The organism is Micromonospora sp. NPDC005220, from assembly GCF_040607895.1.
Taxonomy (GTDB): domain Bacteria; phylum Actinomycetota; class Actinomycetes; order Mycobacteriales; family Micromonosporaceae; genus Micromonospora.
Genome location: NZ_JBEXHP010000024.1, coordinates 1 through 57671 on the forward strand (window position 1 = coordinate 1; position 57671 = coordinate 57671).

Genomic DNA, 57671 nt, shown 5'->3' on the forward strand with positions numbered 1-57671 from the left:
GCCGAGGCGGCACCCCGGGACGCGACCCGTCCGGACGGTCCGGCCCGTGCGGCGGTGCCGCCGCCGGGGGTGGATGGTCCGCCACGTTCGCGTCCGGACGGTCCGGCTCGCGCCGCTGTCCGCCCACCGGGCGGGCCGCCGTCCACCGATAACCGGACGACCGGTGAACCGGGGCCGGCCGGGCCGGCCCGTGGTGCCCCGCCGGCCGGGCGACCCGCGCCGGCCGACCGTGCCGCCGGACGTGCCCTGCCCCCGCATCGTGAGTCCGGTCGCGCCGAGCCGAGCGGTGTCGCGCCCGTGCCGCCGCCCGGACGGGCCGGCGAGCCCGTCGGCGTGGCCCGCGTCGCCGCCGTGGTGCCCTCCGCGTCCGGCCCGGTCGACCGGCCGGCACCGGAGCCCTCCGACGGGCCGGCGCTGCGCGCTGCCGGGCAGGGCACGCCGGACGACGATGCCGCGCCGGGTGCCCGGTCCGAGGAACGCCGGCAGACCCGGGAACGACGTCGCCTGCGCGCGGCGGTGTTGGCGCTGGTCAGCATCGTGCTGCTCGGCGCGGTGCCGCTCTTCTTCGGCATCCGGACGCTGAGCCGGGACCCGGTCTTCGACAACCTGGACCAGCTCGGCGTGCCCGGCTGGGCGGCCGCGAAGACGGTCGACGACGTCAGCGGCAGCCGGTGGTGCCTGCTCGATTGCCGGCTGCGTGAGCGCACCGTGACCTCGGAGAGGGCGCCCGAGGAGACGGCGAAGGTCTACGAGGACGCGCTGCGCCAGGACGGGTGGCGGCCGTGGAAGGTGAGCCGCTGCCCGGAGCAGCAGACGAAGGGCAGCTACACCTGCTGGCGTCGCGACGAGTTGACCCTCGACCTGTGGGTGCGCGAGCCGACCTGTGTGCCGCCGCCGGTGGACGGCGAGCCGGCCGTGCCGTCCGCCGACCCGTCGGCCGCTGCGACCGAGTGCACCGGCTCGTTGGTGTCGGTAAAGGTGCGCAATGCGATCGACGACGAGCGGACGAGGCCGCAGCCGACCACCGACCCGTCACTGACCGGTGAGGATCCGTTCCCCACGGTCAGTGCGGACCCGTTGGGAGAGCTGACCCCCTCACCGTCCTGAGCCGGTCTCCATCACGGACGGTAGGGTCTGGGGCTGGCGGCACGCCCGCTTCCGGTGACCGCCGACGGCTCGGCGGCCGGCACGGGGGCCATCGTTGTGCGTTCCCAGGACGTCGGGTCCTGCGGAATTCTGTTTGAGGAGGACAGGCATGGGCGACATTGGAGCGATCGCGGCACTGATCGCGGCATCCGCGTTCGCGGTGCTGGTGCTCATCCTGATGCTGCCCATCCTGCGGCTGCGGCACACGGTTGACGCCACCACCCGCATGATCAACGACCTCAACGATCGGACCGCACCGCTGCTCGGCGACGTGAACACCACGGTGAAGAACGTCAACACCGCGCTGGAACAGGTGCAGACCTCGCTCGACGGGGTGAACCTCCAGCTGGCCAAGGTCGACACCATGACCAGCCACGCGCAGAACGTCACCGCCAACATCGCCAACCTGGCCACCGTGGTCTCCGCCGCGGCCGCCAACCCCCTGGTCAAGGTGGCCGCGTTCGGCTACGGCGTGCGGAAGGCCGCCGCCGGTCGCCGGCACGCCGAGACCGAGCGCGAGGTACGCGACACCATCAAGCAGCAGCGACGCGCCGCGCGTCGCGCCAACAGCTGACCGGCCGGCGCACCAGGAGGTAGCGAGACATGAGGCGCTTGTTCTGGCTCGGCATCGGGGTGGCCGTCGGTGTGATCGTGGTCCGTAAGGCGACCCGGACCGCGCAGGCGTACACGCCGGCGGGCATCGCCAGCTCGCTGACGGAATCCGCTGGCGGGCTCGTCGAGTCGCTGCGTAGTTTCGTGGAGGACGTCCGAGTCGGGATGGCCGAACGCGAGCAGGAGATCCACCATGCGTTCGCCCACGGTGAGGCGTTCGACGATCAGTTCGCCGACCTGCGGGAAGACCCGCGAATCGGCGATCGAGAAATCTTTCCGGAGGAACACCAGCGATGAAGACGGCGGAGATCAAGCGGCGGTACCTCGCGCACTTCGAGGCGAATGGCCACACCGTGGTGCCGTCCGCTCCGCTGCCCGCCATCAGCGACCCGAACCTGCTGTTCGTCAACGCCGGTATGGTGCAGTTCGTCCCGTACTTCCTGGGTCAGCAGACTCCGCCGTACCAGCGGGCGGTCAGCGTGCAGAAGTGTCTGCGCACCCCGGACATCGACGAGGTCGGCAAGACCAGCCGGCACGGCACGTTCTTCCAGATGAACGGCAACTTCTCCTTCGGCGACTACTTCAAGGACGGCGCGATCCCGCTCGCGTGGGATCTGGTCACCAGGTCGCAGGCCGACGGTGGGTTCGGGCTGGACCCGGAGCGCATCTGGCCGACGGTCTACCTGGACGACGACGAGGCGTACGAGATCTGGCGGTCGGTGGGGGTGCCCGCCGAGCGGATCGTGCGTCGGGGCAAGGCGGACAACTTCTGGTCGATGGGGATTCCCGGGCCGTGCGGTCCGTGCTCCGAGCTGTTCTACGACCGGGGCCCGGAGTACGGCCGGGAGGGCGGTCCGGCGGTCGACGAGGACCGCTACATGGAGTTCTGGAACCTCGTGTTCATGCAGTTCGAGCGGGGTCCGGGCACCAGCAAGGAGGACTACCCAATCCTGGGTGACCTGCCGGCGAAGAACATCGACACCGGCATGGGCCTGGAGCGGATGGCCTCGATCCTGCAGGGTGTCGACAACCTCTACGAGATCGACGAGGTCCGGCCGATCCTGACCCGGGCGGCCGAGCTGACCGGCAAGCGCTACGGCGCGCATTCGGGTCACGTGGCCAGCGAGTCGCACCCGGACGACGTGCGGCTGCGGGTGATCGCCGACCACGTGCGGACCGCGCTGATGCTGATCGGCGACGGGGTGACCCCGTCCAACGAGGGTCGCGGGTACGTGCTGCGCCGGATCATGCGTCGGGCGATCCGGTCGATCCGGCTGCTGGGCTGGCAGGATCGGGCGCTGCCCGAGCTGTTGCCGGTGGCCCGGGACTGCATGGCGCCGTCGTACCCGGAGCTGGCGACCGACTTCGACCGGATCGCGGACTACGCGTACGCGGAGGAGGAGGCGTTCCTGTCCACCCTGCGGGCGGGGACGACGATCCTGGACACCGCGATCGCGGAGACTCGCACGGCGGGTGGCACGGCGCTGTCCGGGGCGAAGGCGTTCCAGCTGCACGACACGTACGGCTTCCCGATCGATCTGACCCTGGAGATCGCCGCCGAGCAGGGCCTCACCGTCGACGACGAGGGTTTCCGGCGGCTGATGGCCGACCAGCGGACCCGGGCGAAGGCGGACGCGCAGGCCCGCAAGACGGGGCACGTCGACCTGTCGGCGTACCGGTCGGTGCTCGACGCGGGTGGGCCGGTGACGTTCACCGGGTACAGCGAGGTGTCCCGCGAGTCGACGGTGCGGGCGCTGCTCGGCGCCGACGGCCCGCGCCAGGCGGCGACCGAGGGCGACACCATCGAGCTGGTGCTGGACACCACCCCGTTCTACGCCGAGGGCGGTGGCCAGCAGCCCGACCAGGGCATGATCACGGTTGGTGGCGGGCAGGTCGAGGTGCTCGACGTGCAGCAGCCGGTGCCCGGCCTGATCGTGCACCGCGCCCGGGTGATCCGGGGCGAGGTACGCGCCGGTGAGGCCGGCTTCGCCGAGATCGACACGACCCGGCGTCGGGCGATCTCCCGCTCGCACACCGCCACCCACCTGGTGCACCAGACCATGCGGAACTTCCTCGGTGAGTCGGCCACGCAGGCCGGGTCGCTGAACGCCCCCGGTCGGCTCCGGTTCGACTTCAACACCCCGACCGGGGTGTCGCCGAGCGTCCTGCGTGACGTGGAGCAGCAGGTCAACGAGGTGCTCCTGGCCGACCTGGAGGTGCACGCCTTCATCACCTCGTTGGAGGAGGCGCGGCGGATCGGCGCGATGGCGCTCTTCGGTGAGAAGTACGGCGAGGAGGTGCGGGTCGTCGAGGTGGGTGACTACGCCCGGGAGTTGTGCGGCGGCACGCACGTGGCCCGCTCGGCCCAGCTCGGCCTCGTGAAGATCCTCTCCGAGTCGTCGATCGGCTCCGGTGTACGCCGGGTCGAGGCGCTGGTCGGCATGGACGCCTTCGGCTTCCTGGCCAAGGAGCACCTGCTGGTCTCCCGGCTGGCCGAGCTGTACCGGGTACCCAACGATCAGGTCGCCGACCGGGTGGAGCAGACCGTCACCCAGCTCCGCGACGCGGAGAAGGAGCTGGAGAAGCTGCGCGCGCAGCTGGTGCTGGGGGGCGCGTCGGCGCTGGCGGCCCAGGCCAAGGACGTGCGCGGCGTCGCGTACGTGGGCACCGAGGCACCGGAGGGCGCGGCCGGGAACGACGTGCGCACCCTGGCCCAGGAGATCCGCGGCAAGATCGACCCGGCGCGGCCGGCGGTGGTCGCGGTGGCGGCCCGGTCGAACGGTAAGGCGTCCCTGGTGGTGGCGGTCAACGCGGCGGCGCGGAGCCGGGGCCTGGCCGCGTCGGACCTGGTGAAGGCGGCGTTCTCCGGGCGCGGCGGTGGCAGCCCCGACCTGGCTCAGGGCGGCGGTCTGCCCGCGGCCGAGGCGCCGAATCTGCTGCTCACCGTCGAGAAGGCGATCACTGAGGCGTGATGGATCATCACTGTGTGTCAGGGCGGGCCATGTGGTCCGCCCTGGTTCACGCCGGGTCGGTGGTGACCCGCGGTGGCTGAGCTGACGCGCGGTGTGCGGATCGGTGTGGATGTCGGTCAGGTGCGGGTGGGTGTCTCCCGCTCGGATCCGGACGGGATCTTGGCAACGCCGCTGGTCACCCTGGCCCGCGATCTCACGGCGGCGCCGGACGCGGTGCCGAGCGACCTCGCCGAGCTGGCCGCGTTGGTGGCCGAGCACGAGGCCGTCGGGGTTGTCGTCGGCCTTCCGGTCAATCTCGCTGGTAAGCACGGCCCTGCGGCTGTCCATGTGAAGGCGTACGCTGACCGACTGGTCGATGTGATAGCGCCCGTCCCGGTAACGCTCACTGACGAGAGGATGTCGACCGTGGTCGCTTCTCGTAGGCTTGCCGAGCGTGGCGTCCGAGGTAAACGTCAACGTGCGGTTGTCGATCAGGCGGCCGCGGTGGAGATCCTGCAGAGCTGGCTGGACGCGCAGCGGAGGCGGACGTAATGATCGACGATCTGGACCTTGGGTTCGATGAGGCGGAGCGGGGGGAGAAGGGTCGGCACCGGCGCGGCTTCCGCAAGCGCAAGGGCGGATCGGGCGGCGGCCGGGGCAAGACGGTCCTGGCTCTGCTGATGGCTCTTCTCCTGTTGGGCGGCATCGGCGGCGGCGCGTTCTACGGCTTCGACCGCATCCAGAACTACTTCGTCACCCCCGACTACGACGGCAGCGGGGCCGGTGAGATCACCGTCGAGATCAAGAACGGTGCGCTGCTCGCCGACATGGCCGACGCCCTGGTGGCGGCTGACGTGGTGAAGAGCCAGAAGGCTTTCATCGAGGCGGCCGAGGCCAACTCGCGCAGCAAGAACATCCAGCCGGGCACGTACAAGCTGCGCAAGCAGATGAGCGGCGCGAGCGCCGTCACCGCGATGCTCGACCTGAAGAACAAGATCGTCAACGGGCTGACCATCCCCGAGGGCCGCACCAGCTTCAACATCTACAAGCTGCTCTCCGAGAAGACCAAGATCCCGGTGAAGGACTTCCAGGCCGCCGCTAAGGACCCGGAGGCGCTCGGCGTCCCGGACTGGTGGTTCAAGCGCGACGACGGCAAGAAGGTCGTCAAGTCCGTCGAGGGTTTCCTCTTCCCGGACACCTACGAGATCCCGCCGAAGGCCACCGCCGAGAGCATCCTCAAGCTGATGGTGACCCGCTTCCTCTCGGTGACCGGTGAGATGAAGTTCGCCGACCGGGTGCAGGAGGAGCGCAAGGTCAGCCCGTACGAGGCGCTGATCGTGGCCTCGCTGGCTCAGGCCGAGGCGGGCAACAAGGACGACCTGGGCAAGGTCGCCCGGGTGGCCTACAACCGGGCGTACGGTGAGTTCCCGTGCAACTGCCTGGAGATGGACGTCACTGTCAACTACTACCTGGAGTCGATCGGCAAGCCGACCAAGTCGTCCAAGCAGATGACGGCGGCCGAGCTGGACGACCCGAAGAACCCGTACAACCGCAAGCTGCCGGGCATGATCCCCACCCCGATCAACAACCCCGGCAAGGAGGCCCTGGAAGGGGCGATGGACACGCCGCCGGGTAAGTGGCTCTACTTCGTGGCGATCGACGACAAGGGCCACTCCGCGTTCGCCGAGACGTACGAGCAGCACAAGCGCAATGAGAACAAGGCCAAGGAGGCCGGGATCATCTGATGGCGCTCCGACGGCGGGCCGCGGTGCTGGGCAAACCGATCGCGCACTCCCTCTCCCCGGTGATCCACACCGCCGGTTACGTCGCCGCCGGGCTGACCGGGTGGTCGTACACCCGGATCGAGTGCGCGGCGGCGGAGCTGCCGGATCTGGTCGCCGGCCTGGGCCCGGAGTGGGCCGGGTTGTCGGTGACCATGCCAGGCAAGGAGGCGGCACTCGCCGTGGCCGACGCCGCGTCGCCGGTCGCCGCCGCCGTCGGCGCGGCCAACACGTTGGTACGCCGACCGGACGGCTCGTGGTACGCGGACAACACCGATGTCGGTGGCATGGTGCAGGTGCTCACCGAGGCCGGCGTGACTGCCGGCGCCGCGGTGACGGTGCTCGGTGCCGGTGGCACGGCCCGCGCGGCGCTGGCCGCCGCCGCGCAGCTGGCCTGCTCGTCGGTGACGGTGGTGGCCCGACGCCCGGAGGCGGTCGAGGAGCTGCGTCCGGTGGCGGACGCGCTGGGTGTGGTGCTGACTCGCGCCGACTGGGCCGACGCGCCCCGGCCCCTCGCCGCCGCCGACGTGGTCGTCTCCACCGTGCCGAAGGGAGTTGCCGATCCGCTGGCCGGCGCGGTGGCCTGGCGGACGGGCGCGGTCCTCTTCGACGCGCTCTACGACCCGTGGCCCACGCCGCTGGCCGCCTCCGCCGCCGCGGCCGGCCTGCGGGTGGTGTCCGGTGTGGACCTGCTGTTGGCGCAGGCGGTCGGGCAGTTCGAGCAGTTCACCGGCGTGGTCGCGCCGGTCGAGGCGATGCGGGAAGCCCTGCTGGCAGCTCGCCGGTAAAGACCGGCGATGAACCACGACGCCTCGGCGGTGGCGGGCTTTGCTCGGGCCGGACAGGACCCGTACCTGCGGCAGCCCACCGGAGGCAGCCGCTGACGTTCACTGCGACGGTGGAGGAGGGCCGACGGCGATGGTGCTGATCTATGTCCTGGGGGCAGCGTCGGTGCTGGTGCCGGCCGTCCTGATCCCCGTGGTGGCGACCCGGTGGGCTCCGGCCGCACTGGAGAGCCGAGCGGCGGACCGGCTACGCGTCGCGGTGGCCGGGCTCACCGAGGCTGTCGGCCGAAACGGTGCCGCTCTCGTCGTCCTGCTTGCCGGGTCGGCGGCGGTGGTGACGGTCTGCTGGCCCCTCGGCGAGGTGCTGTCCAGACTGGAGCCGTCCGTCGATCACCCGGTCTTCGACTACGTGCACGCCCGCCGGGTCGCCGGGTGGGCCGACGTCAACTCGTTCGTCACGACGATCGGGGACCGGTACCCGCTCACGTGGGTGACGGTGGTCGCGGCGGTCGGCCTCGCCATCGCCTGGCGACGCCGTCGCTGGTGGATCCCGCTGCTCGTGATGCCGTCGCAGTTCGTTCTCGAGCAGTACATCCAGCAGATCCTGGCGCTGACCGTGAATCGGGGGCACCCGCCCACCGACGTCGGCACCTATCCCTCTGGCGGCTGCGCCCGCGTCATGCTCACCTTCGGCACCATCGCCGTGTTGGCGGGGCTGACCTGGAACGTCCCGCGACGCGGTCGAATCGCCATCGCGACCGCGCTGGGCGTGCTGGCCTGCGTGGAGGGTTACACCCGCATCTACGCCGAGAAGCACTGGCTCACGGACGTGGTCGGTGGCTGGATCTTCGGCGCTCTGCTGCTCGGCGTGCTGGTGCTGACGGTTCTCGTCGCCGAGGGGCGGGTGCGTCCACCCGTACGGTCCGCGAACGCGGCACCCGTCGGGCTCACGACCACCGCCTGACCCCTGCTGCCTCGCCGCTCAGCCATGGGTGCACGAGGTGTCTGACACCCGACAGCGAAACGGAGCGCCGTCGTCACGTTGAGCTAGCGACCGTCCAATCGGCGGATATCGCCAAGCGTGATCGGCAGGGCACGCTACGCAGGTTCTCGTCCAACTTGGAGGCGCAGCGTGCCCGAAGTTCCGCTCTCTCGGCGATCCGCAAGATTCCGTCTCCGCTCGGCGGCAGTCAGTCTGGTGATTCTGGCCGCAGTGTTGACGGCACCCTCCGCCACCTCGGCCGCCGTGGTGCCGGCTCCCGAGACGGCGAACCTGGTGTCGATCAATCCCGCTGACCACACCCCGCACGGCCGCGATGGCGAGACCCGCGCCTTCGCGCAGCTCGGCTCGCGGGTGTATGTGGGAGGCAGCTTCACCCAGATTCGGCAGACCGCCGCCGCGGCCTGGGTCAACCAGAGTTACCTGTTCGCGTACGACCGGTCCAGCGGAACCATTTCGACCACGTTCCTGCCGGCCCTCGACGGCCCGGTCAACACCCTGCTCGCCGGCCCGAACGGCACGCTCATCGTGGGCGGCGGGTTCAAGACCGTCAACGGCGTCTCCCGGAAGAACCTGGTCGCCCTGGACCCGACAACCGGGGCGACCATCGCCAGTTGGGTCGGTCGTTCGGACGGCGGCATGATCCGGGACATGGTGCTGCGCGGCAACTGGCTCTACGTCGCGGGCGCTTTCAACTGGTTGAACGGCGCCGCGCACTCCGGGCTGGGTCGACTCAATGCCACCACCGGTGCGATCGACCCGACGTTCACCATCAACGCCACGGTCGGGAGGCACGGCACCGGCTCCTACGGCTGGACGATCGATGTCACGCCGAACGGGCAGACCATGATCGCCGCCGGCAACTTCACCCTCGTGAACGGACTGCCCCGGAACCAGATGGCGATGATCGATCTCTCGGGCACACCGACGCTGCTGGATTGGAGCACCGAGAAGTTCGTCGCGCCGTGCGCGGCGCCCGAGACCTTCGTGCACTACGTCCAGGATGTGAAGTTCGGCGCGGACGGCAGTTGGTTCGTCGTTGGCACCAACGGCGGTGCCGGTTGGCCGGCGGCGTACTGCGACGCGCTGATCCGCTTCGAGACCGCGAACCGGGGTGGGGGTCAGCTCGGCACCTGGGTCGACTACACCGGCAACGACACCATCACCTCCGTCGAGGTGGCCGACAATGTCATCTACCTCGGCGGGCACTTCCGCTGGCTGAACAACCCGAACGCCACCGACGCGGCGGGCGACGGCGCGATCGACCGACTCGGCATCGCCGCCGTCACTCCGGCGACCGGCCTGCCGGTGGCCTGGAATCCCGGCCGTCGCGGCAGCGCGTCCATGCCGGCCGGCACGAGCACCTGGGGTTCGCAGGTCCCCGTGCTCTGGCGAGGTAGCGACGGGCTCTACTTCGGGCACAACTCCGACGGAATGGGCAGCGAGTACCACGGCCGGCTCGGCATGTTCCCGCTCGACGGCGGTCGCACCGTGGTCCCGAAGACGCCACCGACCGCGACCACCGGCAACCTCTACCTCGGCACCGGCGAGGGCCAACTGGCCAAGGCGTCGTTCAACGGTGTGAGTGTCGGTGCCCCCACCACGGTCAGCCAACCCAACTACACGAGTGCCGGTGCGACCTGGCGGGTGAGCGACCGCATCTACTGGGCGCACACCGTGGCCGGTGCCCCCACCGGCAGCCGGATCGACGTCTCGATGTTCAACGGCGGTGCCATCGGCGTCCCCTGGGAGTCGTCCGAATTCAACGACTGGTTCAACGCCGCGGGCATGACCGGGGCGTTCTACCTCGGCGGACGGTTGTACTACACCCGCAGCGGTGCCAACGCGCTCTACTACCGCTACTTCGAGATCGACGGCAACTACCTCGGCGCCACCGAGTTCGGCCTGCAGACCACGGGTGTCACCTGGTCCTCGGTGCGCGGCATGGCCTGGGTCGGCGGCCGGATCGTGTACGGCGGTAGCGACGGCACGTTGCGCAGCGTGCCGTTTGATCCCACGGCCGACCTGGCGGTCAACGGCGCGGCCAGCACGGTGATCGCACCGGCGAGCGGGGCACTGACCTGGTCCACGCCCCGGATCTTCTTCTCCGTGCAGTGACAGCGGCCCCCACCGTCACCGAAAATCGACAGATGACGATCGGGTCGGCGGCGGACCGGAACGGCGGCCCCGAAGCGTCCCGAGGGGATGTGTCACGCCTGTCGCAGGTGTCGACCCGTCCAGGCAACTCACGACAGACGGTGAGGTTCCATGGCTGATGCACCTCCCGGCTTCTGGTCCGCCGACGCACTCGGCGGTGGGGGCACGTCGGCCCGAACGCTCACCTTGACGGACCTGCTCCGCGTCCCGGCGCACCGGATCCGGCTGGTGGGGGCGGTCGCCGCCGTCGGTCTCCTCGCCGTCCTCGGGTACGTCATCCTCATGCCCAGCGCGGTCACCGCGAGCGCCGTGGTGGCGGTACGCCCGGTCGTCACCGACGCGTTCACCCCCAGCGGCGCCGCCGCCGACCGGGCGGTGAACATGAACGTGGAGAGCGGCATCGCCACCGGGACCGAGGTCGTGCAACGGCTCGCGGCCGAGGGTGGGGACCAGCGCGAGGTGCGCGACGCTCTCGACGTGGAGGTGCCTACCGGTGGGCAGATCCTCCGCTTCTCGTACACCGGTCGATCGGCCGACGACGCCGTACGCAACGTCAACCTCGCCGCGCAGACCTACCTCGACGTACGGCGGACGATGTACGAGAAGCAGCGAGCCGAGATGTTGAAGCGCTACGACGAGAGCATCGTGGAGGTGGACAGGCAGCGGCAGATTCTGCAGCGGCGAATCGTGAGCGCGCGGGATGGTTCGCTCGACGCCGCCATCGCCGAATTGGGCGGAACCAACAATCAGCTCACCCAGTTGAGGTCGGCGCGGACGGAGATTGCGGCGGTCGATGTCAATCCGGGGTGGATCACGCAGAGCGCGGAACGTGCTCTGGTCTCCTCCGGCCGGCACATCCTGCTCTCCGTGCTGGCCGGGCTTCTCGGCGGCGCACTGCTGGGCGTGGTGCTGGCGTTCGCCTTGGAGTCCGCGGATCGCCGGGTCCGATCGGTCCACGACGGACGTGACGTCACCGGCCTGCCGCTGCTCGGCACCGTGCGTGGCCGGCTGTCCGGCGGCGGGTTGTCCAGCGGCGGGTTGTTCGGCGGCCAACTGTCCGGCGGCCGACGGAAGGTGACGGACGCCGACATCCGGTATGTGGCGATGGCCATCGCCGAGCGGGTTCGCGAGCCGGCCCGGGTGGCGTTGCTGACCACGCGCGAGGACCCGAGCGCCATCACCGCCTCGCTGGCGGTCGCGCTCGCCGCGACCGGCCACGACGTCTATGTGGCCGACGACAGCGGCCGCCTGGACAGGTTGCGTGCGGCGGTGCTGGCGGACCGGGAACACCTGCCCGCAGCGGTCAGCCCGGCCCGTCCGCTCGTCCCGAAACCCCGGGGCGCCGATGCGGTCAGCGGCACGGGGGTCATCGGCCAGGTTCCCACCCGCCGTCCGTCTCCCTACCCGGTCGGCAGCCGTCCGTCGAAGGACCCGGACGTCACCCTGACCCTGCCGCGACCGAGTCTGAACACGACAGCGAACGGCATGGGTACGGGCGGGAACAACACCGACGAGGTGCCCGTGGGCGCCGGCGGAGTGCGTTTAGGCACCTGGCGGCAGCGCGTCACCACCGGGGTCGTGCTCTTCAACGCGCCACCCTCCGAGGCCGACGAGCGTGGCGTCGCGGTGGCCCGCCAGGGCACCGCAGTCATCGTTGTCGAACAGGACAGGACCCGCCACAGCGACCTGCGCCGGCTCGCGGAGCGGCTTCGTGCGGCTGGCGTCACCCCGTTGGGTTTCGTGCTCACCGGCAGCGGACGGGGCTGACGATGGCTGTCACCCTCGCCCTGGCGGTCAGCGAGCCGGAGGGGGAGGGTCCGTCGGCCAGCGCGGCGCCGCTGCCACCGCGGCTGCCCCGTTGGCCGCTCCTGATCATGTTCGGTCTGGTCCCGCTGTGGTGGTTGGCCGGCGCGTTCTACCTGATCTGGCCGCTGTGCGGCGCGGTGCTGCTGGCGTTGCTGATCGTCCGGGGGCGGGTGCCGCTGCCGCCGGCCACCGGCGTCTGGCTGCTGTTCCTGGCCCTGGTGCTCCTCAGCGCCACCCAACTGTCCTCGCCAGTTTCGCTGCTCCCCTTCGGTCTGCGGCTGGGCTACTACGTCACCGCTCTCGTGGTTGGCGGGTACGTGTACGTGTGTGTCAGGGAGCGAGCCGACCCCGCGGCGGCGCTCGTGCCGATCTGCGCGTTCTGGTTCGGCCTGGTCCTGCTGGGCTGGCTCGGTGTGCTGGCGCCGCGCTTCGCGCTGACCACCCCGACGGAGATGCTGCTCCCCGCCGGTCTGGCCAGCCACCCGTACGTGCAGGATCTGGTCCACATCAGCGCCACCGAGTACAGCGAACTGTCGCTCAACCCGATCTACCGTCCGGCGGCGCCGTTCCCGTACACCAACAACTACGGCAGCGCGTACGCGATGACGTTGCCCTGCGTCGTGGCGTACACCATGCTGCGCCGCCGTGGATTCCTCCGTTGGGCGCTGCTCGTGTCGCTGCCGTTGTCGCTGGCGCCGACCTTCCTCACCTTGAACCGGGTCATGTTCGTGAGTCTCGGCGTCGGCCTGGGCGTGCTCGGCGTGCGGGCCGTGCTGCGGGGAAACGTCCGGGTGGGCGCCTCCGTCGTCGGGGTCCTGGCCATCGGAGGGCTCGCCGCTCTGCTGATCCCGGTCGCCGAGTTGATCAACAATCGGGTCGAGTCGAGCGACACGAACACCGACCGACTCTCCCTCTACCTGGAGGTCATCCGCCGGATCGGGGATTCACCATGGCTCGGTTACGGTGCGCCCGTCAGCGTGGACACGGTCACGGCTGAGGTGCCCGTCGGCACCCAGGGGCAGCTCTGGATGGTGCTGTTCAGCCACGGCATACCGGCGTTGCTCTGCTTCCTCGCCTGGCTGGTGATCGTCGCGTTGAGGAGCGCGCGGGCCCGCTCGGCGCCCGGGCAGTGGCTGGCGGTGGTCCCGGTGATCTGCCTGGTGCAGGTTCCGTTCTACGGCATGGCCGACCCCACCATCACGATCGCCTTCTTCGGGGTCGCCGTCGCGATGGCGCTCGCCGAGCGGGAAGCAAGCCACCGGTGGGCTGACCGGGCACCTCCCTTGCGCCCGCGATGGGCCGGTGCGGGATGACGGCCGGCACCCACCCGGCCGTCGAATCCGGCCACGACGAGCCCTGGGTCGACGCCACGACCGCGGCCCGGCGCAGCGTCCGTACGGGTGTCGCGGGTCTGGCCGGAGCCGCCGCCAACGGTCTGCTCGGCTTCCTGCTGGTGGTCGTCATCACCCGCGGTTACGGCACGGTCGGCTCCGGGGTGTTCTTCACCGCGGTCGGCATCGTCACGGTCACCGCCGCTGTCTGCACCCTGGGTGCGGAGACCGGCCTCATCTGGATGCTGCCTCGCCGACGTCTCGGCGGGCGCGGCGACGCCGCCCGGGTGCTCCCGGTGGCCCTTCTGCCGCCGCTGGCGGTCGCGGTCGTGGTCGGCCTCGTCGGGGTCTTCGCGGCGGACGCGCTCGGGCCCCGCCTGCTGGGCGCGGGCGCTGGCGGTACGCCCCTGATCGCGACCAGCTTCGCGGCGGTGCCGCTGGTGGTGGCGATGACACTCCTGCTCGCCGTGGTGCGCTGCGTCCGTCCGATTCGGGCGTACGTCGGCGTGCAGTCCGTCCTGGTGCCGCTCGCCCGACCGGTGCTTGTCGGTGTGGCCGCCGTTGCCGGTGGCGGAGTGCTGCTCGGTCTGACCGGTTGGCTGGTTCCGGCGGCGCTCGCCGTCGGTGTCTGCCTGGGGCTGGTGACGGGTCCGCTCGGCGTCGGCCGGGGTGTGGCGCTGCGACCCGAGCGGGCCGACTGGTCGGCGTTCTGGAGGTTCGCGTTGCCCCGTGCCGCGTCCGCCGCGATCGACGCCGGCGCCGTCTGGGTGGGCGTCCTGCTCACCTCGGTGCTCGCCGGGCAGGCCGACGCTGGCGTCTTCGGCGCGGTCGGTCGCTACATCCTGGCCGGACAGTTGGCCATGCAGGGGCTGCGGGTCGCGGTGTCGCCGCAGTTGTCCCGGCTGCTGGGGCGCGGCGAACGGGCCGCCGCCGCGGCGGTGCACCGGCACCTGACCATCTGGGCGCTGGTGCTGTCGTGGCCGGTCTACCTGCTGCTCGCGGTGTTCGGGCTGGGGTTCCTTGAGCTCTTCGGGCCCGAGTTCACCGTCGGCGCCACCGCCATGACGGTGCTCGCCCTGGCCATGCTGGTCAACACCGGTGTGGGAAACGTGCAGAGCCTGCTGCTGATGGGCGGGCGCAGCGGGCTACACCTGACCGCGACGGTGATCGGGCTGCTGGTCACCGTCTCCCTCGGGCTGTGGCTGATCCCGGGGTACGGCGTGACCGGCGCGGCCGTCGCCTGGGCGGCCGGCATCGCCACCGAGAACCTGACCGCGTTCGGCTGCGCTCGGGCGGTGCTGGGTCAGCCGCTGGTCGACGCGGCGCTGGTGCGCGCGGCGGCCGGGGTGGTCGCCGGGGTGGGGGCCGCGGCCCTGGCCGGCGTGCTCGCGGGTGGCCGGGGGATCCCCGGCCTGGTGGTGGCGTTGAGCGTGCTGGCCGCCGGGTGCGTGGGTGTGGGGACGGTGCCCGACGTGCGACGGTTCGTCCGGGTGACCATGCGGCAACTCCGTGGCGACGTCGATGCGGCATCGGCTGCTGCCGGTGCCAGCTCGACGTCCTCGAAGGGCAGGTGAGAGTCGTGTCGTCCGTTCGCGACCGGGTGAAGCAGATCGTGCCGAGCCAGCTGACCGACCGGGTGAAGGACGCTCTGGTCGACTACGGCGTACGGACCAGTGATCGGCGGTCGTTGCCGGACTTTCTCATCATCGGCACCAAGCGGGGCGGCACCACCTCACTGTGGAACTACCTGATCCAGCACCCGCTGGTGCCGCGCCTCTTCCCCGCCTGGAACACCAAGGCCTCGCACTACTTCGAGGAGAACTGGCACCGGGGCGAGGCCTGGTACCGCTCGCACTTCCCGACGTCCCGGCAGCGGGCGACGCTGCAGGGGCGCCACGGCGGCCCGGTACGGGTTGGTGAGGCCGCTCCGCTCTACATGTTCCACCCGCTCGCCGCGCAGCGGGTCGCCGCGCTGATGCCCACGGTGCGGCTGATCGTGCTGCTGAGGGACCCGGTGGAGCGGGCGTACTCGCACTGGAAGGAACGGCGGACGCACGGCGTCGAGCCGCTGGACTTCGCCGCCGCGCTGGCCGCCGAGGAGGAGCGGACAGCGGGGGAACGGGAGCGACTGATCGTCGAGCCGGATTCCTTCAGCGAGCCCTACGACTGGTACACCTACCGTGCTCGGGGGCGCTACCTGGAGCACCTGGAGCCGTGGCTGGACCGGTTCCAGCGCGAGCGGATCCTGTTCCTCCCCAGCGAGGACCTCTACCGCGACGCCCGCGGCGCCTACCGCAGGACCCTGGACTTTCTGGGGTTGCCCGCGCACGACCTGCCCACCTTCAAGGTCTACAACGAGCGCCGCTCGGCCCCGCTGGATCCGGGGGTTCGAGCGGAGCTGATCGAGCACTACCGACCTCACAACGAGGCCCTGCGGCAGCGGCTGGGGTTGGATCTCGACTGGCCGGAACGGGCACCGTGACGGCGCGGGCCACCGTCTCCAGCGACCCTCGTGCTCGCGGCGACGGACTGGGCTGGGTCACCCGGGCGGTGTTCGGCGATGAGCGCATCGCACTCACAGTGAGCGGTCCACCGCCGCCCGGGCACCGCCCCGTCGCCCGGTACGCGGTCGTTCCGTCGCTGGCCCGGGCACGGTTCCTGCTGCCGCTCGACGCGCCGCGCGTCACGGCCGCCTCGCTGCTGGCGTACAACGCGTTGCGCCCGTGGCGAGTGCGGGCGTTGCGGGCCGCGCTGGGCGCGCTGGCCCGGGTGGGCGCGATCGACCTGGCACCGTTCCCCCGGCTCACCGTGTCGCTACCCGACGAGGTCGCGGCCGACGAGGTGCTGCTGACCGGGCGGCTGGGCGCCGCGCTCGGTGGGTCGGCCGTCTACGCGGCCTGCGGGGTTCGCTCGCCGGACCCGAACCACAAGCCGACCCTGCAACTGTTCGCGCCCGACGGTCGCGCCCTCGGGTACGCGAAGATCGGCTGGAACGGCGCCACCCGGGCACTCGTGACGGCCGAGGCGGCGGCCCTGCGTGGCCTGGCTACGGCGACCCGAGCGCCGGACCACCCGGCGGCGCCCCGACTGCTCGCCGAGACGGCCGTCGGCGGGCAGACGGTCGCGCTTGTCGAACCGCTGCCGCCGGCCGTGCGGGGGGTGGCGGTCGGCGCACCCCCGCGAATCGCCGCGCTGTTGGCGGTCGCCCGTCGGGGCGGCCCTGCGGAGCCACCGCGACAGTTGGCCGGGTCGCCGTTCCTGGTCCGGCTCACCGTCGAGGCGGAGCGTGCCGCCGCCAGCGCACCGGATGGCGGCCGGGCGGTCGCCGCCGTCGCCGCGTTGGTGCGCCGGCACGGTGGCACGGCCGTGGAGTTCGGGCACTGGCACGGCGACTGGGTGCCCTGGAACCTGGGTGTGCACGCTGGCCGCCTCGTGGCCTGGGACTGGGAACACAGTGGGCCGAGCGTTCCGCTCGGCTTCGATCTGGCCCACGACGCGTTCCAACGGGCCCTGGTACTCCGGGACGCGCCAGCCGCCGCGGCGGCCCTGGCCGTCGACACCCACCTGGACCGGTACGGCGCGGAGCTGGGGCTCGGGCCGGCCGCCCGACGGTTGGTGGCGGACGCCTACCTGCTGGAGATGTGGTTGCGTGTCTGGCGGCTGGCCGACGCCGGCGCGGGCTGGAACGCCGCGCTGCATCCGGCCCTGCTGGACGTCATCGAGAATCGACGCGCCGCCTGATCATTCGAGATCACCAATGTCTTGGTCACCATCGAGTTCGGACGATGAAAGCGATTCCACGCCATGGGGATCATTGATGTGAGTGATCGTGTTGACTCGGTCGCTCTATTCACCGACTGGGGACGTGTGATCTGCTGTTGCGGGGCTGCCGACGAAAATCCAAGCACTTGTGGGGAGTCGCGTGGACACGACAATCGAGGATGCCGACGGTCGTGGGGTCCTGCTCCTGGTGGGCTCCAGTGGCGGCCATCTGGCCCAACTGCTCGCTCTGCGTCCGTGGTACGAGACCTGGCGGCGTTGTTGGATCACCTTCGACACACCCGAGGCGGTCTCGCAGCTCGCCGGTGAGGAAATGGTCCCGGCATACCATCCGACGACCCGCGACGTGCCGAATCTGATGCGCAACACCGTCCTCGCCTGGCGGGTGCTGCGGTCGCGCCGGGTCGCCGCGGTGGTCACCACCGGAGCCGGAGTGGCCGTTCCGTTCGTGCTGCTGGCCTGGCTCTGGCGCGTCCCCACCGTCTACATCGAGGTGTACGACCGCATCGACACGGCGACCGTGACAGCCCGACTCTGTCGGCCGTTCCTGTCCGCGATGCTCGTGCAGTGGGATGAGCAGCGGCGGCAGTACCCGGAGGCCACCGTCGTGGGGCCCCTGTTGTGAGTGCTGAGAGCCTCGGCAACGTTCCCGCGCACCGGGTCGCGGCGGGTCGATCCCGACCGGCAACCAGCACCGGGCTGTTCCGACCGCGTCGCTGCGGTGACCTCGCCCGGGCCCGGGTGCTGGTCGCCGTCGGCACCGACACGCACCCGTTCGACCGCCTGATCCGCTGGCTGGAGGACTGGCACCGCGCCGTCGACGACGTCGGGTTGACGATCCAGCACGGACACACCCGGGCGCCCGCCATCCCCGGGGCGGTGACCTTCCTCGGTCACGGCGAACTCCAGACCGCGATGGCCGAGGCCGACCTGGTGGTCTGCCACGCCGGGCCCGCCACCATTCTGGAGGCACGCCGGCAGGGCCATCTGCCGATCGTCACCCCCCGTGACCCGGCCCGAGGCGAGCACGTCGACGACCACCAGCAGCTCTTCGCCCGTCGCTTGGGCGCAGCCGGCATGGTGGCGCTGGCCGAGACCCGCGAGGCGGTGATGGAGGCGCTCACCGAAGGGCTCGCCGACCCGTTCCGGTTCACCGTCACCGCGGACCCGGACGCGTCCGAGGCACGCCGGGCGGCGGTCGAGCAGGTCGGGCGGATCGTGGAGGAGTTGGTGGCCGCGTCGGCCGGACAGCGGCAGCGCGCGAGATGGTGGTCGTGGCTGCTGACGGGCCGGCACGGGGCGCGGCGATGACCGGACACCCTAGCGTGAGCACGGTCGTGCCCACCCGGGACCGTCCGGAACTGCTCCGGGCCGCGGTGCGGGCCATCCTCGACCAGGACTACTCCGGCCCGGTCGAGGTGGTGGTGGTCCACGACCGGTCGGAGGTGGATCTATCGCTGACGCGGCTGTCTCGGCGGGACCGCCAGGTCCGAGTGATCCCCAATCAGCGGACCCCGGGCCTGGCGGGGGCGCGCAACTCCGGGGTCCTCGCCGCCGTCGGGGAGTTCGTCGCATTCTGCGACGACGACGACGAGTGGCTGCCCGGCAAGCTGCGGGCCCAGATCGAGGCGCTCGCCGCCGCCCCCGACGCGGAGGTGATCAGCTGTGGTATTCGGGTCAGCTACGGCGGGAAGACCCACGACCGGGTGTTGACGCGGGACTCGGTCACCCTCGCCGACCTGCTGCGGGACAGGATGCCCGAGCTGCACCCGTCCACGTTCCTGATCCGCGCCGCCGCGCTGCGCGCCGGGTTCGGCCTGGTCGACGAGGAGATCCCCGGCAGCTACGCGGAGGACTACGATTTCCTGCTCCGCGCGGCGCGCAGTGCGCCGCTGGTCAACCTGTGCACACCGTACGTGCTGGTGCGCTGGCACAGACGGTCCTATTTCGCGCAGCGCTGGGACACCATCTCCGAGGCGTTGCAGTGGCTCTTGGAGCGCTACCCCGAGTTCGGGACCCAACCAGCCGGCGCGGCGCGGGTCTCGGGACAGATCGCCTTCGCCAACGCCGCCTCCGGCGACCGGCGGGCGGCGATGCGCTGGGCTCGGTACGCCCTCCGACGCAACCCGCGCGAGCCGCGCGCGTACCTCGCGCTCGCGGTGGCCGGGAGGGTGCTCAGTGCCGACACGGTGCTGCGCACGCTGCACAGGCGTGGCCGGGGCATCTGACCGAGGCAACTCCGGCGTCATCGACGCCATCAGCAGAGCGGAGGACACGTATCCGTGAAGCTCTACGCACTCAGGTTCCGTCTCACCGACCTCACTGGGCGCGAAACAGCGGGCGCTCGAATATTCCCCCGGCAAGTCCTACGAGGCGGCCATGGGGCAGGTTCCCGACGACACTGACCGACGATCGTCGGGTCGCCGGCACATCGGATATGTGATATGCAAACGGCATCATGCGGGGTTGCCGTGTCGCTTGTCGAACGCGTCACCGCTCGATTCACCTTCACGGTGCTGAGCCGCCCGCGATGACCCGCCCTCGGCTTATTGTCAACAATATGACTCTCGGTGAAATCACCGGACATCGAGCTGGCAGAGTAGACCGGTCGAGCCGCAAGTGCGTCATCGCCGCGGTTATCCCGAAAGGAATTCCACGGGCGTTGGCGGCAGCCGCTGCAGAAGTGCGAGACGGTTATTCGAATGGCGTTCGACGCCGGAGTGACGGAGTTGTCCAAGCGCAACCGCCGCCGCGGTTGAATGAATGCCCGTCAGCCGCCGGGTCGGCTTACTGCGCCGGCCCGGTCTGCCGCTGGGTCTGCGGCGTGGGTCGCGGGTCGGTCGACCGGCGGAGGTGGCACCGTCGGCTGCGGTGCCACAAGGTCGGGGTCCTGCGGCGGCCGGGGCTCGTCGATCTGCGGCCACCCGGCGGACCATACGTGGCGTTGCCGCCAGATGGAAACCCAGTCGACGCTACGGGACCGCTTCGAGGTGAGCAGTGTCGTGCCGACGGCCCGCAGCCCGACACCGGCGGCCAGCAGCCCGATGCCGAGCCGGGCCCGTGGCGGTGACCAGTGTCGGCGGACGTAGGTGGCCTTGCCCCGGAGGATCTTCATCCGCTGCCCCTCCGAACTCGACGAGGCGCCACCGACATGGATCACGGTGGCGTCCGGGTTGAGGATCGGTCGAGCGCCGAGAGCGGCGGCGCGGGCCGCCAGGTCGATGTCGTCGCTGTACAGGAAGAACTGCGGGTCGAAGCCGCCAAGCTCGCAGAACAGGTCACGCTCGATGAGCATGAGGCAGCCGGAGACCGCCGGTACCTCACGCACCGACTGTCGGTCGTAGCGAGGCAGGCCCTCGGGGTTGGCCCAGTGGTAGCGGGAGAAGACCGTCGACAGGCCGGTGGCGAAGGTGAAGTGGCTCCACAGGCTCGGCAGGCCCCAGCAGGAATATCCGTCGTCCGTGCCGTTGGCGTGCAACGTCCGCCCGGTGTAGATGCGGTGCTCGGGCTGACGCCGAGCGAAGGTGAGCAGGTCGGTGACCGGGCGTCCGACCGGGACGGTGTCCGGGTTGAGCAGCAGGAGATACTCCCCGTCGCTGGCGACCGCGCCCCGGTTGACACCACGGCCCCAGCCGACGTTCTCGGCCAGTCGGATCAGCCGCACCTCGGGGAAGCACTCGGCGATCGCCTCGGCGGAGTCGTCGTGCGAGGCGTTGTCGACGACGGTGATGTCGAACCGGACGTCCTCGGTGCGGCTGTCGGTGAGTTCCCGCAGGCAGCGCAGGGTCAGCTCGCGCGTGTTGTACGAGACGATGACGACCGAGACGTCGAGCCGGCTCAATGCGGCCCTCCGGCCTGGACCGGCTCGTCCGGCCCACCCGCGCCTCGGTCCTCGGGGGCTTCCGGCCCGAGGTGAAGCCGCTGTCGGGCACTCACCGCCAGCAGTTCCAGCGCGAACGGAAGGTCGTGTACGAGGTACCGGCGCATCAGCCGGGCCGGCTCGCTGGCCAGGCGATGTGTCCACTCGAGCCCGGACAGCTGCATCCACCGCGGAGCCCGTCGGTGCACGCCTGCCACGAACCCGATGGCCGCGCCGCAGCCCAGGAACCAGGAACGGGGCAGCAGGGGGCGGAGCCGGGCGATCACGCGTTCCTGTTTGGGAAAGCCGAGCCCGACGAACACCAGATCCGGTTGAGCCGCGGCCACTGTGGCGCAGACCTTCTCGAGCTGCTCCGGTTGGGTGTCGAAGCCGAACGGCGGGCTGAGGTGCCCGGCGATCCGCAGCCGCGGGATGCGGGACCGCATGACCTGCTCCGCGCGGCTCGGGGTGCTCGGCGCGCCGCCCATCAGATAGACCGAGCGGTCCTGCTCCGCCAGTGCGGCCGACAGGCTCCAGATCAGGTCCGAGCCCGCGACTCGGGCCGGTAGTGGCCGTCCGGCAAGGTGGCTGGCCCAGACCAGCGGTTTGCCGTCGGCCACGACAAGGTTCGCTGATTCGACATGCGCCCGTGATTCCCGATCTCGGCGAGTAAGTCGAAGGATGTCCACATTGGGGGTTACGATCTGTCCGCCCCGGCCTGCGGCAAGTTCGGTGACGACATGCTGAATCACGTCTTTCTCATGCAGTGGGTCGAAGTCGACCCCGTAGACGCTGACCCGGCTGCCGACCCGAGAACCGTGCACATAGGAGCGCATGGGAGAGTAATCTACCGACGTTGGGGGCGCAGACAAGGCATCAAACGGGCAGCATCTGTGGGCTTCCGCGGGAGACAGCCCTCGGCCATTCGACCGGTTGTTGATTCGCCTCCGGGCTGGCAGCATCGATGCGTGCGAATCAGCGTCATCATGCCCGCGTTCAATGAAGCGGCCGGGATCGGTGGCGTCCTGCGGCGCCTCCTTGAATCCCCGCAATTCGGCGCGGATATGGAGGTTGTCGTCGCCGCAAACGGATGCACCGACGATACTGCCGCGGTCGCCCGTTCTTATGGTGTACGCGTTTTGGAAATTCCCACGCCGTCCAAGGCTGCCGCAATGAACGCCGCCGGCCAGGCATCGAAAGGCGACGTTCTCATTTACGTGGACGCTGATGTGCCCGTCACGGCCGAAGTGTTGCGCCAGCTTGCCGCCACCGTCAGTCGGCCCGGGGTCGTCGCGGCGGTGCCCCGGCCACTGGTCGACACCTCGGGGAGCGCTTGGCCCGTCCGCGCCTACTACGCGATGAACGCCAGACTGCCGGTGTTTCGCAACCGCCTCTTCGGGCGCGGGGTCATCGCGCTCTCCGCCGAGGCGAGGTCCCGCTTCGATCGGATCCCCGAGATCACCGCCGACGACATGTTCCTCGACGCGGTGGTCGGCGCGGACGAGAAGGTGGAGATCGAGGCGGTGGTGCGCGTACGCGCCCCGCGCCGCACCGGGGATCTCATCCGCCGGGTGGCCCGCGCACGGGAGGGTAACGCGGAGTTCTGGCGCTTCGTCCGGTCGGCCCCACCGGAGTACGGACTGCCGGTCGACCCGGTGCCCGGTCCGAGTTCCTGGTCCTGGCTCCGGCACGTTCTGCTCCGGTCGCCCCGGCTGCTGCCGGCGGCGGCCTGCTACGTCGCGATCATCCTGCTGGCCGAGGCGAGGCGGCGATCTCCAGGGTGGAGCGTGCGCTCCGGTTGGGGGCGGAGGGAGTTTCCCCAGCTCAGGCGGTAGTTCCTCGGCGTTGATGTCGTTTTTGCCGGTGCGAGCAACGGAACGGCATTCCGGGCGATTGGGGTGCCTATTCTCAAGTAACCATTAAGTCTCACGGAGGGCCGTACCCGACAGGTTGCTGCTCCTCGTTAGCCCGGGCAGCGGCGGCTGGCCGGAACAGCGGTAGCTGTCCGCGTCAGACAATCGCACTGGGGAGGCGTATCCATCTCGATCAAACGGGGTGGCGGCGATAAGAGCTCCAACCCGAAAGGTGCCATTCTCGTGGAAAGCCAGCATCCTCCCGTTCCCCCGGCCCCCCGCCCGTCCGCCTCGCCGCCGGGGCGCCACCCACGTCGCGGGCGCTCGACCTTCACCATCGCCGCGGTCCTGGCCGTCCTGGCGTCGACAACGGTCGTCGCCGCCGACGCCGCGACCAGCCGATCCGCAACCTTCTCCTTCTTCGCCGGAGCCGACGTCTCCGGCGTGCCGACCGACCCTGACACCCAGTTCGTCGAGCTGGGCCTGCGCTTCACCTCGAGCAGCAACGGGACGTTGACGGCCGTCCGGTTCCTCAAGGCGAACGGCTCCGGACGCACGCACCCGGTCAACGTCTGGTCCGCGAGGGGCCAGAAGCTCGCCACCGCGACCTCGACCACCGAGTCGCCCTCGGGCTGGCAGGAGGTGAAGCTCCCGACGCCGGTCCGGATCGAGGCCGGCCAGGTGTACGTCGTCTCGTACCACACGGCTCGGTACCGGTCGACGCAGAACTTTTTCAATCGGACGGTGACCTCCGGCCCACTGAGCACCTCGGGCGTCGCGGGTGTCTACGCGTACGGTGCGGGCGGTTTCCCCACGTCGGACTACCAGGCCAGCAACTACTGGGTCGATGTCGTCTTCGCGCCGGCCGCGGGCAGCACGTCCGCCCCGACCACGTCGGCCCGTCCGAGCACCTCGCCGACCCGTACCCCGTCGGCGTCGCCGACGCGCACCCCGACGCCCGGTCCGACACCGACCACCACAGCCGCTCCGCTGGCGCTGCCCCGTGTTGCCTGGGAGGGTGGCCCCGCCTACTACGGGACGTTCCCGGTCGCGCGGGGAGCGGGCTGGACCAACCCGGCCTTCTTCCCGATCGGAGTGTGGCAGGAGAGCGTGATCGAGGCGCGGGACACCGCTCTGGACAAGAGCGCGGGCATCAACACGTACGTGGCGCCGACCGACAACAGCAACCTGCGGCTCATCGAGAGCGCCGGGATGAGCGTGATCGGGGGCAACAGCGGGCAGGTCGGGCCGTCGACGGTCGCCTGGTCACTGTCGGACGAGGTTGACATGTGGGGCGGCCCGGGCAGTTCCGCCTGGACCGGCAACCATCCCGGCCAGGGAGCGGTCTGCCAACCTGCCAATGGCCGCTGTGGATACACGGTCCAGGAAACGATGCTCAGGCGGTTCCCCGCCGACGGGCGGATGCGGTACGCCAACTACGGCAAGGGCGTCATGTTCTGGGAGACCGATGCCGAGGCGGGTCGCTTCGTCAACAGCTACACCAACGTGGTCTCCAACGACATCTACTGGTACACCGACCCCGGCGTCTGCGATTCCCCGTCTGAAGGGCCCGGCATCGGCGTCCGGCGGGAAGACTGCCGACGCGCCGCGAACTATGGCCGGACCATGGATCGGATGCGTCACCTCGACGGGGCCGACGGTAAGCGTCAGCCGATCTTCGCCTTCGTGGAGGTGGGGCATCCGTTCACCGAGGACAACGCACCGACCATCACCGGTGACCAGATCGCCGGCGCGGTGATGAACTCGCTGATCCACGAGGCTCGGGGCATCCAGTACTTCAACCACAACTTCGGTGGTTCCTGCCCCTCCCAGCACGTGCTGCGCGATCGGTGTGGCGCCGCGGTCCGGCCGGTGGTGACTGAGTTGAACCGGCGGGTGAGTTCCCTGGCGCCCGTGCTGAACACCCAGTCGTACGAGTGGCGGTTCAACCCGAACCTCGACACGATGCTCAAGGCGTACGGGAACTCGTACTACGTCTTCGCGATGCCGGGCCGGACCGGCGGCACCGGCTCCCAGACGCTGACGCTCCCGCCCGGAATGAGGGGGACGCGGGCCGAGGTGTTGTTCGAGAACCGGACGGTGCCGATCAGCGGCGGCGCGGTGCAGGATGCGTTCGCCCGGGAGTCCGCGTACCACATCTACAAGATCACGCCGTGACGCGCTGACGTGCCCACCCGGATTCCGGCCCCACCCCGGTGGGGCCGGAATCCCGCGGCCGGGGGAGCGGCGCGGCCACTGGTGAGGTCAGGGTCGGTGGCCGATCTCCTTGAAGAACGCCAGGATGCTGGCAGTTTCCCGTTCGGCCGAATACTCAGCCCGCACGTGCCGCGCCGCCTGCACGCCCCGCGACCAGCACCAGCCTGGTTGCTCGGCCTCCCGGGTCAGGCATTCCTCCAGCGCGCGGCCCATGGCGAGCAGGTCGCCGGTGGGCACCGGGTGGCTGAACGCGGGATCGAAGAACTCCCGGCCGCCGAAACCGTGGAAACCGACGACGTAGTTCCCGGACGCCATCGCCTCCACCGCCGGCAGCCCGAAACCCTCCTGGTAGCAGGAGCTCAGGAAGATCGTCGAGGCGCGTAGCCGGCGGGCGACCTCGTCCTGCGAGACGCCGTCCACCGCGTCGACGGTCCACCCGCCCAGTGCGCCGCGAGCCCGCAGCAGGTGCAGGACGTTCTCGGCGTCCGCCCGCCCGCGCCGGGGCAGGTAACTGATCACCCGTCCGTTCGGCCGGTCGGGAGGGCTGAACAGCGCCGCGTCGACGCTCAACCGAACCCGGTGGATCGGCCTGCGGAACGCGTACTCGAGGAGGTCCTGGCTGTGCTCCGAGACCACCATGACGCCGAGCAGACCGGGGCTGCCCAGATAGTGCCGCGTGACCAGTTCCGCGTCCACGTTCCAGGTGAGGTGCCCACTCTGGTTGAAGACGACGTGCCGTACGCTCGCCGGCAACCGGGGCAGTAGCCGGGCGTCGGTCTCCGGCACCACGAGGAGGTCGTCGGGTCCGAGTGGGCTGGACCGCACGTCGGTGATCCGGGTCCGGTTCGGGAACCAACTGCACCGGAAGCCGGGCCGCTCGTGCAGCACCGCAGCGGCGACCCCGGCCTCGTTGAGCACGTCGACGTGTCGATAGAGGGTGCGGATGCCGCCCGAGGGCTCGTTGTAGTCGCGGGCCAGGTAGTAAATGGTCGGCGCCCCGGAAGGCGTCTCCCGTAACCGGATCTTGGGCGGACCGTGCTGCCGGTACCGCTGATAGACCCGGTACGCCCGCCGCGCCTGCTGCTCAAGGCCCATCGTCCCCTCGCCGTCAGATGCTCAGGATGCCGAGCTTGCGGGCGAGCCGGAGAGAGCGGTCGAAGACGGTCAGGCCAATCGCGAACATGATCACACTGAACCCGGTCAGGATCGCCAGCGACATCACCGGGGACAACCCCTCGGCCGGCGGGTCACTCATCAGCAACTGCCGCTCGGCGGCGATGACGTACGAGTGCGGCACGAGGTAGCTGACCCAGCGGATCCAGTCCGGCAGCACGCTGATCGGGAAGAGGGTGCCGCCGAGCACCCCTGCGGCCAGGCTGTAGAGCATGATGACCGGCTCGCCGCGCTTGAACAGGATGATGAAGCTGGCGGCGAGAGTGCCGATGGCGTTGCAGGCGGCAATCCCGACCAGGAACACCAGCAGCGCGAGGGGGATGGACCGCCATTCGATCTGGGCACCCAACAGGCTGCCGAACGCGATCATGAAGGCCGCCATCACGGTGCCGGTGACGCTACGCCAGATGTTCATCGCGATGGGAATCAGCGCCCACGGCACGGGCTCCACCAGGTAGGTCTCGAGTGTGCCGCGTTCCTGCGCGAACTGGAGCCGGTTGGTCAACGCGGTCAGCGCGTCCTGGAAGCCCGCGGTGACACTCGCACCGATGAGCATGAAGGCGAACGCGTCGGTGGCGTTCAGGAACGAGCCCTGGAAGAAGTAGAGCAGCACGGGGAAGACCACTGCGGCGTACCGCAGGATGGTGGTGGCCGGGAACATCCGCTCTTCCACCAGGTCGATGCGGACGTAGGCCGCACAGGTGTCGAGTGACTTGCGCCAGAGGCCGCGACGGCCGATCGGGGCGGTGTAGGCCAGGCTCATGTCGCTCCGCCTTCTGCGGTCTGGTCGTGACGGTAGGCGCGAGCGATGAGGTCCCGCAGCGGCATCGGGATCTCGCGGACGTGCCGGATCTGCCGGGCGCCGGCACCGAGCGCGGCCAGCACGTCACCCGCTCCATCGCGTACCTTGAGCCAGCACCGGACGGTGGCACCGTCGACGGTGAGCTCCAGGCCCAGCGACGTCAGATCCGCGGCCGCCTGGTCGGCTGCGCCGGTCGAGGCGAAGACCAGTTCGAGTTGTGGTCGCTCCCACTGCTCCCGCAGGCTGTCGAGGTCGCCGAAGTACTTGACCCGGCCCTTGTCGAGCAGCAGGGCCTGGGAACGCAACGCCTCGATCTCTTCGAGGCGGTGCGACGAGATCAGCACTGCGAGTCGCTCCCGCTGGACGAGATCGGTGATCAGGTCGAGGAGCCCGTGCGCGGCGATCGGATCCACCGCCCCGGTCGGCTCGTCGAGGATGAGCACCCGGGGGCCGGACAGCAGCGCCCGCGCCAGCCGCAGCCGGGCCTTCATGCCGGCCGAGAGGCCGGCGACGACCGTGTCGATCTTCGACTCCAGATCCACCGTCGCCAGGACCTCGGGAATCCGGGTCGCCATCAACCGTGGCGACATGCCCTGCAGTCGGCCGTGCATGTGCAGGTTCTCCCGGGCGGTGGCCCGCATGAGCAGGCTCCGGTCGTCCGCCGGCATCCAGCCGACGACCTGGCGGATCTGCTCCGAGTCCCGTTCGACATCGAGCCCGAGGAGGGTGCCCTCGCCGCTGGTCGCCGTGGTCAGGCCGACGATTATCCGGAACAGGGTGGTCTTACCGGCGCCGTTCGGGCCGACGATCGCGCAGATCTCGCCGGCGCGAACGGTCAGGTCGATGCCGTCGAGCGCGATCACGTCCGACGTGATGTGCGTCCGCGCGAGGACCCGCATCCACCGCGGTGTCGGCTCGTACACCTTGGTCAGGCCGGACAGGACGAGGACCTCCTCGGCCTCGGCGGGTGAGCGCGCGCCGTCCCGTTGCCCCCGACCGAGGCCGTCAGCTGGGGTGAATGTTTCCGATCGCCCGGCCGACGGGCGGTCGGCCACGCCGACGTCAACCCGTCTCTCCGAAATCGCCGACATGCCGTCAACCGCCCCTTCACCCTCGTGGTCCTGCTTGTTTGCCGCGCCGGTCAGACCCGGATGCCCCGCCAACGCCACCAGCCCCACCGCACCCGGCGGTCCACCCGGTCTGCCAGCCGCCGTAACCGGGATGGACGCTCGGGCCGCCGTCCGCGGCGTACGTCGCGTTCGTAACGTCGCCAGAGCCGTGACCCCCGCACCTCGGCGTCGATGCGCACCGCCAGGTCGGCCAATCGCTCGGGCAGCTCGTCCCCGCCGTCGTTCAGTTCGTAGGCCCGGCACGCGAGGGACAACGCCGTCCGGGCGAGCGCGGCCCGGGCCGCGGTGTGCAGGTGGCGCACCGGCTCGACCCGGTCGCCCTCCTCGGTGAAAAGAATCTCGAAGACGGCGTTCCGCTCGGTGATGTCCCGGATCATGCCGCCGAACTCCTGGACATGCATGTTGGCGCCGTGTACGCGGTAGAAGGCCTGGTCGACGCCGTTGACCCGGCCGACGTGGGCGCGGGCGGCGGCCCGTAGCCAGAGCAGGAAGTCCGCCGCGTGCGGCACCCGTGAGTCGTATCCCTTGAGGTCGTGCATGACACTCGCCCGCATCACCACCTCGGGCGTCGACACCGGGTTGGTGGCCCGCTCGCAGTTTTCCCTCAGCCACGCCGCGCCGGTCCAGATCGTCCACGAGGTGGTCCGGGTCCGTGGTGCGGGAGTGCGGTCGTTGAACGCCGCGGAGAAGCCGTAGACGAACCCGACCTCCGGATGCGCCTCCAGCAGCGCGGTGGCCCGCGCCAGCGAACCGGGCGTCAGCAGATCGTCCGCGGAGAGCAGGACGAGATAGTCGCCGGTCGCCTTCGCCAAGCCCTCGTTGTACGTGGCGAGATGGCCCTGATTGACCTCGTGCTCGATCACCTGGACCCGCGGATCCACGGCGATCGTGCGGGCCACCTCGGCGCTGCCGTCGGGGGAGGCGTCGTCGACGATCAGAACGTCGACGTCCACGCCCTCCTGGGTGAGAATGCTCTGCACACAGGCGGGAAGATAACGGCCGTAGTTGTAACAGGGAACCACGACGGAAACGGTCGGCCGGCGCCGCAACGGGCGCGGCCGTTCCCGGGTCACCATGCGGCGACGCCCACGTCGGCCAGGCTCACCAAGACTCCCTCACTCACGTGTGGACAGATCCGCGCAAGCATGGCCGCGCCGCTCCTCAAGGTGCCGTACGTCCGCGTTGACGCACAACCTCCAACTGCTTCGAGCTGGTGTCCGGTAGTTGACTTTTTCAGATGTTCGGCCGGAATACGACGTCCACCCAGAAGTTGTGCGAGACCGCGGAATCGGGGAAGCCGCCACCGTAGCGGAAGCTGGCACCACCTGCCGGTATGTGCAGTGGTCCTCGATCGATTCCCTGGCCCGCGAGGGCGTTCAGATTGACCGCGTACTGCCCGACCGAGGTCCAGTAGGAGACGACGTACGTGGTGCCCGCGGTAATGCTGACGGGTTGCGAAAATGTGACGGTCTGCCATCCGGATCCGGTTTCGTTCGTGAATGACGCCGTCGCCAACAGGTCCCCGCCGGAGGTCCACAGCGTGCCGGTGTGCAGTCCGTTGTTGTCCGGCCCCTTGAAGAATCGCACCCCGGTCACCGAACCGTTGGCGTCCGCGGTGAACCGCGCGCCGACCTCGATCGAGTTCGGGTCGTTCCAGTTCGGATGCTGCGGTGTGTCGGTGTCGCTGAACAGGCTGACCGGCTGACCCAGCGGGGAGGTCGGGGTGGGGCTGGGCGTCGGTGTCGGTGTCGGGTCCGGACCTGGTGCCGAGTCCGGCACGAAGAGCGGGTCGACCCAGTAGTTGCTGGACTGGTACGAGTTCTGCGGGAACGCGTGCCTGCCGTAGTTGTAGACGCCGTTGGCAGTGGTCGGTGGCGCGCTGAGCGGTCCGTTGGTCCAGAGCGTCGAGAAGAAGTTCGACGTCGAGGCGTAGCGGCCGTTGGGCGCGAAGTACGACGCGACGTACGTCGTGCCGGCGTTCACCGCGATCGGGCTGTCGAACCGCACGCTCTGCCAGCCGGAGCCCGACTCACCGGAGAAGGTGGCACGGGCCAGCAACGTGCCGGAGGCCGTCCACAGGCTGCCGGTGTGCGTACCGTTGTTGCCAGGGCCCTGGTAGAAGCGCACCCCGACGATCCGTCCGTCAGTCGACGGGACGAACTTCACGCCCAGTTCCACGGCGCTGGGGTCGCTGTCGGCCGCCGTCTGTGGCGTCGCGTTCGGCGCGAACATCGTGTAGATGGCGGCGTACGCGTCGGTGGTGAAGGACCAGACGGTGGGCTCGTCACCCGGGTTGCCCTGGTTGTCGGCCACGGTCAGGGTGGCCGTGTAGGTGGTCGCGGTGGCCAGGGAGGCCGACGGGGTGAAGGTCACCGTCTTGGTCGCGTCGTCGTATCCGACCGCGCCGGCGACGGGCACGCCCGCCTGGTTTCGGAGGGTGAACTGGATGGACGTCGGATTCAACGGTTTCGAGAAGATCACGGACGGGCGTACCGTGATCGGCACTGTGGTGGCGTTCGCCGTCGGTGCGGTCGCCACCGGGCTCGGCGGGCCGGCCGCGCTGTCGATGAACGTGACGTCCACCCAGTAGTTGACGTCGTTGTAGGTCAACGTGGGGAAGCCGCTGCCGTAGGCGAAGACGCCGTTGCCGCGCGACGGGGTGGATCGGGGTGCGATCAGCGGTGCGGAGTTCACGTCCTGGCCGCTGAACACCAGTGGGTCGGCGGCGTACCCGCCGTTGGGTGCGGTGTAGGACGCGACGTACTCCGTGCCGTGGGTGATGGGCACGGGGCTGGCGAAGGCCAGCGTCTGCCAGCCGGCGCTGGTCTCCCCGACGAACGTCCCGGTGGCGAGTCGGGTACCCGTGCTCGTCCAGAGGCTTCCGGTGTGCGTACCGGTGTTGGCCGCGCCCTTGTAGAAGCGGACGCCGGTGACGTAGCCGTCGTCCTGTGAGCTGAATCGCACGCCCAGTTCCACCGGAGAACTGTCGTTGACCGCCGGGTTGTCCGGCACCCGGGAACCGAAAAGGGTGCTGGGCCCGGCCAGCTTCAGGCTGACCGTGGACGGCGTCGCCGGGATGTTGGCGCTGTCGTCCATCGCCCGGACCCGGACCACCTGAGTGCCGGCACCGCCGGCATGGAAACTGTACGACCAGGAGGTGGTGCCGTCGGCGGCGTGCCAGGTGGCGCCGCCGTCGGTCGACACCTCGACGCCCGCGACCCGGCCGCCGCCCAGGTCGGCGGCGGTGCCCCGCACGGTCACCAGGGAGCCGTTGGTGACCGTCGAGCCGTTCGCCAGTGCGGTGATGGTGGTTGTCGGAGCCTGAGTGTCGGTGGACGCCGATGCCGCCTGCAGGCCCGCCATCAGCGTCGCCGGCTGAACCCCCATGTCGGCGAAGAGGTTGACGGTGGCCTGCTGCATTCGGCTGTCGGCCGGCGAGGTGGTGCCGTCGTGGACCGAGTCCAGACCCCACGCCCACTGGACAGTCCCGGCGCCGAAGACCAGAGCGCCGCTGGGCGCGCGGTACATCGTGAGGTGGTGCGTGGTGGCGCCCGGAGTGACCGTGTTGCCGAAGTCGCGCAGGTATTCAGGTGTCGATCCGGTCGTGGTGGAGAGTCGGATGAGGCCGGCCGGCCGGAAGCCGTTGTCCACGTCCTCGTCGGACTCGTAGCCGACCGTGTGCGGGGCGAGCGTCGCCGTCTGGCCGGAGGCGAGATTGGCGAGGCCCGTGTTCCGCCACAGCCGGAACTTGCCCTGGTATTCCGGCACCTGCAGCGCGAGATCGGTGTTGTTGCTCATGTAGGCGGTGCCGGTGAGCGCGTTCTCCGGCTGTCCCGCGCCGTTGCCGGGCTGGATGAACCGTGGATCTCGCCAGGTGCCGGTCCATTCGTTGGTCGGGTCGATGTCGGCGTTGGCCCAGGTCTCCTTGTAGCAGACGAGCGTGCGGTGCGGGGTGTTGGTGCCGTCCACGCTGGGCGCGAGCCGCGTCCGCCAGTAGACCTCGTTGCCGCTGAAGAAGGCCAGGTTGACGCCGGCGTCGCGGGCCGCCTCGACGTTTGTGCGCTCCGGGCCGGACCAGTACTCGTCGTGCCCCACGGACAGGAACACGTCGTGGTTGCGGATGAGGCTGCCACGTCGGTCGGTGTCGATGTCGGTGGTGTAGCTCACGTCGTACCCGTTGCGTTCCAGGAAGCGGATCATCGGGTACTCGTTGCTGAACAGGAAGTCGCGACCGTTGCTGCTGCCTCGGGTGGAGAACGGCCGGTTGTAGCTGACCTCGAATGCCCGGCCGTTCTGCAGTGCCTCGTAGAAGTTCCCGCCGCCGTAGGTGTTGTAGGCGTGCCAGGTGGCATCGGAGGTCTTGAAGAAGAGGCTCGAGGTGCTGCTGTCGTCGCGCACCACGAACGTGATGTGGCTGGCGCTGCCGGTGTCGATGTCGGTGCGCTTCAACCGCGCGACGTACACGCCGGAGACGGAGTCCGCCGGGACCTGCCACGACGCGGACACCCGCCAGTTACCACAGTCGAACATCTGGGTGTCGCTTTTGGTGATGCAATCGTTCGGCTGGCGCTGCGGCAGGGTCACGGACGGTGTCACCGGTGTGATCCGCCGGGCGCCGGCGCCGCCGTACCAACCGAGGCGATAGATGTCGATGGTGTACGAGGTCGCCACCGTGTCGATCTTGAAGTCGATTCGCTGACCACGGTTGACGCTGATGTCGGTGGCGAAACCCTGGATCGTCCAGTCGCCGAAACCGTCGATGTCCCACTCTGAGGCCGGTTGACCCAGCTGGGCGTTCTCGCAGACCACGGGATTCGGACTGCAGCTGGCGGCGGCGGCCGGTGTCGGGCCCGCGACCGCCGCGGCGATCGTTGCGGCGAGGACGACGCTGACGGCGACCAGGGTCGCCAAGCCGGGCCGGAACCGGCGGTGCACACCACCAGTTGTGGCCCAACCGCTGGCCCACGGCAGTGTGCCCGGCAGTGCCGTCCGGATCAGTGGCCGGGTCTTCGTTGCCATCGGGCATCAACCTCTCGCTACGAGACGTCACGGCGCCTGCCGGGCGGCTCATATTGAAAAGTAGAGAATCCCTCACCTCTTGCCAACGACCGTCCACACTGGCCGTGACGCCGGGTGGACGCCAACTGCCAACCGATCAGACACGCTTGGTCGGCTGGATGACAGCTGAGGCCCGATGAGCAGGCCCTAGTCCCGCGCAGGCCACTGGCTCGCCGGACCCTGCTGCTCCGCGCCCTTCACGCGCGGTAACACGATGGTGAGATCGGAGGCGTTGGCCCGCTGAGGTACGACGGGTGCCTTCGTCGGCTCGGTCGCGTCCCGCGGAGAATCCGGATCGTCGAACGGCACCACCTGCTTCGTGCGGCGTGGGCCGACCGCCTCGGCGACGGAGATCATGCCGAAGAGCAGCACCAGGCAGGCGGCCGACACCGCGATCATCGACCGGATGGTCCCGGTGACCTTGCGCGTCGGATCCGTCGGCGGGTTGATCGGCAGCGCCTGGAACAGGTACTTGTCGTCCGCGCCGTCGACCTTCTGCATGTCGTACAGCTCTTTTTGCATGCTCTCGGACACCAGATCGAGCGTCTTCGTGGCCGCGTCGGGTGAGCTGCCCGTGCCGACGATGCTGATGACCAGGCCCGAGCCGATCGCGTTGGTCGAGCTGATCGTGTAATCCTCGTCGGCCCCCTGGCTGATCAACCCCTGCCGGACCAGGCCGCCCGACACCCGCTGGGCCAGCACGTCGACCACCACGGACGGATTGGGCAGTCGCAGGTACGGGTTGTTGGCGTTGACCTTGAGCAGCGTCGGATCCCGTTGGATCGCGGCATCGCTCGGCTGGGGTGGCGGAGCGATCAGCACGTACTGCGCCTGCGACTCATACACCGGCGGTATCCCGAACGCGACGAAGGCGTTCCCGGCGATCAGCACCGCCAGCACTGCCAGCACGATCAGCTTGTGGCGTCGCACGGTCGTGAACATGGCCAGGAGATCCATCAGGGCTCAATTCTTGCGGCAGGAGACGGGCGGGCGGCCTGCGACGGTGCCGGCTCTGCTGGTCGCGGGGCCGTCGCCGTCACCGGAACGGGAAAGATCCGGGTCTGCGCGGGCCACCGCTGGGCGACCAGCCAGCAGGTGGCGCAGAGCCCGAGAACCACGGCGTGGACCGAGGCGAACTGCGCGAACGAGAACGCGTCGAACGTGTACGCCCCGACCGCCGCGGCGAGGCAGGCGCCGGCCAGCGCGCCGCACAGCGAGCGCAATTCGGGACTGGTCGTCCGGGTCCGCGTCTGCAGCGCCGTGATGGCGGGGACCAGGAAATACAGCACGAGCGCGGTCAGGCCCAGGACACCCATCTCGATGGAGGTCTTCAGGTACTGGTTGTCCAGAATCCGGGTGGCGTCCTCCGGCAGGAACGTGCCACCACCCCGGCCCAGCCACGGGGCCTGCTGTACGAGCGCCACCACCCGGGGATAGTTGTCCAGCCGGTTGGTGATCGAGGCGTCCTCCGACCCCGCAGTGATCGAGCCGATGATCGTCCGCAGATAGCCCGGTGTGGTGGCGAAGATGGCGACGACGGCGGCCGGCGAGAAGGCGAGCAGCCAGACCCGCTGCTTGGCGGGCAGGCAGATGACGAACGTCGCCACCGCGACACCGACAGCCAGGATCGCCGACCGGGAGACGGACATGGGTATACACATGCCGATCAGTCCCACCGGCAGCCACCGCCGCACGGTCGAACGTTCCTGGTCGTGAATGCCCAGCCAGATCGCCACCGGCAGGAGCATGCCGGCGACCACGCCCAACTCGATCGGATGAATCGTCGTCCCGGTGACCCGGACGAGCGCGTCGCGGCCCTGGAACGAGCCGTACTCCGAGCCGGACTCGAATCCGGGCAGCGCCAGGCGCAGCAACGGCTTGAGGTCCCACAGGAACCAGAACTGCAGGGTGGCCACGACACCGGAGAACGCGCCGCCCCACACCAGGGTCCGGATGACCCGCAGCAGGTCGGCCGGGCTGCGCAGGTGTTCGGCGGTCACCAGGATCACCCCGGACATGCCGACGAGCAGCAGCATCCAACGGTCGGCGCCGAGCCGCTGCGTCTCGTTCGGCGTGAACAGTGGCATGGCGGCGTAGGAGAGCAGCGCGCAGATCCACAGCATCGCCAGCGCCCCGCGCACGGGATAGCGGGTGTGCACCGGGTCGTGCAGGCCGAGCAGCGCCGCCACCGCCCAGGCCAGGAAGAGGAGAAGGGAGACGAGGCTGGCCAGGTAACCCTGCGCGCCGACGATCCGGATCACCGTGTCCGACGGAAAGATGAAGGCGCTGAGGATGAACAGCTGCAGCATGAAGGCGGCCTGGCGGGATCCCTGGGGTCGTACCACCCGGCGGGTCTCGGCGGGTGGCCCTCCGGAAGCCCGGCCGCCGTTGACGCGCCTGGCGTCACCGGTCATGGTTGTCGTCGATCCGTTGAATCGCCGCACCATGCTCTCGTTCCTGCCCTTGAATCGGGATCCTTCGGTGGAGGGCTGGCCCGAGCGTACCGCTCTGGCGTGACCCGCGGAATCGTCCTGTTTCACCGGTCAGCGCGCCGGACGGCCGAGGACAACCACCGCGTCGGACCGTCGGTGTATCCGGGCCGCTCTCGCACATCACATTGTCGTCAGTGCTCAGGCCAGGGAGAGGTTGGCCAGTGCCCGTCGACGCAGCGGCGTGGGCGTACGGGACTTGGCGGAGATCATCACCGCGATGTCGCGATCCTGGATCGCGCCGAGAAACTCCCGCATCGCGCGTTCGTCCAACGGGGTCTCCTCCCAGTAGGCATGGCAGAGGGTGTCCGCGACGCTGAAGGAGGCGACATTCGTTCCCGCCCCGGCAACCTCATCGACATAGACGCCGTACAGCGTCCACTCGGAGAAATGCAGGTTTGCTCCGATCGCGTCCGCCCACCGGCGCCCGGTGACCGACTCCACGCGGGCCAGCAGGCGCCGTACGACGGCCGGATCCCACGCCAACAACGACGAGACATAGTCGGGGTAGGGCGGCGTGGCCGCCGGGACACCGAGCAGGGACCGGGCGACCTGATGCCAGATCACGTGCCGCGGCAACCGCTCGTCGACCTCGTCGGGTTTGCGATAGAAGCGGACCACCTCGTCACGACGGAAGGTGTCGGCGGAGAACGGCCGAACGAACTGGATGTCCGAGTCGACGAGCAGGACGACGTCGGCGTCGGATCGCGCCGCGGCCGCGAGCTTGATGATCTGCTGCAGGATCCAGCCGCGCAACGGCGGGAACGGGCGGCGGAGGTTGACCGAGAGCTTCCCGCCCGGCAGCGACCGGAAGGATCGGGGCAGGAAATCCGCCTCGTCGTGGATCACCGCGCGTGCCCCGCTCAACTGACCGAAGAGCGCCAGATCGGCGCGCGGCACGATGATGTGGTGGCGTATCGAATCCGGCGAGTGCGCCAGCACCGAGCGGTGCAGGTCGACACAGCGGTCGAAGTCCGGCGCGAAGCTGGGGGTGATGATGTCCAGTCGTGACATGCCAGGAGTCCTCCTGTCGGCCGGCCGCGGGCCCGGCTCCTCGGTGTTCACCGGACCACCGCCGGCGACCAGGCGTCGGATACCAGTAGCTCGGGAGCGCCCCGGCCGTCCGCCGGGCTTGACCAGATGTCGCTGGTCGCCGTCCCGGCGCCGCCGCGAGGCAGCGCGTAGATGATTCTCGTGTCGTCCAGCCACTCGACCTGGTCGTCGACGCTTCGGGTCTCGGCGAGCAGCGTCTCCGCGCCGGTCGCGAGGTCGTAGACGGCGAGGCGCCAGCGGCCCGGCGGCAGGTCGCCGTGCTTCTTGAAGGCGATTCGGGTCCGGTCCGGCGAGAGCGACGGGCACTCGGCGTCCTCCCGCAGCGCGGTCATCCGGCGGGCGGTGAGACTCCCCTCGACCAGCCAGGTCTTCCCCCCGGACGCGGCGGTGGCGTAGAACCGGTCGTCGTCGGCGAAGGTCACCCCCCACAGGTTCCTGTCCACCGCGGTGACCACCGCACCCTTGACGACGAGTTGGAACTGCTCGACGTCCCCGATCACCGCGCCGGTGGTTCGGCTGATCACCGTACGGGTGGAGAACTGCCCCGGATTCGCGTACGAGTCCCCGAAGACGAACGTGGTCATCGCCACCAGCGACCCGTTCGGCGACAACCGGGCCCGGCTCGGTGTGCCGACCAGCGGTAGGTCGCGCCGAACCGACCAGTCCGGGCCGAGCAGCCGCGCCCGGTACGTGGTCAGCAGGCCCCGGTCGGCCGAGAGGCAGATCGCCTCGTCCCGGGTCGCGTAGACCCGCTCGCAGGCGGCGTCGGTGACCGCACGTGGCCCGGCCGGCGCGGAGAGCGGAACCATCGCCACCCGGCCGTAGTCGGCGCCGAGAGCCGTGTTCCGGAAGACCAGGTGCGGCACGTCGCGCACCACGGCGAGGTCGTCGCGCGTCGGCGCGCCGGTCGCCGACGTCCGTGCGGCGGTCAGGTCCTGGCGGGCCTGCCAGACATAGCCGCCCGCGCCGAGGAACGCCACCAGCAGCACCACCGCCAGCGCCGTCAGCCGCGCCCGCGGCCCGAGCCCACCCATCCGTCCGCTCATGCCGGCACTCCACTGGGTCGGGCGCCGGGGAGCGTCGCCGGGGTCGGACGATCGATGCCATGCAGCAGCCAGGCGGCGATCGGCACGGCGACCGCGAGCAGGGCGGCGAAGAGCAGCAGCGCCGGGCGGGGACCCTGGATGCTCCAGAGCAGACCGAAGAGCACCGACGCGGCGAACCGGGCCAGCGCCACGGTGGTCTGGGCGGCGGCGATGCCGCTTCCCCGTGCCCGGGCGGCCACGAGGCGGCTCACCAACGCCGCCAGCACGCCGTCGGTGGCGGCATAGAAGGTGCCGACCAACAGCAGGACCGCGAGGGTCCCGCCGAGGCCGCTGCTGGGCAGCGCCGCGAGCAGGTAGGCGCCCAGCAGCGCCAGGTGCCCGGCGACCAGCACCCGACCCCGGCCGACCCGGTCGGCCAGCAGCCCCAGGGGTACGGCCAGCGTCAGGTAGGCGATGTTGGTCCCCACGTAGAGCAGGGGAAAGTAGCGGGCGGTGACGTCGTCGCGCGCCTGAAGGAGCAGATAGAGGAAGCCGTCGCCGATGGTCAGCAGGCCCAGCAGGGCGGCGGCCAGCAGCGGTCGCCGTAGACCTCGTCCGGCGATCTCGGAGAACACCTCGCGCAGAGTGGCTCGGGCCGCGCCGGCCGCGGTCGGCAGGTCCGGCACGAGCAGCGCCAGCACCGCCACCCCGGCGATCGCGAACGCGAACGAGACGACGAAGATCGAGTCGTAGCTGCCGGGGACCGCCGCGAGGAGCGCGAAGGCAACAAGTGGGCCGATGGCGGCGCCAAGGGTGTCCAACGCCCGGTGCACGCCGAAGGCCCGCCCCAGCACGTCCGGTTGCGACGCCGCGGCGATCAGGGCGTCCCGGGGCGCGGTGCGCAGCCCCTTGCCCAACCGGTCGGCGGTGACCACCGCGGTTATCGCCGCGAAGCCAGCCGCCGGCAGCATCGCCAGGCGGCTCAGCGCCGATGCGGCGTACCCGGTCACCGCCACCCACTTCGGTCGCTGCCCGCGGTCACCGACATAGCCCCCGGCGATCCGTACCAGCGCGCTGACGCCCTGGTAGATGCCGTCCAGGAAGCCGTACGCGACAGGGCTCAGGCCGACCACGGCGGTCAGGTAGAGCGGCAGGACCGATGCCACCATCTCCGACGACACGTCGGTGAGAAGACTGACCGTGCCGAGCAGCACGACCGTCCCGGATACGTGGCGCACGGCGCTGCGGGCACGGCTCGTACCGGCATCGTCCGGCCGATCCCGCAGCGTCACGTACACGACATCTCCATCCCCCCCGGCCCGCCACCTCCGCACCGCCCCCCGTCCCCGGCGGCGACGCCCGCCCGTCCGCCGCCCGACCCGCCTCCGACCGGGCAGCAGGAGACGGTCAGCCGGCCAGTGCGGCCCTCAGCGCGGCGACGACGGACTGCTGCTGGTCGGCGGTGATCTGCGGGTAGATCGGCAGCGAGAGCAGTTCGGTCGCGATCCGCTCCGCGTGCGGGAACGCCCCCTGCGAATAGCCGAGGCCGGCGAAGGCTCCGGTCCGGTGCACCGGCACGGGATAGTGGATCCCCGCCCCGACGCCGCTCGCGTTGAGTCGCGCCAGCACGCGGTCCCGGCGGGCCGGGGTGCCGTCGCCGGGGACCCGGAGACAGTAGATGTGCCAGACGTGCTCGTTGCCCGGCAGGGTCACCGGGCGGACCACCTCGACCGACTCCAGCAGCGCGTCGTACCGGGCGGCGGCGGCCCGGCGCAGCGCGTTCCAGTTGGCCAGTCGGGCCAGCTTGGCCCGGAGCACGACCGCCTGGAGGCCGTCCAGTCGACTGTTCACACCGATGACGTCGTGCACGTACTTCTGCATGCCGCCGTGGCTGCCGATGGTGCGGACCATGGTGGCGACGTCGGCGTCGGCGGTCACCACGGCGCCCGCGTCGCCGTAGGCTCCCAGGTTCTTGCCCGGGTAGAAGCTCGTCGCGGCGATGCCGTCGACACCGGCGCCGCGTCCGTGCCGGGTGGCGCCCTGGCACTGCGCGGCGTCCTCGACGATGGCGATGTCGCGCCCGGCCAGGCCGTCGCGTAGGCGCTCCACCGGCGCCAGCTGCCCATAGAGGTGCACCGGGATGATCGCCCGGGTGGCCGGCGTGATCGCGGCCAGCGCCGCGTCGACGTCGATCAGGTAGGAGTCGGGATCGCAGTCGACAAGCACCGGTCGCGCGCCGGTCCGGGCCACGGCCTCGGCGGTGGCGATGAAGGTGTTCGTGGGCAGGATCACCTCGGCCCCTCCTCCGACGCCGACAGCGCGGAGCGCCAGTTCGAGCGCGTCGGTGCCGTTGGCGACGCCCACGCAGTGATCCACCCCGACGAACGCCGCGTACTCGCGTTCGAAGGCGGCCACCTCGGGGCCACCGATGAAGGCGGTGTCCGCCAGGACCCGCTTGAAGCCGACGGCGACCTCCTCCGCCACCTCGGCATGCGCGGCCTGCAGGTCCACCAACGGAATCGCGATCATCGTGGGAGCACTCCCTGCAGAGTTGGCTGACGGACAACACGGAGGAATCGGGCCGGGTTGCCGGCCCACACCTCATCGGGGGGTATGTCGCTGAGCACGACCGAACCCATGCCGACGAGCGACCTCGCGCCGACGGTGAGCGATTCACGGATCAGCGCGCCCGCCCCGAGGTAGGCGCCGGGTCCGATCCGCACGGAACCGGAGATCCGCACGCCCGAGGCGATCGTGACGTGGTCGGAGACGACGTCGTCGTGGGTGAGCACGGTCTGCGGCATGATGGCCACGTGCGCGCCGACAGTGACGTCGGCGGTCAGGACGACCTGAGCCAGCAGCACCGAGCCCGGCCCGACCGTGCAGTCGGCGGGCACCTCGGCCGACGGGTGGACGACTGTCGCGTACCGCGCTGCCGGCAGGCCCAACCGCCGCACCACCTGCTCGCGGACGCCAGGATCGCGGGCGTTGGCGATGCAGACCACCACGGCGGCGTCGGGCAGGTCCGCGATCGCGTCCAGCGGGCCCAGCACCGGCAACCCGGCACGGGTCACGCCGTGCAGGGCCGGGTCGTCGTCGAGGAAGCCCCGCAGCCGCCAGGTCGGCGCTGCCGCGTTGATCGCCGCGACGGTGGCGGCCGTCTCCCGAGCCATTCCTCCGGCGCCGACGAGCACGAGATCATTGGTCATCGGCGGGCCAGCGCACGAAGTGTGCCGACGATGTGGTCCTGGTCGTCCTCGGTGAGCGCGTGGTGCAGGGGGAGGACCAGCGAGTCACGCGTGATCCGCTCGGTCACCGGCAGCGGGGCCGGCTCGACGTCCGCGTACGCCGGCTCCAGGTGCGACGCCATGATGCCGCGCCGGGCGGACACCCCGGCGGCGGCGAGCGCGGCGAGGGTCTCGTCCCGCCCGACGCCGAACTCGTCGGTCAGCAGCACCCAGAAGGTCTGGAAGTTGGTGCGGCCGTGCGCCGGGTCGCGGACCGCGAGCGCGCCCGGCACGTCGGCCAGCAACTCGTGGTACCGCGCGGCGAGGCTGCGGCGCTGCGCCACGATGTCCCCGAGCTTGGCAAGTTGGACCAGGCCGATGGCGGCCTGGATGTCGGTCATCCGGTAGTTGTAGCCCGTCTCCAGGTACGCCTCGAGGATCGGTTGGGCGCTCGCGTGCCGGTCCGCGGCCGACACGTTCATCCCGTGCTCGCGCAGCCGGCGCAGCCGCGCCGCCCACTGCGCGTTGTCGGTGGTGAGCATCCCGCCCTCGCCGGTGGTGAGGAGCTTTCGCGGGTGGAACGACCACGCCGCGAGCAACGCCCCGGCACCGACCGGCCCACCGTGCACCATCGAGCCCGCCGCGCAGGCCGCGTCCTCGATCAGCGAGACGCCCCAGCGGTCGGCGGCGGCCCGCAGCGCGGACACCTCGGCCGGCACGCCGCCCTGGTGCACGGCGATGATGGCCCTGGTGCGCGGGGTGCGCGCCGCGTCGAGCGTCGCCACCGTGACGTTGCCGGTGGCGACGTCCACGTCGGCGAAGACGGGCCGCGCCCCGACGTAGCGGACCGCGTTGGCGGTGGCGATGAACGACAGCGACGGGACGATCACCTCGTCACCGGGCTGCACCCCGACCGCGACGAGCGCGAGGTGCAGTGCCGTGGTGCAGGAGCTGACGGCGACGCCGTGGGCCGCACCGACGCTGGCGGCGAACGCGGCCTCGAACGCCGCGACCCGGGGGCCCTGGGCAACCCACCCCGAGCGGACGGCGTCCGCCGCGGCCAGTGCCTCCTCCTCCCCGAGCGCGGGGAGCATCACCGGGATGCGGCGAGCCGCCTCGACGGTCACCGCGCCTCCTGGGACTCGCCACGGGCCGGCTGCTCCGCGCGCCACCACTCGACCAGCCCCTCCAGGCCCTCCCGCAGACCGATCTCCGCTCGGAAGCCGAGTGCCTGCGCGGCGGCGGAGGTGTCGGCGAGTCGCCGGGTGACCCCGTTGACCTTCCGCGCCGGGCCGTACTCCGGGGTCCTGTCGCTCTTCATCACCGACAGGAGCGTGCGGGCAAGCTCCTCGAGGCTGGTCTCGACCCCGCTGGCGATGTTGAACACCTCGTCGGTGTGCGCCGACTCGGCGGCCAGGATGTTGGCCCGGGCGATGTCGACCACGTGCACGAAGTCCATCGTCTGGGTGCCGTCGCCGAGGATCAGCGGGGCGAGGCCCGCGTCGATGCGCTCCATCCAGCGGATCAGCACCTCGGTGTACAACCCGTGGACGTCCATCCGCTGGCCGTAGACGTTGAAGTACCGCAGGGCCACGTAGTCCAGCCCGTACATGCCGTGGAAGCTGCGCAGCATGGCCTCGTTGAACGCCTTGGCCGCCCCGTAGAAGGTGTCGTTGTTGTACGGGTGGTGCCGCTCGTTCGTGGGGAACTCCTCGGCCAGGCCGTAGACCGACGCCGACGACGAGGCGACCACCTTGCGGACGCCCTCGGCGGCGGCCGCCTCCAGCACGTTGAACGTGCCGTCGACGAGCACCTCGTTGGCCAGCCGGGGCTCCTCGGCGCACTGCGTGATCCGGATGGCGGCGAGGTGGAAGACGAGATCCTTGCCCCGGGTGACATCGCGGACGAGGTCGACATCGCGGATGTCGCCCTCCACCACGCGCACCCGATCGTCGCGCAGCGCCCACCTCAGGTTCTCGCGCCGGCCGCGGACGAGGTTGTCGAGGACGACAACCTCGCTGGCGCCGCCCTGCACGAGCAGGTCGACCACGTGTGAGCCGATCGTGCCGGCTCCCCCTGTCACCAGGACCCGGGCGTTCTTGACCGGAACCGCCGCACTCATCGTTCGGACTCCCCTTCTAGATCGACCATCACGCCGCCCTTGGTGAGACTCTGCGAGGCTGCCTGCAGGATCTGCAGAACCCGTAGCCCGGATCGGCCGTCGGTGAGCGCGGGCGATCCGGTGCGGATGGCCCGCGCGTACTCCTCGACCATGGTCCGCAACGCTTCGCGCTCCGTCAGTGCCGGCGCCACCATGTCGCCCGAGCGGTAGGACACCAGCATGTCGTGGCGTTCCTCGGCCCCGAGTTCGTCGGGCGTGGCCACGTCGACGCCCCGATCGAAGATCGCCAGCCGCTGGCTGGGATTGAGGTCGTCCCAGACCAGGGTGCGCTTGGAACCACCGATGATGGCGGTGCGAATCTTGACGGGGGAGAGCCAGTTGACGTGGATGTGCGCGATCGCACCGCTGCTGAGCTGCAGAGTGAGGTACGCGACGCAACTGCGGCCGGCGCCGATGCCGTCGACACCATGTGCGGCGACGGCCACCGGCGCGACACCCGGCGGCAGCACGAAGTCCAGAATGGATAGGTCATGCGGCGCCAGGTCCCAGATCACGTCGATGTCACGCTGCACCAGGCCGAGGTTGATGCGAACCGAGTCGAGGTAGTGCAGCTCGCCCAGCTCGCCCGCGTGCAGCAGCTCGCGGATGCGAAGGACCGCCGGGGTGTAGCAGTAGGTGTGGTCGCACATGAGCGTGAGCCCGCGCCGGTCGGCTTCCGCGACGAGTTGGCGGCCCTCGTCGTACGTGGCGGCGAGCGGCTTCTCCACCAGCACGTGCTTGCCGGCGCGCAGCGCGGCCAATGCCACCGGCAGGTGGGTGCCGGCCGGGGTGGCGATCGCGACGGCCTGTACCGCGTCATCGGCCAGTACCGTGTCGAGGTCGTCGGTGACCTGCACGGTCGAGTAGTCCCCGAGCACCCGGCGGGCCCGTTTGACGTCGAGGTCACACAGCCAGCGAAGGCGGAACGCCGTGGATCCCTGGAAGTTGCGCACCAGATTGGGACCCCAGTAGCCCGCGCCGATGACGGCGATTCCGATGGGTTTGTCGGAGACGGCAGGTAAGGAAGTCACAGCGATCCGTTTCGTCTACGGCGGTTCGTGGTGTGGGCGCCCAAGAGCCGGCGTCCGACACAGCGCGGTGTCGGACCAGGATTGGCACCCGTTGACCTGGCCCGCCCCGGGAAGCTACCGGCTGGCGATCGGCGTGGACAGCGCTGTGTCGGATTTCGGCCGGCCACCGCCGGGAACCCATACCTTCGGCGGAGGCGTACCGGCTGTCGGTCGCGCCAATTCGAGCCGACGGGTGCGTGACACCGGCCGCCTCAACGGCAGCCGGCGGTCCGCGCTGGTTCCTACAGTGATGGGCACCGAAACTCGCGACGAGGAACGAGATGACCGATTCTGTGGAGCCGCACCGGAGTGACGTGTTCGTCGCACCCGGCGCCGATGTCGACGCACGCGCGACGATCCAGCCGGGCACGAAGATCTGGCACCTCGCCCAGGTGCGGGAGAACGCCCGCCTCGGGTTCGACTGCGTGATCGGCCGGGGCGCCTATGTCGGACCGGGCGTACGCCTCGGCGACAACGTGAAGGTCCAGAACTACGGTCTCGTCTACGAGCCCGCCGTGCTGGGCGACGGCGTCTTCGTGGGGCCCGCGGCAGTGCTCACCAACGACGAGTACCCGCGGGCGGTGACGCCGGAGGGTCGACTGAAGGGCGATGACGACTGGACGGCGGTCGGGGTCATCGTGGGGGAGGGTGCGGCGATCGGCGCTCGTGCCGTCTGCGTGGCGCCCGTGACGATTGGCCGGTGGGCGTTGGTCGCCGCTGGCGCCGTCGTCACCACGGACGTGCCCGACTTCGCCCTCGTGGTTGGCGTCCCGGCTCGCCGGGTGGCCTGGGTGGGCCGTGCGGGCGAGCCGCTGACCGCCAAGGGCGACGGCCGGTTCGTCTGTCCGCGCACGGGCCGGGAGTACCGGGAGCTGGCGGGAGCGCTGACCGAGGTGTGAGTGCCGGATCTTGGGATCCCGTCGAGCTGGCGGTGTCCACCGGGCGGGACGCGGCGGGCAGCGTGTCCGGGCGGTGGCCGGCCGTGACAGACTGATCGCTGTGTTGCGCTGGTTGACTGCAGGTGAATCGCACGGTCCCGCCCTCGTCGCGATGTTGGACGGGGTGCCGGCCGGCATCGAGGTGACCACCACCGAGATCGCCGACGAGCTGGCCCGTCGGCGGCTGGGCTACGGCCGGGGTGCCCGGATGTCGTTCGAGCGCGACGAGGTCGAGCTGCTCGGCGGCCTGCGGCACGGCGTGACCCTGGGCAGCCCGGTGGCGATCCGGGTCGGCAACTCCGAGTGGCCGAAGTGGCAGACCGTGATGGCCGCCGACCCGGTCGACCCCGACGAGCTGGCCCGGCAGGCCCGCAACGCCCCGCTGACCCGTCCGCGGCCGGGCCACGCGGACCTGGCCGGCATGCAGAAGTACGGCCACACCGACGCCCGCCCGATCCTGGAACGCGCCAGCGCCCGGGAGACCGCCGCCCGGGTGGCCGTCGGCACCGTCGCCAAGGCGCTGATCCGGCAGGCGCTCGGCGTCGAGATCGTCTCGCACGTCGTCGAGCTGGGTCCGGTGGCCGCGAAGCCCGGGCTGCGCCCCACACCGTCGGACGCCGCCCGGATCGACGCCGACCCGCTGCGCTGCCTCGACCCGGAGGCCAGCGCCCTGATGGTCGCCGAGGTCGATGCCGCGAAGAAGGCCGCCGACACCCTGGGCGGCGTGGTCGAGGTGCTGGCGTACGGGGTGCCGCCGGGGTTGGGCAGCCACGTGCAGTGGGATCGCAAGCTCGACGCCCGGCTGGCCACCGCGCTGATGTCCATTCAGGCGATCAAGGGCGTGGAGATCGGCGACGGCTGGCAGCAGGCCCGGTCCCGCGGCTCCGAGGCGCACGACGAGATCATCCCGTCGGCCACCGGCGTCCGCCGGGTCACCGACCGGGCCGGCGGGCTGGAGGGTGGCATCACCACCGGTGAGCCGCTGCGGGTGCGCGCCGCGATGAAGCCGATCTCCTCGCTGAACCGGGCGCTCTCCACTGTGGACGTCACCACCGGCGAGCCGGCGACCGCGATCAACCAGCGCTCCGACGTCTGCGCGGTGCCCGCCGCGGCGGTGGTCGCCGAGGCGATGGTGGCGCTGGTGCTCGCCGAGGCGGCCACCGAGAAGTTCGGCGGAGACTCGGTCGCCGAGATCCGCCGCAACCTGGCCGGCTACCTCGACGCGCTGGTCATCCGCTGATGGCACCGGTCGTCGTGCTGGTCGGCGCGCCTGGCTGCGGCAAGACCACCGTCGGGCGCGCGCTCGCCGCCGGGCTCGGCGTGGAGTTCCGCGACACCGACACCGACATCGAGCAGATGGCCGGAAAGCCGATCCCGGAGATCTTCATCGACGAGGGTGAGGCGCACTTCCGTACCTTGGAACGGGCCGCCGTGGCCGCCGCGCTGGCCGCCGGCACGGGCGTGCTCGCCCTCGGCGGCGGCGCGGTGCTGGCCGAGGAGACCCGGGCGGCGCTGATCGGCCACCGGGTGGTGCACCTCTCGGTCGAGCTGCCCGACGCGGTGAAGCGGGTCGGGCTCGGCGCTGGTCGGCCGCTGCTGGCGATCAACCCACGGGCCACCCTCAAGCACCTGCTGGATCAGCGCCGGCCGCTCTACGCCGAGGTGGCCACCGAGACCGTGGTCACCGACGGCCGCACCCCGGCGCAGGTCGTCGCCGAGATCGCCGCCCTACTCCCACGCTGACGCACCCCCCGGCCCCGCCGACCTTGCACTTGCTGTCCCGACGAAGGGGGCCTCGCCCCGCATTTCGGCAACCGGAACTGCAAGATCGGCGCAGCGGGGATGGGCCTCAGCCGTGGGCGATCAGGTCGAGGATGTCGGCCAGAGCCTTCGGCTCGCTGAGCATCGGCCAGTGCCCGGTGGGCAGTTCGTGCAGCTCGCCGTCGGCCAGGCCGGTGAAGAACGGGTGCTGCTCCCTGATCATCTGCCGCACCACGCCGAGCGGGAAGGTGCTGGCGACCAGCGCGGTCGGCACCGGACGCCCACCGGTGCGTCGGACCGGGTCGGTGGCGGCCCGCAGCGGCTGCGGGGTGGCCCGCTCGCGTAGCAGCGCGAGCGTCGGCTCGTCCAGGCCGGCCAGGTTGGTCGGGTCGACGGCCGGGTCCCAGGCCGGCGGCGGCAGCAGGTGCCCGGTGCCGATCGCGGCGCGCAGCCGCTGCTGCTCCTCCGGCGGCACCGTGTCGAACTGCGCCGTGCCGTCCGGCAGCGGCCCACTCTCCACGTAGACGATCCGGGCGATCCGGTCCGGAACGCGGTCCGCCGCCTGGGCGGCCGGCATCCCGCCGCCGGAGTGCCCGACCAGCAGTACGTCGCGCAGGTCCTCGACCTCGATCAGCCGGACGATGTCGGTGGTGTGCGTGTCCAGGCTGACCTGCGGCCCGGCGAGGTGGTCGCGTTCGGCCACCCCGGTCAGTGTCATCGGGTAGACCTCGTGGCCCTGCGACCGCAGAACCACTGTCACCTCCCGCCACGCCCAGGCGCCCAGCCAGAATCCCGGTACCAGTACGAATGTCGCCATCTGTCGCTCCCTTTCCTCGGTTACCGACAGACCGTACGATCGAATCCGGACAGGATCCGCCCGCTTTGAAGGAGTGGCCCGTGTCACATCCCGCGGGGCGGGTGCTGGCCCTACTCGAACTGCTGCAGACCCGGCACCGGTCGACCGCCGCCGAACTCGCCGGCCAACTCGGGGTGGACGAGCGGACCATGCGCCGGTACGCGAGCACGCTTGTCGAGCTGGGCATCCCCGTCACCGCCGACCGGGGCCGCTACGGCGGCTACCGACTGCACTCCGGTTACAAGCTGCCGCCGCTGATGCTCACCGACGACGAGGCGGTGGCCGTGCTGCTCGGCCTGGTCGTCGCCGAACGGGTCGGGCTCGGCACCGAGCAACCGGCCACCGCCACCGCGCTGGCGAAGATCCGCCGGGTGCTGCCGGCGGCGCTCGCCGACCGGCTCGCCGCCGTCCAGGAGCACCTCGGCTTCACCCTGCGTCGCCCGGAGCCGGAGCGCGGACCGGCGTCGGGCACCCTGCTCGCCCTGGCCTCGGCCACCCGGCACCGGCAGCGGGTGGCACTGGACTACCGCTCCTGGCGGGGCGAGCAGTCACACCGCGAGCTCGACCCGTACGGGCTGGTCTTCCACGCCGGCCGTTGGTACGTCACCGGCCACGACCACCGGCGCGGGGAGGTCCGCACCTTCCGACTGGACCGGATCGGCGCGGTGACACCCGGCGCGGCGACGTTCACCGTGCCGGACGGCTTCGACGCGGTGGCCTGGGTGACCCGGTCGCTGGCCGGCGTGCCGTATCCGCACGAGGTGCAGGTCGTGCTGGAGACGGATCTGGTCGCCGCCCGCCGCCGCATCCCGCCCAGCGTCGCCGAGTTGACCGCCACCACCGACGGGGTGCTGCTGCGGGCCCGGGTGGAGAGCCTGCCCGGCATGGCCGCGCTGCTCGCCGGGCTGGGCTGCCCGTTCACCGTGCGATCTCCGGACGCGCTCCGTGCCGCGGTGGCCGAGCACGCCCGCCGGTTGGCGGACTGGGCCGCCCGGCCACCAGGTGGACAGCCGCCGTCGCCGCGCCGCCCGCTGGACTAGGCTGCCGGCGATGGACGAGGTGACCCGGATTCCGGTCGGCGGCGAGCGGCCGTACGACGTCTTGGTGGGACGTGACCTGCTGGCTGCGCTGCCTGGCCTGCTGCCCGGCGCGACCCGGGTGGCGGTGCTGCACGCGCCTCCGCTCAAGGCCCTCGCGGACGCGCTCGGTGAGCGCCTGCGCGCCGCCGGCGTCGAGCCACTACCGATCGAGGTGCCCGACGCCGAGTCGGGCAAGCAGATCGACGTCGCCGCCACCTGCTGGGACCGGCTCGGCGCGGCGGGCTTCACCCGTACCGACGCGGTGGTCGGGGTGGGCGGCGGCGCGGTGACCGACCTGGCCGGCTTCGTCGCGGCCTGCTGGTTGCGGGGGGTGCGCTGGGTGCCGGTGGCGACCTCGCTGCTGGGCATGGTCGACGCGGCGGTGGGCGGCAAGACGGGCATCAACACGGCCGCCGGCAAGAACCTGGTGGGCGCGTTCCACCCGCCAGTCGGGGTGTTGGCCGACCTGGCCACCCTGGACAGCCTGCCCGCCGTCGACCTGGCGGCCGGGTTGGCCGAGGTGGTCAAGTGCGGGTTCATCGCCGACCCCGTGATCCTGGATCTCGTCGAGCGTGACCCCGCGGCGGCCACCGACCCCCGGGGGCCGGTGAGCCGGGAGCTGATCGAGCGGGCGATCCGGGTCAAGGCCGACGTGGTCGCCGGCGACCTGCGCGAGTCGGGCCTGCGGGAGGTGCTCAACTACGGTCACACCCTGGCCCACGCCATCGAGCAGAACGAGGGCTACCGCTGGCGGCACGGCCACGCCGTCGCCGTCGGTCTGGTGTACGCGGCCACGCTGGCCCGCCTCGCCGGCCGACTGGACGCCCCGACCGCCGACCGGCACCGGAGCGTCCTGACCGCGCTCGGCCTGCCGGTCAGCTACCCGGCCGAGGCCTGGCCCCGGCTGCTGGCAACGATGCGGGTGGACAAGAAGGCCCGGGGCGCTCGGCTGCGCTTCGTGGTGCTGGACGGGCTGGCCCGCCCGGCGATGCTGGAGGGCCCGGACGACGCGTTGCTGGAGGCCGCGTACCGGGAGGTGGCAACCCAGTGAAGGTCTACGTCTTGAACGGGCCGAACCTGGGTCGGCTGGGCACCCGCGAGCCCGACGTGTACGGCGCGACCAGCTACGCGGACCTGGTGGCGCTCTGCGAGAGCACCGGTCGGGAGCTGGGGCTGGAGGTGACGGTCCGGCAGACCGACGCGGAGCACGAGCTGCTCGCGTGGCTGCACACGGCGGCCGACGAGGGCGCCGCGGTGGTGCTCAACCCGGCCGCCTGGTCGCACTACTCGTACGCGGTGCGGGACGCCTGCGCCATGCTGCGGGGGCCGCTGGTGGAGGTGCACATCTCCAACATCCACACCCGGGAGGAGTTCCGGCACCACTCGGTGGTGTCGGCGGTGGCGACCGGTGTGATTTGCGGTCTGGGCATTGACGGCTATCGTCTCGCTCTGCACCATCTGGCCACCCGCTGAGCGCCCGCCCCGAGCGGGGAACGGGCGATTCGACGCAGCTAGTAGACTCGTAGGGTCTGTCCGCCAATTGATGATCAAGGCAGGAAATGGCCTCCACCAACGACCTCAAAAACGGCCTGGTACTCAACCTGGACGGCGAGCTCTGGTCCGTCGTCGAGTTCCAGCACGTCAAGCCCGGTAAGGGTGGTGCCTTCGTGCGCACCACGCTGAAGAACGTGCTGTCCGGGAAGGTGGTCGACAAGACCTTCAACGCGGGCACCAAGGTCGAAACCGCGACCGTTGACAAGCGCACGATGCAGTACCTGTACGCCGACGGCGAGGACTTCGTCTTCATGGATCTGGAGACCTTCGACCAGATCACCGTGCCCGGTGGCACCGTCGGTGAGGCAGCCAACTACCTGCTGCCCGAGGCGGAGGCGACCGTCGCCCAGCACGAGGGTGTGCCGCTCTACATCGAGCTGCCCACCAGCGTCGTGCTGGAGGTCACCTACACCGAGCCCGGCCTGCAGGGCGACCGTTCGACCGGCGGCACCAAGCCGGCGACCGTGGAGACCGGCGCCACCGTGCCGGTCCCGCTGTTCATCACCACCGGCGAGAAGATCAAGGTCGACACCCGCGACGGCCGTTACCTCGGCCGCGCCTGATGGCTGAGGGTGCCAAGCAGCAGATGCCGGCGCGCCGCAAGGCGCGCAAGCGGGCGCTGGATGTCCTCTACGAGGCCGACCTACGGGACAAGCCTCCGGTAGAGGTGCTCGCCGGCTACCTCCAGCGGATCGAGCAGCCCCGACCGGAGCATCTGGGTTACGCGGTGGGCCTGGTCGAAGGGGTCGCCGAGCACCTCAACCGGATCGACGAGCTGATCGCCAGCTACGCCGAGGGGTGGACCCTGGAGCGGATGCCGGTCGTCGACCGTAACCTGGCCCGGATCGCCGTCTACGAGTTGCTCTACGTCGACGAGATCGACGACGCGGTGGCGATCAGCGAGGCCGTGGAGCTGGCCCGACAGATGTCGACAGACGATTCGCCGCGCTTCCTCAACGGAGTGCTCGGCCGGATCGCCGAGTACGCCACCCGCTGAGCGTCCGCACCGAACGCCGTACCGCGAAAGGGCCCGTGCCAACCGGCACGGGCCCTTTCGGTGAAGCGGTAGATCAGGAGGCGAAGAACGCCCGCGGGTCGGCCACCAGCACACCGTGCTCGGTGAGACGCTCGATCAGGCCCGACGGTGAGGCGTCGTAGACGATCGCGAGCGCCCGCAGGTCGTCGGCGCGGATGGAGAGCACCCGGCCGTTGTAGTCGCCGCGCTGCTGCTGGATGGCGCGGGCGTAGCGGGCGACGTAGGCCAGGTCCTCGGAGGCCTCGTCGTAGAGCCGCTCCAGGTCCAGAACAATCTTGCTGGTGGGCTCGTGACGGACGCCACTGCCGTCAGGCAGCAGCTCGGAGACGGGTACGCGGTAGAACTCGGCCAACTCGGCCAGCCGGGACACGGTCACGGCCCGGTCGCCACGCTCGTACGAGCCGACCACCACGGCCTTCCACCGCCCGTTCGACTTCTCCTCCACACCCTGCAGGGAGAGACCCTGCTGCTGGCGGATGGAGCGCAGGCGGGCGCCCAGAGACTTGGCGTATTCAGAGGGCATTCGGACACTCCCAGTGCTGCTCGGGGTTCTCCCGTCGATCGCTACGGAGCGTGACGGTACGGGGAATGCGACACCTGGTCAAGTGGTCGTGACCCTACCGTTGGGGAGCGTCCGGGAAGTTATCCCCTTTTCCGGCGCCTGATCCATTGGTCAGCGGCCGCCGTCCATCGGCCCGGTGACCACTGGTAACGTGGCGGAAGCCCCGGCCCAGGTCTGCTGAACGGTCCGGCCGGAGGTGCCCGACATCCTTTAACGACCCGTCCCGTGAGGCGGGGAAGGAGGTCCGCCGTGGCATACCCACCGGCTGCCCGCTCGTCACCACCGCGACAACCCTCGGTGAAGGTGATCCTCGCCAGCGCCGACGTGCAACGCGTGGTCGACCGCATCGCCCATCAGATCCTGGAGAAGACCCAGGGCGCCGAGAACACGGTGCTGCTGGGGATTCCCACCCGGGGCACCCCCCTCGCCCGGCGGCTCGCCGACCGGATCAGCACCTTCGAGGACGTCGCCGTACCGGTCGGTGTGCTCGACATCACTCTGTACCGCGACGACCTCCGTCGGCACGCCACCCGCGCGGTGGGCCCGACCGAGCTGCCGTCCGGCGGGATCGACGGCAAACGGGTCATCCTGGTCGACGACGTGCTCTTCTCCGGCCGCACCGTCCGGGCCGCGCTCGACGCGCTCAACGACGTGGGCCGCCCGGCGTCGGTGCAACTCGCCGTTCTGGTCGATCGGGGCCACCGGGAGCTGCCGATCCGCGCCGACTACGTCGGCAAGAACATCCCGACGTCGCTCGCCGAGAGCGTCAAGGTGACGCTCGCCGAGATCGACGGTACGGACGAGGTCAAGCTCTACGGGGGAACCCAGTCGTGATCAAGCATCTGCTCTCCGGTGGGGACCTGGACGCCGACACCGCCACCGAGATCCTGGACACCGCCGCCGAGATGGCCACGGTCGCCGGCCGGGAGATCAAGAAGCTGCCCGCGCTGCGGGGACGGACCGTGGTGAACCTCTTCTACGAGGACTCCACGCGTACCCGGATCTCCTTCGAGGCGGCGGCGAAGCGGCTCAGCGCCGACGTGATCAACTTTTCCGCGAAGGGGTCCAGCGTCACCAAGGGCGAGAGCCTGAAGGACACCGCCCTGACGCTCCAGGCCATGGGCGCCGACGCGGTGGTCGTCCGGCACCCCGCCTCGGGCGCCCCGCACCGGCTGGCCAACTGGGTCGACGGGTCGGTGGTCAACGCCGGCGACGGCACCCACGAGCACCCCACCCAGGCGCTGCTCGACGCGTACACCATGCGGGCCCGGCTGGGCCGGCTCGCCGGCCTGTCGGTCGCGGTGGTCGGGGACGTGCTGCACTCCCGGGTCGCCCGCTCCAACGTGCTGTTGCTCTCCACCCTCGGCGCCAAGGTCACCCTGGTCGGCCCGCCGACCCTCATCCCGGTCGACATCGCGGGCGCCCTCGCCCCCGGCACCGATGTCTCCTACGACCTCGACTCCGTCCTGCCGAACGTGGACGTGGTGATGATGCTGCGTGTGCAGCGGGAACGGATGAACGACTCCTACTTCCCCTCCGCGCGCGAGTACGCCCGCCGCTACGGGCTGGACGGGCCGCGGATGCGCCGGCTGCCCGAACACGCGATCGTCATGCACCCCGGCCCGATGAACCGGGGGATGGAGATCACCCCCGAGGTCGCCGACTCACCCCGCTCCACGATCGTCGAACAGGTCACCAACGGAGTCTCCGTCCGGATGGCTGTTCTGTACCTGCTGCTCGGAGGGAACAACCGGTGACCGCGTACCTCATCACCAGCGTGAGCATCGTCGGCGCCGCGCCGACCGACCTGCTGATCCGCGACGGCGTCGTCGCCGAGGTCGCCACGGGGCTGTCCGCGCCGGACGCCACCGTCATCGACGGCACCGGCCTGGTCGCCCTGCCCGGTCTGGTCGACCTGCACACCCACCTGCGCGAACCCGGCCGGGAGGACGCCGAGACCGTCGAGTCCGGTTCCCGGGCGGCGGCGCTGGGTGGCTACACGGCGGTCTGCGCGATGGCCAACACGTCGCCGGTCGCGGACACCGCGGGCGTGGTCGAGCAGGTCTGGCGGCTCGGCCGGGAAGCCAGCCTGGTCGACGTGCAGCCGATCGGCGCGGTCACCGTCGGGCTGGCCGGCGAGCGGCTGGCCGAGCTGGGCGCGATGGCCGACTCGGCGGCCCGGGTGCGGATCTTCTCCGACGACGGGCACTGCGTCGCCGACCCGTTGCTGATGCGCCGAGCCCTGGAGTACGTCAAGGCGTTCGACGGGATCATCGCCCAGCACGCCGAGGAGCCCCGGCTCACCGAGGGCGCCCAGATGCACGAGGGCGAGGTCTCCACCCGGCTCGGCCTGATCGGCTGGCCGGCCGTCGCCGAGGAGGCGATCATCGCCCGGGACGTGCTGCTCGCCGAGCACGTGGGCAGCCGACTGCACGTCTGCCACGTCTCCACCGCCGGCAGCGTCGAGGTGCTGCGCCAGGCAAAGGCCCGCGGGGTACGCGTGACCGCCGAGGTGACCCCGCACCACCTGCTGCTCACCGACGAGCGAGCGGAAACCTACGACCCGGTCTTCAAGGTGAACCCACCGCTGCGCACCGCCGCGGACATCACCGCGTTGCGCGCCGCCCTCGCCGACGGGGTGATCGACGTGATCGCCACCGACCACGCCCCGCACGCCGTGGAGGACAAGGAGTGCGAGTGGGCGTACGCCCGGCCGGGGATGCTCGGCCTGGAGACGGCCCTCTCCATCGCGCTCGACGTGCTCGGCCCCGAGTGGGACCTGATCGCCGAGCGGATGTCGCGCACCCCCGCCCGGATCGCCGGCCTCACCGGGCACGGCGTCGACCCCGCGCCGGGTGTGCCGGCCAACCTGACAGTGATCGACCCGGCCGCCCGCCGCACCATCGAGCCGGCGGAGATGGCCAGTCGCAGTCGCAACACCCCGTACGCCCGCATGACGCTGCCAGGTCGCATCGTGGCGACCTTCCTGCGCGGCGAGCCGACGGTCCTGGACGGAAAGGCGGTCAAGTAATGGTCAAGCGCAGACCCGCAATCCTGGTGCTGGAGGACGGGCGCACGTTCCCCGGCGAGGCGTACGGCAGTGTCGGGGAGACCTTCGGCGAGGCGGTCTTCACCACCGGTATGACCGGTTACCAGGAGACTCTGACCGACCCGTCGTACCACCGTCAGGTGGTCGTGCAGACCGCGCCACACATCGGCAACACCGGCGTCAACGGCGAGGACGACGAGTCCGGTCGGATCTGGGTCGCCGGCTACGTCGTCCGTGACCCGGCCCGGATCGGCTCCAACTGGCGGGCCACCGGTTCTCTGGAGGACCGCCTCGCCACCGAGGGCGTGGTGGGCATCAGCGGGGTGGACACCCGGGCGCTGACCCGGCACCTGCGCGAGCGCGGCGCCATGCGGGTGGGCATCTCCAGCGTCGACAACGACCCGCAGAGCCTGCTGGCCCGGGTCCGCCAGGCGCCGCAGATGGTCGGCGCGGACCTGTCCGCCGAGGTGAGCACCCCCCAGCCGTACGTCGTCGAGGCCCTGGGCGAGCACCGGTTCACCGTGGCCGCCCTGGACCTGGGCATCAAGCGCAACGTGCCGCGTCGGCTGGCCACCCGCGGGGTGACCACCCACGTGCTGCCGGCGTCGTCGAGCATCGAGCAGATGCTCGCCACCGGCGCCGACGCGATCTTCCTGTCGCCCGGTCCGGGCGACCCCGCCACCGCCGACGCCCCGGTGGAGCTGGCCCGGGAGGCGCTGCGCCGGGAGGTGCCGCTGTTCGGCATCTGCTTCGGCAGCCAGATCCTCGGTCGGGCGCTCGGCTTCGGCACCTACAAGCTGGGCTACGGCCACCGGGGCATCAACCAGCCGGTGCTCGACCGGGTCACCGGCAAGGTCGAGGTGACCAGCCACAACCACGGCTTCGCGGTCCAGGTGCCCGGTGCTGGCGTCGGCGCGGTCGTCCCCGACCAGGTGATCGACACCGACTTCGGTGGCGTACGGGTGTCGCACGTCTGCCTCAATGACAACGTGGTCGAGGGGCTGCGAGCCGTGGACCTGCCCGCCTTCACCGTTCAGTACCACCCGGAGGCGGCGGCCGGCCCGCACGACGCGGACTACCTCTTCGACCGATTCGCCGAGCTGATCGAGGGCCGTGCCCTCGACCGGCGGCCCAGTGAGGGCCGGACCCACAGCAAGGGGCGCAGCAATGCCTAAGCGGACCGATCTCCAGCACATCCTCGTGATCGGCTCCGGGCCGATCGTCATCGGGCAGGCCTGCGAGTTCGACTACTCCGGCACCCAGGCCTGCCGGGTCCTGCGCAGCGAGGGGATCCGGGTCAGCCTGGTCAACTCCAACCCGGCGACGATCATGACGGACCCGGAGTTCGCCGACGCGACCTACGTCGAGCCGATCACCCCGGAGTTCGTGGAGCTGGTCATCGCCAAGGAGCGCCCGGACGCGATCCTCGCGACCCTCGGCGGGCAGACCGCGCTGAACACGGCCGTCGCCCTGCACGAGGCCGGTGTGCTGGAGAAGTACGGCGTGGAGCTGATCGGCGCGAACATCGACGCCATCAACCGGGGCGAGGACCGGCAGCTGTTCAAGGAGATCGTGGCGAAGGCCGGCGTACGCCTCGGCATCGAGGACCCGACCGGGCTGGTGCCCCGCTCGCGGGTCTGCCACTCGATGGACGAGGTCGAGGCGACAGTCGCCGAGCTGGGCCTGCCGGTGGTGATCCGGCCGTCGTTCACCATGGGTGGCCTGGGCTCCGGCATGGCGCACACCCCGGAGGACCTGGCCCGCATCGCCGGTGACGGCCTGGCCGCCAGCCCGGTGCACGAGGTGCTCATCGAGGAGAGCGTGCTCGGCTGGAAGGAGTACGAGCTTGAGCTGATGCGCGACCGGCACGACAACGTGGTGGTGGTCTGCTCGATCGAGAACATCGACCCGATGGGTGTGCACACCGGCGACAGCGTCACCGTGGCCCCGGCCATGACGCTCACCGACCGGGAGTACCAGCACCTTCGTGACCTGGGCATCGCCGTGCTGCGCGAGGTCGGGGTGGACACCGGCGGCTGCAACATCCAGTTCGCGGTCAACCCGGTCGATGGCCGGATCGTCGTGATCGAGATGAACCCCCGGGTGTCGCGGTCCTCGGCGCTGGCCTCCAAGGCGACCGGCTTCCCGATCGCGAAGATCGCCGCGAAGCTGGCCATCGGCTACACGCTCGACGAGATCCCCAACGACATCACCCTGAAGACCCCGGCGGCGTTCGAGCCGTCGCTCGACTACGTGGTGGTGAAGATCCCCCGGTTCGCGTTCGAGAAGTTCCCCGGCGCGGACCCGGAGCTGACCACCACGATGAAGTCGGTGGGCGAGGCGATGAGCCTCGGGCGTAACTTCACCGAG

At 70.6% G+C, this 57671-nt stretch carries 51 protein-coding genes (1 of these 51 running past the window's edge); 32 read left to right on the top strand and 19 right to left on the bottom strand.

Features of this window, described 5'->3' with window-relative positions:
- The first annotated feature begins 414 nt into the window (after positions 1-414).
- The 17 genes from ABZU52_RS12900 to ABZU52_RS12980 all read left to right on the top strand — a co-directional run bounded on the left by ABZU52_RS12900 (position 415) and on the right by ABZU52_RS12980 (position 19577).
- Positions 415-1107: a hypothetical protein gene (locus tag ABZU52_RS12900; RefSeq protein WP_354971279.1), complete on the top strand. Its 693-nt coding sequence runs from the start codon at positions 415-417 to the stop codon at positions 1105-1107.
- A gap of 148 nt (positions 1108-1255) precedes the next feature.
- Positions 1256-1720 carry a DUF948 domain-containing protein gene (locus ABZU52_RS12905; RefSeq protein WP_354971229.1) on the top strand — a complete coding sequence of 155 codons (465 nt, stop codon included), beginning with the start codon at positions 1256-1258 and terminating at the stop codon, positions 1718-1720.
- A 29-nt stretch (positions 1721-1749) separates the two neighbouring features.
- On the top strand, positions 1750-2055 hold the full coding sequence (locus ABZU52_RS12910; protein ID WP_354971230.1) for a hypothetical protein: 306 nt from the start codon (positions 1750-1752) through the stop codon (positions 2053-2055).
- The gene (gene alaS, locus ABZU52_RS12915; protein WP_354971231.1) at positions 2052-4730 is read left to right on the top strand and encodes an alanine--tRNA ligase; all 2679 of its coding nucleotides are present in this window, start codon (positions 2052-2054) and stop codon (positions 4728-4730) included. The genes ABZU52_RS12910 and alaS overlap by 4 nt, the downstream gene beginning before the upstream one ends.
- Before the next feature lie 72 nt (positions 4731-4802).
- A complete protein-coding gene (ruvX, locus tag ABZU52_RS12920) occupies positions 4803-5261 on the top strand; it encodes a Holliday junction resolvase RuvX (protein WP_112677948.1) in 459 nt (152 codons plus the stop codon).
- Positions 5261-6454, top strand: a complete 1194-nt coding sequence (gene mltG, locus ABZU52_RS12925; RefSeq protein WP_354971232.1) for an endolytic transglycosylase MltG — start codon at positions 5261-5263, stop codon at positions 6452-6454. The genes ruvX and mltG overlap by 1 nt, the downstream gene beginning before the upstream one ends.
- Positions 6454-7278: a shikimate dehydrogenase gene (locus ABZU52_RS12930; protein ID WP_354971233.1), complete on the top strand. Its 825-nt coding sequence runs from the start codon at positions 6454-6456 to the stop codon at positions 7276-7278. Before mltG ends, ABZU52_RS12930 begins: the two co-directional genes overlap by 1 nt.
- Positions 7279-7408: 130 nt before the next feature.
- The gene (locus ABZU52_RS12935) at positions 7409-8239 is read left to right on the top strand and encodes a phosphatase PAP2 family protein (RefSeq protein ID WP_354971234.1); all 831 of its coding nucleotides are present in this window, start codon (positions 7409-7411) and stop codon (positions 8237-8239) included.
- A gap of 240 nt (positions 8240-8479) precedes the next feature.
- The gene (locus ABZU52_RS12940; RefSeq protein WP_354971280.1) at positions 8480-10393 is read left to right on the top strand and encodes a hypothetical protein; all 1914 of its coding nucleotides are present in this window, start codon (positions 8480-8482) and stop codon (positions 10391-10393) included.
- Between the two features lie 150 nt (positions 10394-10543).
- On the top strand, positions 10544-12199 hold the full coding sequence (locus ABZU52_RS12945) for a lipopolysaccharide biosynthesis protein (protein WP_354971235.1): 1656 nt from the start codon (positions 10544-10546) through the stop codon (positions 12197-12199).
- A 2-nt stretch (positions 12200-12201) separates the two neighbouring features.
- Positions 12202-13551 (top strand): O-antigen ligase domain-containing protein, encoded by a 1350-nt coding sequence (locus ABZU52_RS12950; RefSeq protein WP_354971236.1) that lies wholly within the window; start codon positions 12202-12204, stop codon positions 13549-13551.
- Positions 13548-15143, top strand: coding sequence for a lipopolysaccharide biosynthesis protein (locus tag ABZU52_RS12955; protein ID WP_354971237.1), 1596 nt, complete (start codon positions 13548-13550; stop codon positions 15141-15143). The genes ABZU52_RS12950 and ABZU52_RS12955 overlap by 4 nt, the downstream gene beginning before the upstream one ends.
- Before the next feature lie 5 nt (positions 15144-15148).
- Complete coding sequence (locus tag ABZU52_RS12960) at positions 15149-16051, top strand: sulfotransferase domain-containing protein (RefSeq protein WP_354971238.1); 903 nt, start codon at positions 15149-15151, stop codon at positions 16049-16051.
- Complete coding sequence (locus ABZU52_RS12965) at positions 16048-17310, top strand: hypothetical protein (RefSeq protein WP_354971239.1); 1263 nt, start codon at positions 16048-16050, stop codon at positions 17308-17310. Before ABZU52_RS12960 ends, ABZU52_RS12965 begins: the two co-directional genes overlap by 4 nt.
- Before the next feature lie 181 nt (positions 17311-17491).
- Positions 17492-17974: a UDP-N-acetylglucosamine--LPS N-acetylglucosamine transferase gene (locus ABZU52_RS12970; RefSeq protein ID WP_354971240.1), complete on the top strand. Its 483-nt coding sequence runs from the start codon at positions 17492-17494 to the stop codon at positions 17972-17974.
- A 74-nt stretch (positions 17975-18048) separates the two neighbouring features.
- Positions 18049-18660, top strand: a complete 612-nt coding sequence (locus ABZU52_RS12975; RefSeq protein WP_354971281.1) for a glycosyltransferase — start codon at positions 18049-18051, stop codon at positions 18658-18660.
- On the top strand, positions 18657-19577 hold the full coding sequence (locus ABZU52_RS12980; protein ID WP_354971241.1) for a glycosyltransferase family A protein: 921 nt from the start codon (positions 18657-18659) through the stop codon (positions 19575-19577). Before ABZU52_RS12975 ends, ABZU52_RS12980 begins: the two co-directional genes overlap by 4 nt.
- Positions 19578-20119: 542 nt before the next feature.
- Here ABZU52_RS12980 and ABZU52_RS12985 read toward each other — a convergent pair.
- Positions 20120-21190: a glycosyltransferase family 2 protein gene (locus tag ABZU52_RS12985; protein ID WP_354971242.1), complete on the bottom strand. Its 1071-nt coding sequence runs from the start codon at positions 21188-21190 to the stop codon at positions 20120-20122.
- The gene (locus ABZU52_RS12990; RefSeq protein ID WP_354971243.1) at positions 21187-22044 is read right to left on the bottom strand and encodes a WecB/TagA/CpsF family glycosyltransferase; all 858 of its coding nucleotides are present in this window, start codon (positions 22042-22044) and stop codon (positions 21187-21189) included. The genes ABZU52_RS12985 and ABZU52_RS12990 overlap by 4 nt, the downstream gene beginning before the upstream one ends.
- Between ABZU52_RS12990 and ABZU52_RS12995 the strand changes: the two genes are divergently transcribed.
- On the top strand, positions 21970-23043 hold the full coding sequence (locus ABZU52_RS12995) for a glycosyltransferase (RefSeq protein WP_354971244.1): 1074 nt from the start codon (positions 21970-21972) through the stop codon (positions 23041-23043). The genes ABZU52_RS12990 and ABZU52_RS12995 overlap by 75 nt on opposite strands.
- A 261-nt stretch (positions 23044-23304) precedes the next feature.
- Entirely contained in the window at positions 23305-25239 is a 1935-nt protein-coding gene (locus ABZU52_RS13000; RefSeq protein ID WP_354971245.1) for a DUF4082 domain-containing protein, read from the top strand.
- An 87-nt stretch (positions 25240-25326) separates the two neighbouring features.
- On the opposite strand, the gene ABZU52_RS13005 is transcribed toward ABZU52_RS13000, so the two are convergent.
- From ABZU52_RS13005 to ABZU52_RS13075, 15 genes are all read right to left on the bottom strand, one after another.
- Positions 25327-26373, bottom strand: a complete 1047-nt coding sequence (locus ABZU52_RS13005) for a glycosyltransferase (RefSeq protein WP_354971246.1) — start codon at positions 26371-26373, stop codon at positions 25327-25329.
- Between the two features lie 13 nt (positions 26374-26386).
- The gene (locus tag ABZU52_RS13010) at positions 26387-27214 is read right to left on the bottom strand and encodes an ABC transporter permease (protein WP_354971247.1); all 828 of its coding nucleotides are present in this window, start codon (positions 27212-27214) and stop codon (positions 26387-26389) included.
- Positions 27211-28344, bottom strand: coding sequence for an ABC transporter ATP-binding protein (locus tag ABZU52_RS13015; protein WP_354971248.1), 1134 nt, complete (start codon positions 28342-28344; stop codon positions 27211-27213). The genes ABZU52_RS13010 and ABZU52_RS13015 overlap by 4 nt, the downstream gene beginning before the upstream one ends.
- Positions 28345-28394: 50 nt before the next feature.
- The gene (locus ABZU52_RS13020) at positions 28395-29459 is read right to left on the bottom strand and encodes a glycosyltransferase (protein WP_354971249.1); all 1065 of its coding nucleotides are present in this window, start codon (positions 29457-29459) and stop codon (positions 28395-28397) included.
- Between the two features lie 157 nt (positions 29460-29616).
- Positions 29617-33402, bottom strand: coding sequence for a DUF4082 domain-containing protein (locus ABZU52_RS13025; RefSeq protein WP_354971250.1), 3786 nt, complete (start codon positions 33400-33402; stop codon positions 29617-29619).
- Positions 33403-33588: 186 nt separating this feature from the next.
- Entirely contained in the window at positions 33589-34398 is an 810-nt protein-coding gene (locus ABZU52_RS13030) for a Wzz/FepE/Etk N-terminal domain-containing protein (protein WP_354971251.1), read from the bottom strand.
- On the bottom strand, positions 34398-35750 hold the full coding sequence (locus tag ABZU52_RS13035) for an O-antigen ligase family protein (protein ID WP_354971252.1): 1353 nt from the start codon (positions 35748-35750) through the stop codon (positions 34398-34400). Before ABZU52_RS13035 ends, ABZU52_RS13030 begins: the two co-directional genes overlap by 1 nt.
- A 321-nt stretch (positions 35751-36071) precedes the next feature.
- On the bottom strand, positions 36072-36944 hold the full coding sequence (locus tag ABZU52_RS13040; protein ID WP_354971253.1) for a DUF6492 family protein: 873 nt from the start codon (positions 36942-36944) through the stop codon (positions 36072-36074).
- 47 nt (positions 36945-36991) lie between these two features.
- Positions 36992-38029, bottom strand: coding sequence for a hypothetical protein (locus tag ABZU52_RS13045; RefSeq protein ID WP_354971254.1), 1038 nt, complete (start codon positions 38027-38029; stop codon positions 36992-36994).
- Positions 38026-39306 carry an MFS transporter gene (locus ABZU52_RS13050; protein ID WP_354971255.1) on the bottom strand — a complete coding sequence of 427 codons (1281 nt, stop codon included), beginning with the start codon at positions 39304-39306 and terminating at the stop codon, positions 38026-38028. Before ABZU52_RS13050 ends, ABZU52_RS13045 begins: the two co-directional genes overlap by 4 nt.
- A 109-nt stretch (positions 39307-39415) precedes the next feature.
- Positions 39416-40537, bottom strand: a complete 1122-nt coding sequence (locus ABZU52_RS13055; protein WP_354971256.1) for a DegT/DnrJ/EryC1/StrS family aminotransferase — start codon at positions 40535-40537, stop codon at positions 39416-39418.
- On the bottom strand, positions 40534-41217 hold the full coding sequence (locus ABZU52_RS13060; RefSeq protein WP_354971257.1) for an acetyltransferase: 684 nt from the start codon (positions 41215-41217) through the stop codon (positions 40534-40536). The genes ABZU52_RS13055 and ABZU52_RS13060 overlap by 4 nt, the downstream gene beginning before the upstream one ends.
- On the bottom strand, positions 41214-42362 hold the full coding sequence (locus ABZU52_RS13065) for a DegT/DnrJ/EryC1/StrS family aminotransferase (RefSeq protein ID WP_354971258.1): 1149 nt from the start codon (positions 42360-42362) through the stop codon (positions 41214-41216). The genes ABZU52_RS13060 and ABZU52_RS13065 overlap by 4 nt, the downstream gene beginning before the upstream one ends.
- On the bottom strand, positions 42359-43357 hold the full coding sequence (locus ABZU52_RS13070) for an NAD-dependent epimerase/dehydratase family protein (RefSeq protein ID WP_354971259.1): 999 nt from the start codon (positions 43355-43357) through the stop codon (positions 42359-42361). The genes ABZU52_RS13065 and ABZU52_RS13070 overlap by 4 nt, the downstream gene beginning before the upstream one ends.
- Positions 43354-44427, bottom strand: coding sequence for a Gfo/Idh/MocA family oxidoreductase (locus ABZU52_RS13075; RefSeq protein ID WP_354971260.1), 1074 nt, complete (start codon positions 44425-44427; stop codon positions 43354-43356). The genes ABZU52_RS13070 and ABZU52_RS13075 overlap by 4 nt, the downstream gene beginning before the upstream one ends.
- A gap of 320 nt (positions 44428-44747) precedes the next feature.
- On the opposite strand from ABZU52_RS13075, the gene ABZU52_RS13080 reads away from it, so the two are divergent.
- The 3 genes from ABZU52_RS13080 (at position 44748) to ABZU52_RS13090 (ending at position 47147) form a co-directional block, all read left to right on the top strand.
- Complete coding sequence (locus ABZU52_RS13080) at positions 44748-45365, top strand: acyltransferase (RefSeq protein ID WP_354971261.1); 618 nt, start codon at positions 44748-44750, stop codon at positions 45363-45365.
- A 100-nt stretch (positions 45366-45465) separates the two neighbouring features.
- On the top strand, positions 45466-46644 hold the full coding sequence (gene aroC / locus ABZU52_RS13085; RefSeq protein ID WP_354971262.1) for a chorismate synthase: 1179 nt from the start codon (positions 45466-45468) through the stop codon (positions 46642-46644).
- Positions 46644-47147, top strand: coding sequence for a shikimate kinase (locus ABZU52_RS13090; RefSeq protein WP_354971263.1), 504 nt, complete (start codon positions 46644-46646; stop codon positions 47145-47147). Before aroC ends, ABZU52_RS13090 begins: the two co-directional genes overlap by 1 nt.
- 106 nt (positions 47148-47253) lie before the next feature.
- Here ABZU52_RS13090 and ABZU52_RS13095 read toward each other — a convergent pair whose 3' ends face one another.
- Complete coding sequence (locus ABZU52_RS13095; RefSeq protein WP_354971264.1) at positions 47254-47982, bottom strand: alpha/beta hydrolase; 729 nt, start codon at positions 47980-47982, stop codon at positions 47254-47256.
- An 80-nt stretch (positions 47983-48062) separates the two neighbouring features.
- Between ABZU52_RS13095 and ABZU52_RS13100 the strand changes: the two genes are divergently transcribed.
- The 5 genes from ABZU52_RS13100 (at position 48063) to nusB (ending at position 51651) form a co-directional block, all read left to right on the top strand.
- On the top strand, positions 48063-49061 hold the full coding sequence (locus ABZU52_RS13100; protein WP_354971265.1) for a YafY family protein: 999 nt from the start codon (positions 48063-48065) through the stop codon (positions 49059-49061).
- Between the two features lie 10 nt (positions 49062-49071).
- Positions 49072-50151, top strand: coding sequence for a 3-dehydroquinate synthase (aroB, locus tag ABZU52_RS13105; RefSeq protein WP_354971266.1), 1080 nt, complete (start codon positions 49072-49074; stop codon positions 50149-50151).
- A complete protein-coding gene (gene aroQ / locus ABZU52_RS13110) occupies positions 50148-50573 on the top strand; it encodes a type II 3-dehydroquinate dehydratase (protein ID WP_354971267.1) in 426 nt (141 codons plus the stop codon). Before aroB ends, aroQ begins: the two co-directional genes overlap by 4 nt.
- Positions 50574-50659: 86 nt before the next feature.
- Complete coding sequence (gene efp, locus ABZU52_RS13115; protein ID WP_130400335.1) at positions 50660-51217, top strand: elongation factor P; 558 nt, start codon at positions 50660-50662, stop codon at positions 51215-51217.
- A gap of 23 nt (positions 51218-51240) precedes the next feature.
- Positions 51241-51651: a transcription antitermination factor NusB gene (nusB, locus tag ABZU52_RS13120; RefSeq protein WP_354971282.1), complete on the top strand. Its 411-nt coding sequence runs from the start codon at positions 51241-51243 to the stop codon at positions 51649-51651.
- A 73-nt stretch (positions 51652-51724) separates the two neighbouring features.
- On the opposite strand, the gene ABZU52_RS13125 is transcribed toward nusB, so the two are convergent.
- Positions 51725-52213: a transcriptional regulator gene (locus ABZU52_RS13125; RefSeq protein WP_007458348.1), complete on the bottom strand. Its 489-nt coding sequence runs from the start codon at positions 52211-52213 to the stop codon at positions 51725-51727.
- A 288-nt stretch (positions 52214-52501) separates the two neighbouring features.
- Here ABZU52_RS13125 and pyrR point away from each other — a divergent pair, with 288 nt between their 5' ends.
- The 5 genes in view from pyrR to carB are tightly spaced (each overlapping or abutting the next) and all read left to right on the top strand, a layout consistent with a single transcriptional unit that may run on beyond the window.
- Positions 52502-53086: a bifunctional pyr operon transcriptional regulator/uracil phosphoribosyltransferase PyrR gene (gene pyrR / locus ABZU52_RS13130; RefSeq protein WP_354971268.1), complete on the top strand. Its 585-nt coding sequence runs from the start codon at positions 52502-52504 to the stop codon at positions 53084-53086.
- Positions 53083-54009 carry an aspartate carbamoyltransferase catalytic subunit gene (locus ABZU52_RS13135; protein WP_030335650.1) on the top strand — a complete coding sequence of 309 codons (927 nt, stop codon included), beginning with the start codon at positions 53083-53085 and terminating at the stop codon, positions 54007-54009. The genes pyrR and ABZU52_RS13135 overlap by 4 nt, the downstream gene beginning before the upstream one ends.
- Complete coding sequence (locus ABZU52_RS13140) at positions 54006-55283, top strand: dihydroorotase (protein WP_354971269.1); 1278 nt, start codon at positions 54006-54008, stop codon at positions 55281-55283. Before ABZU52_RS13135 ends, ABZU52_RS13140 begins: the two co-directional genes overlap by 4 nt.
- Entirely contained in the window at positions 55283-56476 is a 1194-nt protein-coding gene (gene carA / locus ABZU52_RS13145; RefSeq protein WP_354971270.1) for a glutamine-hydrolyzing carbamoyl-phosphate synthase small subunit, read from the top strand. The genes ABZU52_RS13140 and carA overlap by 1 nt, the downstream gene beginning before the upstream one ends.
- Positions 56469-57671, top strand: partial view of a carbamoyl-phosphate synthase large subunit gene (carB, locus tag ABZU52_RS13150; RefSeq protein WP_354971271.1) — the 5' portion only. Its footprint extends 2190 nt past the window's final position; only the first 1203 of its 3393 coding nucleotides appear in the window; it begins with the start codon at positions 56469-56471; its stop codon lies off the right edge, out of view. The genes carA and carB overlap by 8 nt, the downstream gene beginning before the upstream one ends.

Excerpts from the sequence above, each read along its gene's own strand:
- ABZU52_RS13020 (WP_354971249.1), bottom strand. The coding sequence starts at position 29,459 with ATGGTGACCCGGGAACGGCCGCGCCCGTTGCGGCGCCGGCCGACCGTT.
- ABZU52_RS13080 (WP_354971261.1), top strand. The coding sequence starts at position 44,748 with ATGACCGATTCTGTGGAGCCGCACCGGAGTGACGTGTTCGTCGCACCC.
- ABZU52_RS12980 (WP_354971241.1), top strand. The coding sequence starts at position 18,657 with ATGACCGGACACCCTAGCGTGAGCACGGTCGTGCCCACCCGGGACCGT.
- ABZU52_RS13015 (WP_354971248.1), bottom strand. The coding sequence starts at position 28,344 with ATGTCGGCGATTTCGGAGAGACGGGTTGACGTCGGCGTGGCCGACCGC.
- ABZU52_RS12995 (WP_354971244.1), top strand. The coding sequence starts at position 21,970 with ATGCAGTGGGTCGAAGTCGACCCCGTAGACGCTGACCCGGCTGCCGAC.
- ABZU52_RS12955 (WP_354971237.1), top strand. The coding sequence starts at position 13,548 with ATGACGGCCGGCACCCACCCGGCCGTCGAATCCGGCCACGACGAGCCC.
- carA (WP_354971270.1), top strand. The coding sequence starts at position 55,283 with ATGGTCAAGCGCAGACCCGCAATCCTGGTGCTGGAGGACGGGCGCACG.
- efp (WP_130400335.1), top strand. The coding sequence starts at position 50,660 with ATGGCCTCCACCAACGACCTCAAAAACGGCCTGGTACTCAACCTGGAC.
- mltG (WP_354971232.1), top strand. The coding sequence starts at position 5,261 with ATGATCGACGATCTGGACCTTGGGTTCGATGAGGCGGAGCGGGGGGAG.
- ABZU52_RS12905 (WP_354971229.1), top strand. The coding sequence starts at position 1,256 with ATGGGCGACATTGGAGCGATCGCGGCACTGATCGCGGCATCCGCGTTC.
- ABZU52_RS13125 (WP_007458348.1), bottom strand. The coding sequence starts at position 52,213 with ATGCCCTCTGAATACGCCAAGTCTCTGGGCGCCCGCCTGCGCTCCATC.
- ABZU52_RS13095 (WP_354971264.1), bottom strand. The coding sequence starts at position 47,982 with ATGGCGACATTCGTACTGGTACCGGGATTCTGGCTGGGCGCCTGGGCG.
- ABZU52_RS13070 (WP_354971259.1), bottom strand. The coding sequence starts at position 43,357 with ATGAGTGCGGCGGTTCCGGTCAAGAACGCCCGGGTCCTGGTGACAGGG.
- ABZU52_RS13045 (WP_354971254.1), bottom strand. The coding sequence starts at position 38,029 with ATGAGCGGACGGATGGGTGGGCTCGGGCCGCGGGCGCGGCTGACGGCG.
- ABZU52_RS13010 (WP_354971247.1), bottom strand. The coding sequence starts at position 27,214 with ATGAGCCTGGCCTACACCGCCCCGATCGGCCGTCGCGGCCTCTGGCGC.
- ABZU52_RS13025 (WP_354971250.1), bottom strand. The coding sequence starts at position 33,402 with ATGGCAACGAAGACCCGGCCACTGATCCGGACGGCACTGCCGGGCACA.
- ABZU52_RS12930 (WP_354971233.1), top strand. The coding sequence starts at position 6,454 with ATGGCGCTCCGACGGCGGGCCGCGGTGCTGGGCAAACCGATCGCGCAC.
- ABZU52_RS13030 (WP_354971251.1), bottom strand. The coding sequence starts at position 34,398 with ATGGATCTCCTGGCCATGTTCACGACCGTGCGACGCCACAAGCTGATC.
- nusB (WP_354971282.1), top strand. The coding sequence starts at position 51,241 with ATGCCGGCGCGCCGCAAGGCGCGCAAGCGGGCGCTGGATGTCCTCTAC.
- ABZU52_RS13005 (WP_354971246.1), bottom strand. The coding sequence starts at position 26,373 with ATGGGCCTTGAGCAGCAGGCGCGGCGGGCGTACCGGGTCTATCAGCGG.
- ABZU52_RS13035 (WP_354971252.1), bottom strand. The coding sequence starts at position 35,750 with ATGCTGCAGCTGTTCATCCTCAGCGCCTTCATCTTTCCGTCGGACACG.
- ABZU52_RS12945 (WP_354971235.1), top strand. The coding sequence starts at position 10,544 with ATGGCTGATGCACCTCCCGGCTTCTGGTCCGCCGACGCACTCGGCGGT.
- alaS (WP_354971231.1), top strand. The coding sequence starts at position 2,052 with ATGAAGACGGCGGAGATCAAGCGGCGGTACCTCGCGCACTTCGAGGCG.
- ABZU52_RS13055 (WP_354971256.1), bottom strand. The coding sequence starts at position 40,537 with ATGATCGCGATTCCGTTGGTGGACCTGCAGGCCGCGCATGCCGAGGTG.
- ABZU52_RS12910 (WP_354971230.1), top strand. The coding sequence starts at position 1,750 with ATGAGGCGCTTGTTCTGGCTCGGCATCGGGGTGGCCGTCGGTGTGATC.
- ABZU52_RS12950 (WP_354971236.1), top strand. The coding sequence starts at position 12,202 with ATGGCTGTCACCCTCGCCCTGGCGGTCAGCGAGCCGGAGGGGGAGGGT.
- aroB (WP_354971266.1), top strand. The coding sequence starts at position 49,072 with ATGGACGAGGTGACCCGGATTCCGGTCGGCGGCGAGCGGCCGTACGAC.
- ABZU52_RS12935 (WP_354971234.1), top strand. The coding sequence starts at position 7,409 with ATGGTGCTGATCTATGTCCTGGGGGCAGCGTCGGTGCTGGTGCCGGCC.
- ABZU52_RS13090 (WP_354971263.1), top strand. The coding sequence starts at position 46,644 with ATGGCACCGGTCGTCGTGCTGGTCGGCGCGCCTGGCTGCGGCAAGACC.
- ABZU52_RS13060 (WP_354971257.1), bottom strand. The coding sequence starts at position 41,217 with ATGACCAATGATCTCGTGCTCGTCGGCGCCGGAGGAATGGCTCGGGAG.
- ABZU52_RS13040 (WP_354971253.1), bottom strand. The coding sequence starts at position 36,944 with ATGTCACGACTGGACATCATCACCCCCAGCTTCGCGCCGGACTTCGAC.
- ABZU52_RS12990 (WP_354971243.1), bottom strand. The coding sequence starts at position 22,044 with ATGCGCTCCTATGTGCACGGTTCTCGGGTCGGCAGCCGGGTCAGCGTC.